The sequence below is a fragment of the Bradyrhizobium sp. Mp27 genome, from assembly GCF_029953005.1.
Classification (GTDB): Bacteria; Pseudomonadota; Alphaproteobacteria; order Rhizobiales; family Xanthobacteraceae; genus Bradyrhizobium; species Bradyrhizobium barranii.
On record NZ_JASAUS010000038.1, the window covers coordinates 1 to 54793 of the forward strand.

Annotated in this window: 56 protein-coding genes (1 of these 56 cut by a window edge); 27 read left to right on the top strand and 29 right to left on the bottom strand. The window is 65.4% G+C overall.

Translation table 11 applies throughout. The features are described from left to right. Positions 1-343 precede the first annotated feature (343 nt). Positions 344-865: a hypothetical protein gene (locus tag QJT78_RS20325; protein WP_028153066.1), complete on the top strand. Its 522-nt coding sequence runs from the start codon at positions 344-346 to the stop codon at positions 863-865. Between the two features lie 253 nt (positions 866-1118). Here the strand turns inward: QJT78_RS20325 and QJT78_RS20330 are convergent, their stop codons facing one another. Then, positions 1119-1898: a protein phosphatase CheZ gene (locus QJT78_RS20330; RefSeq protein WP_028153067.1), complete on the bottom strand. Its 780-nt coding sequence runs from the start codon at positions 1896-1898 to the stop codon at positions 1119-1121. A 314-nt stretch (positions 1899-2212) separates the two neighbouring features. Here QJT78_RS20330 and QJT78_RS20335 point away from each other — a divergent pair, with 314 nt between their 5' ends. Then, positions 2213-3028 (top strand): L,D-transpeptidase, encoded by an 816-nt coding sequence (locus QJT78_RS20335; protein ID WP_028153068.1) that lies wholly within the window; start codon positions 2213-2215, stop codon positions 3026-3028. 73 nt (positions 3029-3101) lie between these two features. Here the strand turns inward: QJT78_RS20335 and QJT78_RS20340 are convergent, their stop codons facing one another. The 6 genes from QJT78_RS20340 to QJT78_RS20365 all read right to left on the bottom strand — a co-directional run bounded on the left by QJT78_RS20340 (position 3102) and on the right by QJT78_RS20365 (position 8611). Then, positions 3102-3965, bottom strand: coding sequence for a DUF2076 domain-containing protein (locus QJT78_RS20340; protein ID WP_212480673.1), 864 nt, complete (start codon positions 3963-3965; stop codon positions 3102-3104). Between the two features lie 125 nt (positions 3966-4090). Then, complete coding sequence (locus tag QJT78_RS20345; RefSeq protein ID WP_028153070.1) at positions 4091-4936, bottom strand: ChbG/HpnK family deacetylase; 846 nt, start codon at positions 4934-4936, stop codon at positions 4091-4093. Next, complete coding sequence (locus QJT78_RS20350; RefSeq protein ID WP_028153071.1) at positions 4933-5979, bottom strand: glycosyltransferase family 2 protein; 1047 nt, start codon at positions 5977-5979, stop codon at positions 4933-4935. Before QJT78_RS20350 ends, QJT78_RS20345 begins: the two co-directional genes overlap by 4 nt. 85 nt (positions 5980-6064) lie before the next feature. Beyond that, entirely contained in the window at positions 6065-7042 is a 978-nt protein-coding gene (gene hisG, locus QJT78_RS20355) for an ATP phosphoribosyltransferase (protein ID WP_028153072.1), read from the bottom strand. A gap of 3 nt (positions 7043-7045) precedes the next feature. Next, complete coding sequence (locus QJT78_RS20360) at positions 7046-8197, bottom strand: ATP phosphoribosyltransferase regulatory subunit (RefSeq protein WP_028153073.1); 1152 nt, start codon at positions 8195-8197, stop codon at positions 7046-7048. Positions 8198-8392: 195 nt separating this feature from the next. Further along, entirely contained in the window at positions 8393-8611 is a 219-nt protein-coding gene (locus tag QJT78_RS20365) for a hypothetical protein (protein ID WP_245289314.1), read from the bottom strand. Between the two features lie 200 nt (positions 8612-8811). Here QJT78_RS20365 and QJT78_RS20370 point away from each other — a divergent pair, with 200 nt between their 5' ends. Then, the gene (locus QJT78_RS20370) at positions 8812-9318 is read left to right on the top strand and encodes a hypothetical protein (RefSeq protein ID WP_028153075.1); all 507 of its coding nucleotides are present in this window, start codon (positions 8812-8814) and stop codon (positions 9316-9318) included. 172 nt (positions 9319-9490) lie between these two features. Beyond that, positions 9491-10339, top strand: coding sequence for a helix-turn-helix domain-containing protein (locus QJT78_RS20375; protein ID WP_244433245.1), 849 nt, complete (start codon positions 9491-9493; stop codon positions 10337-10339). Between the two features lie 51 nt (positions 10340-10390). Here QJT78_RS20375 and QJT78_RS20380 read toward each other — a convergent pair whose 3' ends face one another. Further along, positions 10391-11155, bottom strand: a complete 765-nt coding sequence (locus tag QJT78_RS20380) for a 16S rRNA (uracil(1498)-N(3))-methyltransferase (protein ID WP_028153077.1) — start codon at positions 11153-11155, stop codon at positions 10391-10393. Positions 11156-11367: 212 nt separating this feature from the next. Here QJT78_RS20380 and QJT78_RS20385 point away from each other — a divergent pair, with 212 nt between their 5' ends. Together QJT78_RS20385 and ubiA are read left to right on the top strand one after the other, a co-directional pair. Continuing rightward, positions 11368-12027, top strand: a complete 660-nt coding sequence (locus QJT78_RS20385; protein ID WP_028153078.1) for a hypothetical protein — start codon at positions 11368-11370, stop codon at positions 12025-12027. Continuing rightward, positions 12024-12956, top strand: a complete 933-nt coding sequence (gene ubiA, locus QJT78_RS20390; protein ID WP_038944546.1) for a 4-hydroxybenzoate octaprenyltransferase — start codon at positions 12024-12026, stop codon at positions 12954-12956. The genes QJT78_RS20385 and ubiA overlap by 4 nt, the downstream gene beginning before the upstream one ends. Positions 12957-13051: 95 nt before the next feature. Here the strand turns inward: ubiA and QJT78_RS20395 are convergent, their stop codons facing one another. After that, positions 13052-13570: a DUF6101 family protein gene (locus tag QJT78_RS20395; RefSeq protein WP_028153080.1), complete on the bottom strand. Its 519-nt coding sequence runs from the start codon at positions 13568-13570 to the stop codon at positions 13052-13054. Between the two features lie 276 nt (positions 13571-13846). Between QJT78_RS20395 and QJT78_RS20400 the strand changes: the two genes are divergently transcribed. The 7 genes from QJT78_RS20400 to QJT78_RS20430 all read left to right on the top strand — a co-directional run bounded on the left by QJT78_RS20400 (position 13847) and on the right by QJT78_RS20430 (position 19986). Next, positions 13847-15250 carry a TldD/PmbA family protein gene (locus tag QJT78_RS20400; protein WP_038944543.1) on the top strand — a complete coding sequence of 468 codons (1404 nt, stop codon included), beginning with the start codon at positions 13847-13849 and terminating at the stop codon, positions 15248-15250. Then, entirely contained in the window at positions 15237-16055 is an 819-nt protein-coding gene (locus QJT78_RS20405; protein ID WP_028153082.1) for a 3'(2'),5'-bisphosphate nucleotidase CysQ, read from the top strand. Before QJT78_RS20400 ends, QJT78_RS20405 begins: the two co-directional genes overlap by 14 nt. Before the next feature lie 60 nt (positions 16056-16115). Continuing rightward, the gene (locus QJT78_RS20410) at positions 16116-16358 is read left to right on the top strand and encodes a DUF4170 domain-containing protein (protein ID WP_014491932.1); all 243 of its coding nucleotides are present in this window, start codon (positions 16116-16118) and stop codon (positions 16356-16358) included. Continuing rightward, positions 16355-17068 (top strand): lysophospholipid acyltransferase family protein, encoded by a 714-nt coding sequence (locus QJT78_RS20415; protein WP_028153083.1) that lies wholly within the window; start codon positions 16355-16357, stop codon positions 17066-17068. The genes QJT78_RS20410 and QJT78_RS20415 overlap by 4 nt, the downstream gene beginning before the upstream one ends. After that, on the top strand, positions 17031-18365 hold the full coding sequence (locus QJT78_RS20420; protein ID WP_038944541.1) for a 3-deoxy-D-manno-octulosonic acid transferase: 1335 nt from the start codon (positions 17031-17033) through the stop codon (positions 18363-18365). The genes QJT78_RS20415 and QJT78_RS20420 overlap by 38 nt, the downstream gene beginning before the upstream one ends. Continuing rightward, positions 18358-19374, top strand: a complete 1017-nt coding sequence (gene lpxK, locus QJT78_RS20425; RefSeq protein WP_028153085.1) for a tetraacyldisaccharide 4'-kinase — start codon at positions 18358-18360, stop codon at positions 19372-19374. Before QJT78_RS20420 ends, lpxK begins: the two co-directional genes overlap by 8 nt. Positions 19375-19650: 276 nt before the next feature. Beyond that, on the top strand, positions 19651-19986 hold the full coding sequence (locus QJT78_RS20430) for a GYD domain-containing protein (protein ID WP_028153086.1): 336 nt from the start codon (positions 19651-19653) through the stop codon (positions 19984-19986). 383 nt (positions 19987-20369) lie between these two features. Here the strand turns inward: QJT78_RS20430 and QJT78_RS20435 are convergent, their stop codons facing one another. After that, positions 20370-20597 (bottom strand): hypothetical protein, encoded by a 228-nt coding sequence (locus QJT78_RS20435; RefSeq protein ID WP_240537699.1) that lies wholly within the window; start codon positions 20595-20597, stop codon positions 20370-20372. A gap of 480 nt (positions 20598-21077) precedes the next feature. Here QJT78_RS20435 and QJT78_RS20440 point away from each other — a divergent pair, with 480 nt between their 5' ends. Continuing rightward, positions 21078-21392 (top strand): hypothetical protein, encoded by a 315-nt coding sequence (locus QJT78_RS20440; protein ID WP_028153197.1) that lies wholly within the window; start codon positions 21078-21080, stop codon positions 21390-21392. Between the two features lie 16 nt (positions 21393-21408). Here QJT78_RS20440 and QJT78_RS20445 read toward each other — a convergent pair whose 3' ends face one another. Beyond that, a complete protein-coding gene (locus QJT78_RS20445) occupies positions 21409-21636 on the bottom strand; it encodes a DUF2093 domain-containing protein (protein WP_014491939.1) in 228 nt (75 codons plus the stop codon). 194 nt (positions 21637-21830) lie between these two features. Between QJT78_RS20445 and QJT78_RS20450 the strand changes: the two genes are divergently transcribed. Further along, positions 21831-22655, top strand: a complete 825-nt coding sequence (locus QJT78_RS20450) for a dienelactone hydrolase family protein (RefSeq protein WP_038944540.1) — start codon at positions 21831-21833, stop codon at positions 22653-22655. A 294-nt stretch (positions 22656-22949) separates the two neighbouring features. Next, positions 22950-23099 carry a hypothetical protein gene (locus QJT78_RS20455; RefSeq protein WP_193375976.1) on the top strand — a complete coding sequence of 50 codons (150 nt, stop codon included), beginning with the start codon at positions 22950-22952 and terminating at the stop codon, positions 23097-23099. Positions 23100-23255: 156 nt separating this feature from the next. Here QJT78_RS20455 and xseA read toward each other — a convergent pair whose 3' ends face one another. Further along, positions 23256-24878, bottom strand: coding sequence for an exodeoxyribonuclease VII large subunit (gene xseA / locus QJT78_RS20460; RefSeq protein WP_028153199.1), 1623 nt, complete (start codon positions 24876-24878; stop codon positions 23256-23258). A 136-nt stretch (positions 24879-25014) separates the two neighbouring features. Between xseA and QJT78_RS20465 the strand changes: the two genes are divergently transcribed. From QJT78_RS20465 to QJT78_RS20485, 5 genes are all read left to right on the top strand, one after another. Then, positions 25015-26025 carry an alpha/beta fold hydrolase gene (locus QJT78_RS20465; protein ID WP_028153200.1) on the top strand — a complete coding sequence of 337 codons (1011 nt, stop codon included), beginning with the start codon at positions 25015-25017 and terminating at the stop codon, positions 26023-26025. Next, positions 26022-26576, top strand: coding sequence for a hypothetical protein (locus QJT78_RS20470; RefSeq protein WP_028153201.1), 555 nt, complete (start codon positions 26022-26024; stop codon positions 26574-26576). The genes QJT78_RS20465 and QJT78_RS20470 overlap by 4 nt, the downstream gene beginning before the upstream one ends. Positions 26577-26579: 3 nt before the next feature. Further along, positions 26580-26879, top strand: a complete 300-nt coding sequence (locus tag QJT78_RS20475) for a transcriptional regulator (protein ID WP_028153202.1) — start codon at positions 26580-26582, stop codon at positions 26877-26879. Positions 26880-27190: 311 nt separating this feature from the next. Further along, positions 27191-28474, top strand: coding sequence for a phosphoribosylamine--glycine ligase (purD, locus tag QJT78_RS20480; protein WP_028153203.1), 1284 nt, complete (start codon positions 27191-27193; stop codon positions 28472-28474). A 229-nt stretch (positions 28475-28703) separates the two neighbouring features. Further along, positions 28704-29606 (top strand): alpha/beta hydrolase, encoded by a 903-nt coding sequence (locus QJT78_RS20485; RefSeq protein WP_028153204.1) that lies wholly within the window; start codon positions 28704-28706, stop codon positions 29604-29606. 134 nt (positions 29607-29740) lie between these two features. Here QJT78_RS20485 and QJT78_RS20490 read toward each other — a convergent pair whose 3' ends face one another. Then, positions 29741-30199 (bottom strand): nucleoside deaminase, encoded by a 459-nt coding sequence (locus tag QJT78_RS20490; protein WP_038945284.1) that lies wholly within the window; start codon positions 30197-30199, stop codon positions 29741-29743. A gap of 119 nt (positions 30200-30318) precedes the next feature. On the opposite strand from QJT78_RS20490, the gene QJT78_RS20495 reads away from it, so the two are divergent. Both QJT78_RS20495 and rsmD read left to right on the top strand, forming a co-directional pair. Further along, positions 30319-32439 carry a pseudouridine synthase gene (locus QJT78_RS20495; protein ID WP_028153206.1) on the top strand — a complete coding sequence of 707 codons (2121 nt, stop codon included), beginning with the start codon at positions 30319-30321 and terminating at the stop codon, positions 32437-32439. Next, positions 32440-32994, top strand: coding sequence for a 16S rRNA (guanine(966)-N(2))-methyltransferase RsmD (rsmD, locus tag QJT78_RS20500; protein ID WP_028153207.1), 555 nt, complete (start codon positions 32440-32442; stop codon positions 32992-32994). It begins immediately after the preceding gene. 103 nt (positions 32995-33097) lie between these two features. Here rsmD and mutL read toward each other — a convergent pair whose 3' ends face one another. Next, positions 33098-34912 carry a DNA mismatch repair endonuclease MutL gene (gene mutL, locus QJT78_RS20505; RefSeq protein WP_028153208.1) on the bottom strand — a complete coding sequence of 605 codons (1815 nt, stop codon included), beginning with the start codon at positions 34910-34912 and terminating at the stop codon, positions 33098-33100. 241 nt (positions 34913-35153) lie between these two features. Here mutL and QJT78_RS20510 point away from each other — a divergent pair, with 241 nt between their 5' ends. Next, positions 35154-35471, top strand: coding sequence for a ribbon-helix-helix domain-containing protein (locus QJT78_RS20510; protein ID WP_028153209.1), 318 nt, complete (start codon positions 35154-35156; stop codon positions 35469-35471). Between the two features lie 227 nt (positions 35472-35698). Here QJT78_RS20510 and QJT78_RS20515 read toward each other — a convergent pair whose 3' ends face one another. The 4 genes from QJT78_RS20515 to QJT78_RS20530 are packed head-to-tail and all read right to left on the bottom strand — an operon-like array spanning position 35699 to position 38673. Beyond that, complete coding sequence (locus tag QJT78_RS20515) at positions 35699-37267, bottom strand: GMC family oxidoreductase (RefSeq protein WP_028153210.1); 1569 nt, start codon at positions 37265-37267, stop codon at positions 35699-35701. Positions 37268-37296: 29 nt separating this feature from the next. Beyond that, a complete protein-coding gene (locus tag QJT78_RS20520; RefSeq protein ID WP_028153211.1) occupies positions 37297-37845 on the bottom strand; it encodes a hypothetical protein in 549 nt (182 codons plus the stop codon). 45 nt (positions 37846-37890) lie between these two features. Then, on the bottom strand, positions 37891-38286 hold the full coding sequence (locus QJT78_RS20525) for a VOC family protein (RefSeq protein WP_028153212.1): 396 nt from the start codon (positions 38284-38286) through the stop codon (positions 37891-37893). Beyond that, positions 38287-38673 carry a c-type cytochrome gene (locus tag QJT78_RS20530; RefSeq protein ID WP_028153213.1) on the bottom strand — a complete coding sequence of 129 codons (387 nt, stop codon included), beginning with the start codon at positions 38671-38673 and terminating at the stop codon, positions 38287-38289. It abuts the gene before it with no gap. Positions 38674-38976: 303 nt separating this feature from the next. On the opposite strand from QJT78_RS20530, the gene QJT78_RS20535 reads away from it, so the two are divergent. After that, entirely contained in the window at positions 38977-39282 is a 306-nt protein-coding gene (locus QJT78_RS20535; protein ID WP_028153214.1) for a hypothetical protein, read from the top strand. A gap of 69 nt (positions 39283-39351) precedes the next feature. Here QJT78_RS20535 and arfB read toward each other — a convergent pair whose 3' ends face one another. The 7 genes from arfB to QJT78_RS20570 form a co-directional block, all read right to left on the bottom strand. Next, a complete protein-coding gene (gene arfB / locus QJT78_RS20540; RefSeq protein ID WP_014491958.1) occupies positions 39352-39771 on the bottom strand; it encodes an alternative ribosome rescue aminoacyl-tRNA hydrolase ArfB in 420 nt (139 codons plus the stop codon). 116 nt (positions 39772-39887) lie between these two features. Continuing rightward, the gene (locus QJT78_RS20545) at positions 39888-41255 is read right to left on the bottom strand and encodes a pitrilysin family protein (RefSeq protein ID WP_038953199.1); all 1368 of its coding nucleotides are present in this window, start codon (positions 41253-41255) and stop codon (positions 39888-39890) included. Next, the gene (locus tag QJT78_RS20550) at positions 41252-42643 is read right to left on the bottom strand and encodes a pitrilysin family protein (RefSeq protein WP_049807905.1); all 1392 of its coding nucleotides are present in this window, start codon (positions 42641-42643) and stop codon (positions 41252-41254) included. The genes QJT78_RS20545 and QJT78_RS20550 overlap by 4 nt, the downstream gene beginning before the upstream one ends. Positions 42644-42850: 207 nt before the next feature. Then, positions 42851-43570 (bottom strand): hypothetical protein, encoded by a 720-nt coding sequence (locus QJT78_RS20555; protein WP_038944680.1) that lies wholly within the window; start codon positions 43568-43570, stop codon positions 42851-42853. A gap of 106 nt (positions 43571-43676) precedes the next feature. Next, a complete protein-coding gene (lspA, locus tag QJT78_RS20560; RefSeq protein ID WP_028152834.1) occupies positions 43677-44171 on the bottom strand; it encodes a signal peptidase II in 495 nt (164 codons plus the stop codon). Positions 44172-44179: 8 nt separating this feature from the next. Further along, complete coding sequence (gene ileS, locus QJT78_RS20565) at positions 44180-47179, bottom strand: isoleucine--tRNA ligase (RefSeq protein WP_028152833.1); 3000 nt, start codon at positions 47177-47179, stop codon at positions 44180-44182. A gap of 218 nt (positions 47180-47397) precedes the next feature. Beyond that, positions 47398-48369 carry a bifunctional riboflavin kinase/FAD synthetase gene (locus tag QJT78_RS20570; protein ID WP_028152832.1) on the bottom strand — a complete coding sequence of 324 codons (972 nt, stop codon included), beginning with the start codon at positions 48367-48369 and terminating at the stop codon, positions 47398-47400. Positions 48370-48601: 232 nt separating this feature from the next. Here QJT78_RS20570 and QJT78_RS20575 point away from each other — a divergent pair, with 232 nt between their 5' ends. After that, positions 48602-48997 carry a response regulator gene (locus tag QJT78_RS20575; RefSeq protein ID WP_007596883.1) on the top strand — a complete coding sequence of 132 codons (396 nt, stop codon included), beginning with the start codon at positions 48602-48604 and terminating at the stop codon, positions 48995-48997. 209 nt (positions 48998-49206) lie between these two features. Here QJT78_RS20575 and QJT78_RS20580 read toward each other — a convergent pair whose 3' ends face one another. The 3 genes from QJT78_RS20580 to QJT78_RS20590 form a co-directional block, all read right to left on the bottom strand. After that, on the bottom strand, positions 49207-50061 hold the full coding sequence (locus QJT78_RS20580) for a TIGR01459 family HAD-type hydrolase (RefSeq protein ID WP_028152831.1): 855 nt from the start codon (positions 50059-50061) through the stop codon (positions 49207-49209). A 15-nt stretch (positions 50062-50076) separates the two neighbouring features. Continuing rightward, on the bottom strand, positions 50077-51564 hold the full coding sequence (locus tag QJT78_RS20585; RefSeq protein WP_028152830.1) for an EAL domain-containing protein: 1488 nt from the start codon (positions 51562-51564) through the stop codon (positions 50077-50079). 228 nt (positions 51565-51792) lie between these two features. Further along, positions 51793-53355, bottom strand: a complete 1563-nt coding sequence (locus tag QJT78_RS20590) for a winged helix-turn-helix domain-containing tetratricopeptide repeat protein (protein WP_028152829.1) — start codon at positions 53353-53355, stop codon at positions 51793-51795. Positions 53356-53475: 120 nt separating this feature from the next. On the opposite strand from QJT78_RS20590, the gene QJT78_RS20595 reads away from it, so the two are divergent. Further along, on the top strand, positions 53476-54315 hold the full coding sequence (locus tag QJT78_RS20595) for a class I SAM-dependent methyltransferase (protein WP_028152828.1): 840 nt from the start codon (positions 53476-53478) through the stop codon (positions 54313-54315). Between the two features lie 49 nt (positions 54316-54364). On the opposite strand, the gene QJT78_RS20600 is transcribed toward QJT78_RS20595, so the two are convergent. Then, positions 54365-54793, bottom strand: partial view of a YihY/virulence factor BrkB family protein gene (locus QJT78_RS20600; RefSeq protein WP_028152827.1) — the 3' end only. Its footprint extends 702 nt past the window's final position; only the last 429 of its 1131 coding nucleotides appear in the window; the start codon falls outside the window, past its right edge; its stop codon occupies positions 54365-54367.

A 54793-nucleotide genomic window follows, 5' to 3' on the forward strand; every position in this document is an offset into this window, starting at 1 on the left:
GTCGTCAGGCGGCGAAAAGCCGAAGGCAATCCTGTGCGCCTCGTCAGACAAGATGTGCGGCCGCATCAATCGGGCCCAAAAGCCGCACTCTCACGAATAGGACGGGTTAGCAATGGGCTTTCCGAGTGCTAATAGTGCGCCCGGAAATATGGCTTGGCCGCGATCCTGTCAAGCAAGGGTGGTTAAGCGATTGGTGAGGCGGATATAGGATCGTGTCTAGAGAAACTTATTGGTCGCGCTGGCGTATAAAGGACGTCATTGCTCCGACAGCGGTTTTGCGCTTGGCTGCAGGAGGGATGCGGTCGGGGTCTCATTTGGGGGACGGTTTGCTCGGGGGAATGTCATGATCAGGTCAGCTCACGCACGCACGGTTGCCAATCTGGCGGCCGCCTCTTGCCTGGTGCTGCTGCTTGGCGCCTGCGGCGGCGGTATGAGCCTGCCGTCGTTCTCGTCGTCTTCGCCGCCGCCCGAGGCTGAGCCCGGCACCGGCCCGGAAATGCCGGCGAGCATCCGCGCCGACGAGATCGTCGGCCGTTGGGGTCTCGCCTCGTTCCAGAATCCGGCCGACCGCGCCCGCACCGAGGCCGCGGCCCGGGCGCAGTGCAAGAATCCCTACGTGATCACCGCCGGTTCCTCCGGCGGCGTGATCATGCATCTCGCCGACCAGGCGACGCCGCAGGAGCTGCGGCTGAAGGGCTCGCCCAGCGGCAAGAACTACATCGGGCCGGCGGGTCCCACCCCCGGCGAGCAGGACCGCGAGATCGTCTCCTTCGACGGCCGCGTCCTGATCACCCGCTTCATCGACAAGGACGCCGCCACCCGCTACGGCAACATGGTCTACGTCCGCTGCGCGCCCAGGGCGTAGTCTCTCCTTCGTCATGCCCCGGCTTGCCGCCTTCGCTGAAGCTTCGGCGGCCGGGCGAGCTTGTGGCCCGGCGTAGCCTTGGCGGAGCCGGGACCGGGGGCATCCAGTACGCCGCGGCCTCTCGGCTCAATCACCGCCTCTGGAATACCGGATCGCCCGGTCAAGGCCGGGCGATGACAGCGGAGGGGATGCTCTCAAAACAAGAAACGCCGGCTCTCGCCGGCGTTTTGTTTTTCCGTAATGTCGCGCCGGATTAGTCGAACAGCGCGTCGATGTCGTCCTGCGAGGCGTGGCCGACGTCGCCGGCGAGCTTGGGGCCGTTGAGGAGCTTTTCGTCCTCGCTGCGGGTGTCGGCCGGCGCGGGCACATGGGCCTTGATTGCGTCGACGCCGCCCCAGATCTCCATCATCGCATTGATGTGCTGCTCGATGAACTTCATCGTGGTCATGACCTTGCTGATGCGCTGGCCGGTCAGGTCCTGGAAGTTGCAGGCTTCGAAGATCGAGATGACGCGTTCCTGGATGTCGTCGGCGAGCCGCTTCTGCTGGTCGGCCGATTGCACCTTGGACATCGCGCTGGCCGCCTGGTCGATCGATTCGGCGGCTTCGAGGATCTGCTGGGTCGCCTGCTCGGTGCCGCCGACGACCGCGCCGAGCTCGCCATTGACCTTGGCCATCTCGCCGCCGTCGAAGCTCTTGCCGTGCAGCGTCGCGATCTCGCGCTTGGTGCGATCGATGGCGTCGTGGATAAGGTCGAGCTCGACCTTCAGCTTCTCGCACTGCTCGATCTGCGCCCGGTAGGTATCGAGCATGGTACGAGCTTCAGAGAGCTCGTGGGCGGTGGAGGCGTCGATCGCCGCCATGGCTGCGCTGCCGGACAAGGGCACAGTGCCCTTCGCCATCTGTGCGCGGATCGCACGCAGCTCCGCCATGATCTCGCTATGCATCGGCGCAGCCTCCTCAATCATTTCGGGGCTGGGCATCTCGCCGACAATAGCCTCTTCGACACGAAAACGTTTGCGGTGAATAGCCATCAGGAACTCCCCCCACCTCACTCACGCGTCTTTGTAGGCAGAAGCAATTTAACACGAGGTTCACAGCGGGAACTGTTGAGCGGCCGCACGCGACGGCGCGAAAAGAAGCGATTAACCATGGGCCTGCGGCGTTCATCGAAAATAAACGCTGATCGCCAAATTGCACCCTCGCTCGCGACGTGGTGAATCGAAACGGCTGATACGTTTACCAAACAAAACGGCTTTTGCTCTTTATTGACCACGTCGCGGTCGCCGATCAGCCATCGGCTCTGCACGACGCATGTGATCTAGACGAAACAGTACAGAGTACGTCGATGTTCAAGAAAATGTCTGTCGCGCTGCTCGGCAGCGCTTGCACCTTCATTGCCGGCGCGAACAGCGCCAGCGCCTTTGACAATAGTGTGCCGAATGATCCGCCTGCGGTGCTCTACCAGCCGCAGGTGCAGCCGGCGCCGGTGCGCGTCGCCTCCAATGCAAATATGGGCGGCGGCTTCATCGAGTTCCTGTTCGGTGACGGTCCCGGCCGCGGCCCGGCCTACGCGCCGCAGCAGCCGGTCTATCAGCAGCAGCCCGGCTATTACGACCAGCGCCGCCTGCCGCCGATGGGCGAGCCGCAGATGCAGGGTGGATATCAGCAAGGCGCAGGTCTCCAGCAGGAGGCGGTCGATCCGCGCCAGCGTCCGTTCGATCCGAGATTCGAGAAGCAATCCGTCGACTATAGCGGCAAGGAAAGTGCCGGCACCATCGTGGTCGATACGCCGAACAAGTTCCTCTATCTCGTCGAGGGCAATGGCCGGGCGATGCGCTACGGCATCGGCGTCGGCCGTCCCGGCTTCACCTGGTCCGGCGTGAAGTCGATCACGGCCAAGCGCGAATGGCCGGACTGGACGCCGCCGGCGGAAATGATCGCGCGCCGGCCCGACCTGCCGCGGCACATGGAAGGCGGCCCGGAAAACCCGCTCGGCGCGCGCGCAATGTATCTGGGCTCGACGCTCTACCGCATCCACGGCTCCAACGAACCCTGGACCATCGGCACCAACGTTTCCTCAGGCTGCATCCGCATGCGCAACGAGGACGTCATCGACCTCTACGGCCGCGTCAATGTCGGCACCAAGGTCGTGGTGATGTGAGCGCCTGACATTCGACATGAAAACGGCCGCCTTCCGGGCGGCCGTTTTTGCTTGTCGCGCTGATCGGGCAGCCTCACGCGTAGTCGCTGCCGCCATCGTCTCCGCCGCCGAAATCGCTGTCGTCGGCCACGTCCATGTTGTCGTCGTCGTTGTCGTCGTAGTTCTGATCGTTGTTGTTGTCCCGGTCGTTCGACGCCTGGTCGGCGAAGCCCTGGCGGGAACCGTCGTCGCGGTCGCGGCTGGAGCCGATGTCGTTGAGACCGGCATCGCGCGAGAGCGAGCCGCCGGACTGGTCGCTGCCGCCCCAGGGACTTCCACCAGCGCTGCGGTCGCCGAGCGCGCTGGTGTCGCCGAAGGCCTGCTGGTGCGATCCGCCCATCATCCCGCGGATGCTGGAGAGCAGCAGCGAGCCGCCGACGACGCCGGCCGCGGCTGCCGCCGCGGTGCCGAGGAACGAGCCGCCGCCACCGCCCATCGGCGGAGCGCCATAGCCCTGACCCGGAGCTTGACCCGGAGCTTGACCTGGGCCTTGGCCGTAGGCCTGTCCATAAGGAGGCGGTGCGCCGTAACCGGGCTGCGTCTGCGGCATCGCCTGACCCGTGTTCCAGACCGGCCGCGCGTCACGCGGCGGCACGTTCGGAACCGAGCCGCGCGAGGGGCCTCCGCCGAACAAGCTATCGCGCATGGTATCGAGGAAGCCGCCGGACTGCGCCTGCTCGGGCGCATGGGCCGCTTCCAGCTCCTGGATGCGGTTATGGGCGCGCTTCAGCGCTTCGTCCTGCAACAGCGTGGTCTGCACCAGCGCGTAGACGGCGCCGGGGGCCTTGCGCAGGCCATCGGAGATCGCGGCGATCGCGTCGGGATCGCGCGGTGCATTTTCCAGTTTCGAAAGCCGGTCGAAAAGCTCGTCGACGAGCTGGCGTTCCTGCGGCGTCATGATCAGTCTCCCTCGCTCAAACCAAGCGCGAGGCAGATGTAGGGTTCCATTGTGGCCCCAACAGTGCCCGCCGGATTAAATTTCGGTATGCGACAAGCTGCCCCGCGGCTTGCTTTCCGCCGGTTTCACCCCAGCGTGACGCCGCTGTCGGCCAGCAGGCGCGCAAACGCATCGCCTGAGAGATAAGCATGCTCGCGTTCGCGGACGTCCGTCATCGGATCGAGGCCGGCGAGGATGTCGTCGACGAAGCCGGGGTGGCACATCACGAGGCCACCATCGGGGAGGCCGTCCAGAAACTGCCGCATCAACGCGCCGAAATCGGCCTCGCGCGTAAAATCATAGGCGCCGGCAAAGCCGGGATTGAAGCTGAGGCCGGCGCTGGCGGCGCGGCGGCGGAATTGTGCGCTCAGGATATCGAGCACCATGGCTTTTGGCGAGGTCAGCCGCTGCACAAGCGGCAGGTCGCGCCCGCCCTGGCGGACCCAGGCTTTCGGCGCGGCTTCGCTGACCGCATCGACAAAGCCGTCGCGCACCTGCGGATAGAGCTGCACATGCTGGTGGCCGTCGACGAAGTCGGGCGCGCGCCCGAACGCTTCCGCGAACGCCGCCAGCTGCGCCTTGACCTCATTGCGAAAGAATTCGCGGTCGAGCCGGCGCGCAAGGCCGGCGCGCAGCAGCTTCGGAAACGGCATGAACATGTCGCCGTCCAGCGGTCGGAAATGCATGGTGAGCGGCCGGAACGGCGCCGACAATGTCACGTGCAAGCCGATCGCGCAGCGCGGGCTTGCTTTAGCCGCCGTCTGGAGCGCCTCGATCTCGCCGCGCTCGATCGCCGGTCCCACCATCATCGCCGAGGTGGCATTGAGACGGCCGCGTTCGATCAGGTCGCGGATGGCGCTATTGACGCCCGGGCTGATGCCGTAATCGTCGGCGCAGAGCCAAATCCGCCGCAGGCCCGCGGCCGCGCTCATTCGGCGGCCGTCCTCTTCGAGGCGTCGTCGGCCTTCCCGGTCTCGAAATGCTTTTCGCTGTGCTCGGCGACGAAGTAGATCGGGCGCGCCTTCAGCTCGGACAGGATCTTGCCGATATATTCGCCGACGATGCCGATCATGATGAGCTGCACGCCGCCGATGGTCATCAGGCCGATCACGAGCGAGGGATAGCCGGGCACCTGCTTGCCCGTGGTCCAGACCTCCCAGAGGATCGAGAGGCCGAACAGGAAGGCGCCGCCGGCGAGGATCACGCCGAGCAGGCTGGCGAAGCGCAGCGGTGCCACTGAGAACGAGGTCACCCCTTCGATCGAAAGACCGAGCAGGCGCGCGGCGCTGAAGGTCGTCACGCCATGGGTGCGCGGCGCGGGCTCGTAATCGACGCGGATCTGGCGGAAGCCGATCCAGCTCGCGAGGCCTTTGAAGAAGCGGTTGCGCTCCGGCAGCTGCCTGAGCGCTGCGACCGCGCGTGGCGACAGCAGGCGGAAGTCGCCGGCGTCTTCGGGGATCTTCTGGCGCGCGCCCCAATTGATCAGCGAATAGAACCCGCGCACGGCGACGCGGCGCAGGAAGGGCTCGTTGTCGCGATGGGCCTTGGCGGTATAGACGACGTCATAACCGTCCTCGATCCAGTGCCGCACCAGCTGCTCGACCATGGCCGGCGGATGCTGGCCGTCGCCGTCCATGAACATCACGGCGCCGAGCCTGGCATGGTCGAGGCCGGCCATCAGCGCGGCTTCCTTGCCGAAATTGCGCGACAGCGACACCACCTGGACGTCGACCGCGTCGGCCGGCAGGGAGCGGGCGATCGAGAGCGTCGCGTCCGCGCTGCCGTCGTCGACATAGACGACCTCGCAGGCGAGGCGATAGCGCTGCCGCAGCGTCTTGGCGAGATCGCAGATGCGCTGGTGCAGGGCGGCGAGGCCCGCCGCCTCGTTGTAGACGGGGACGACAATCGACAACCCCTTCGCGGCGGCACTGGCCGCGGTGGTCGTCATGCCGGAAACGTCAGAGCCCAGCGTCATTGATCAAGGTTCCAGAGGCGTCCATGGTTCTCAACAGCATATGGTAGCTGCCGTTTGCTGTCGCTACGCTGAACGAACCTGAGGCTCACTGCCGCAGGAATGCCTCGAGCTTGGCGAACAGCGGGTTCTCCCGGTCGAACACATAGTCGAGCGAAACCACCGAGACGGTCTCGGCGCCATGCTCGCGCAGGAAGCTCGCCAGCGCATAGAGCTGACCCGGCGGACAGTGCAGCGTCAGCATGCCCGACGAGGTCGGCCCGCCGAACGGGGCTTCGACGCCGAAGCGCTCGTGGGCTTCGCCGAGCAGGGCGGCGTCGCATTGCTGGAAGCGGGTGCGGACCTCGCGGTATTTGTTGGCCCGCGCCCTTGCTGCGATGTGATCGAGGATGACGCGCGCGGTCTCCCGCGCCTGCGGCGACCAGTCGGCATCCCTAGAGGCGACCAGATTGGCCTGGCTGCGCAGAATCACGCCGTCGTCGAGCACCCGCAAGCCGTTGGCGGCGAGCGTCGCGCCGGTCGTAGTGATGTCGACGATCAGCTCGGCGCTGCCGGCCGCCGGCGCGCCTTCGGTCGCGCCCGCGCTTTCGACGATGCGGTAATCGGTGATGCCGTGGCTCTGGAAGAAGGTGCGGGTGAGGTTGATGAACTTGGTCGCGACCCGCATCCGCATGTGATGCTGCTCGCGGAAGCCGGTGGTGACGTCGTCGAGGTCGGCCATGGTACGGACGTCGATCCACGCCTGCGGCACCGCGACGACGACGTCGGCATAGCCGAAGCCGAGCCCGTCGATCAGGGACACCCGCTTGTCGGCATCCGCGATGTTCTCGCGCACCAGGTCTTCGCCGGTGACGCCGAGATGCGCGAAGCCGCGCGACAGTTGCGAAGCAATCTCGCTCGCCGAGAGATAGGCGACCTCGACATTGTCGAGGCCCGCGAGCGTGCCGCGATAGTCGCGCGCGCCGCCGGCCTTCGACAGCTTGAGTCCGGCGCGGGCGAAGAACGCCTCGGTGTTTTCCTGCAGGCGGCCCTTGGAGGGAACGGCCAGGACGAATGGCGCGCTCATGACTTAAGCTCCCACCTTGCGACCGATCCGGGTCAGCGCGTCGACCCAGACCGAGAAGCCGACCGCGGGGATCGGCTCGGCCGATCCGAGCTGGGTCATCAGCCCGTCATAGCGGCCGCCGGCGACCAGCGGCTCGGCGCCGTTGCCCCTGTGATGCAGCTCGAATTCGAAGCCGGTGTAATAGTCGAGGCCGCGTCCGAACGCGGTCGAAAAGCGCGTCTGCTTAACGTCGATGCCGCGCGCGGCCATGAAGCCGACCCGGCTTTCGAACTGGTCGACGGCAGCGCTGAGGTCGAGCTTCGCGTCCGTGGTGAGCGCGCGGAGCTCGGCGACGGCATCGTCGGGATTGCCTGCGATCGACAGGAAGCGCTTGAGCACGGCAATCGCCTCGCGCGGCAGCGCGCCGCCCTTCAGCGTCGACTGCTCGAGGAAACGGTCGGCGATCTCGGCCGTGGTGCGGCCCCCGACATTGGTGGTGCCGGCGATCGACATCAGATCGGTGACGAAGGCGAGCGCCGCCTTGCGGTCGGAGCCGGCGAGCGCGGCCAGCACACCCTCATATTCGCTGCGGGTCGCGGTGGTCGCGGCCGCGAGCTTCTCCAGATCTTTTTCCAGGCTGATCTTGCGGTTGAAATCCTTGACCAGGCGGCGGCGCCACACCGGATAGAGGTCGAGCGCATCGAGCAGGGCGTTGAACAGCGCCACGTCGCCGGTGCGGATCTCGACATCGCGGACACCGAAGGCGGCGGTCGCTTCCAGCGCCAGCGCCAGCATCTCGGCGTCGGCTGCGGCGCGGTCCTGGCGGCCGAACGATTCGATGCCGGCCTGAAGAAACTCGCTGGCCTGACCGCTGCGGTAGCGGAACACCGGGCCGAGATAGCTGAACCCGGCCGGCTGGCCGGCGCGGTTCGAGGTGAGGTAGTCGCGGGCGACGGGGATGGTCAGGTCCGGGCGCAGGCAAAGCTCCTCGCCGGACAGGTCCGTCGTCAGATACAGGCTCTTGCGGATGTCCTCGCCGGAGAGGTCCAGGAACGGCTCGGCCGGTTGCAGAATCGCGGGCTCGGCCCTGACATAGCCGGCCTGCGCGAACGACAAGAGCAGCGTATCCGCCCAGGCGGCGGAGCCGGCAGCATTTGAGGTGGCAGTCGCGGTCATAACAGGGGTCCATCGTCCCGGCGGAACCGGGCAGGGCGAAAGAAGGGAGGCGAATTGGCGCAGGCCTTAGCATGGCGCGAAAGCGGTTTCGACCTCCAAAGGATCAATCGCTTAATGGCTTTGGAGGTGGGGCGCAGCGATCTGTCAGAAAGTATTTTAGGTATTTTAATACCTAGTACGGGAGGGGCTTGGTTTTCACTCAGTGTGGCCAGGGAGATCTCTGGGCGCATCGCCAAGCGATGCATCGGTCGAGACGAAGGCAGGCCCTGCGGTTTCGGACGCGGCGTGATCTGCGAGCTCCTCGGCAAGCTCGGGAATTCTCTGCCTCCTGCTCGGGTCCCTTATGCCGAGAAATGCCTTGATGAGCCCGAGCTCCTCGCGTCGCCGCCTGTCCGATGCAACATCGTCGTCCATGGCCATGTCGTCCTGCGCGACAGCCTCATTGCCCGTCGCTGATTCTTGTCCGCGCATGCGACTCAATGCAGCAACCGCAAGCTCAACGTCACATTGAGAAATTGAGGAGGACAGGCAAGTCGTCGCATACTCATATTGGGTATGGCGGATGATCCGTTTGCTGCTGCCTTCGTTTACAATGTGAATATTGGTTTCGATTCATGCGCAATGCATCAGATGTTATCCGGACGGTCTCGCGACACACGCTGGCCTATATGCTATTTTCGATCAGCGAGCTGTTCCGGCACTACGACGAATTCGATCCGCTGGACCTATTGATCGTTCATGCGATTCTCAACGCAAACGTGATCAATGTGATGAACGATCCGTCGCTGGACGAGAGATTCTCCAGCATTCACGCGGTCGAGCCGGATGCGATCAAGCAAGGGGTGTCCCGCGCGGCGCTCTCTCGCTTCCTCAGCCTGCCGCTCGAGACGGTTCGCCGTCGCGTGACGGGACTTAAGAGACGAAAGATTCTCGCCGAAACCAAGGCCGGGCTCATCGTGACCGAGCAGAACGCATTCAGGTTTGGAAACAATCACGAACTGCAGAAGACGAATATGCTGCTGCTCACAAAACTGCTTCGCGATCTCAAGCGCGCCGGCATCAATGGGCCGGATGATCTGCGTGCCCCCAAGGGCGCTGCATCGACAAGGAAGGCGAAGTAAGCGGCAGGATATGGATCAAAGCCTTCTCGATACTGCTCGCGATGGAACGCAAAGAACAGCATTGGACGGCTTGCTGTCGTTTCAGGGCCTCAAGCCATCCGCGGCTCTCGAGCTCCGATCGTACGACATCGATCATTTCGGAGAGAGTGAGAGATATGCCGGCGCATCCAGCATGCCGCTGTCGGCGGGGGCGACTGCAATCAAGCGCGCCCGGCTCAGCCTGCCAGCCCTGACGCTGTCTCTGGTGAAGACCTTCCCGCGGATCATCCGCGGTTATGATCTGGCGCACGCCATCGCGGTGGCGGTGCCGATGGACCATGTGACCTCCACCCGCATCAACGGGCAATCAATTGGTCGCTCCATACTCGTTCTCAAGGGAAGATCCGATTGCCTGGTCTATGAGCCGGCGGGGCGTTTGTGGGCTGTCGCCTATTTCAGCCTGCCCGAGCGCGAGCCCTGGTCTCAGCTGGATGACGGCTATCATTTGCTGAGTCCGGCATCGGAAGTCCTTGCCTCCCTGCATGGCTCGATTTCCACGACGCTTGAAACCGCGGCACATGATCCAGACTTCCTGAACGAGCCGACGTCGCGAACGGCGGTCGAACAATCCCTGTTCGTCGCAATGGATGCTGCCATTCGGTCCAACGTGAATCGCGGGCCCATGCACTCCACGACGGACAGCTATCAGCGGATCGTCGCAGAGATGGAACGATTGATCCGCCACGATCTCGCGATCTGGCACAAGACGACCGAACTGGCAGAGCGGGTGGGCGTGTCCGTTCGGACCCTCCAGAGTGCGACGCAGGCCATCTGCGGCATGAGCCCTCATCGCTACAGCCGGGTCTTGCGCCTCTGGTCGGTACGAAAGCAGCTGCGCACTGGCCCGGCTCGTCGCAGTGTGAAGGCCTGCGCAATCGGCCATGGCTTCTGGCATCTGAGCGAGTTCGCAGCGAGCTACAGGGCGGCTTTCGGAGAGCTGCCGTCCGAGACCCTGCATCGGTCGAAGCGAGAGGTCATCTAAAGCGCGAACCTGTAGAGCCGCCGCGCGCGAATCGACGTTAGGTTCGCTTGGTTAGGTGCCGGCCCAATCGCCCAGCACTGCCTGCACCAGCGCCAGCGCCGCCACCGCGGCCGTGTCGGCCCGCATGATCCGGGGTCCCAGCGCCAGCCGCAGGATTTTCGGCTGCCGCAGCAGCAGGGCGCGCTCCTTCTCGGCAAAGCCGCCTTCGGGGCCGATCAGCACGTCGATGCCAACGCTGCCTTGGTCTTGTCCGGCTTCGCGCGCGTCTTGCAGGCTCTGAACGGGGTCTTGGACCTCCGTCGCCTCGTCGCAGAAGATGAGCAGCCGGTCGGCAGGGCGCTGACTGAGATACCGGTCCAGCGGCACCGGCTCGGCCACCGTGGCGATGCTCAGGATGCCGCATTGCTCGGCGGCCTCGACCACATTGGCACGCATCCGCTCGGTGTTGACCCGGGAGGCCTGGGTGAAACGGGTCAGGACCGGCTGAAGCGTGGCGGCGCCCATCTCGATGGCCTTTTGGACCATGTAGTCCAGCCGGGCATGCTTGAGCGGGGCAAAGACGTAGGTCAGGTCGGCGAGCCGGTCCTGGGGCCGGGCCTGCTGGAGGATGACGAGGCCGTCCGGCCGCTTGCGGCCTTCGATCGCGGCCTGCCACTCGCCGTCGCGGCCGTTGAACGCCAAAACCTCGGCCCCGGCGGCAAGCCGCAGCACATTGCCGAGATAATTGCCCTGGTCGCGGTCGAGCGGAACCCTGGCGTCCTGGGCAAGGGGGACGTCGACAAACAGGCGGGGGGCACGAAAATCGTGGGAGGGCATCGTTCAAAGGTCCAATTTGCCGCCGTTATTAACCGAAAACCGCCATTTCGGGGGTAAATATTGCCGAATCGGTGCGTCGGCGCGCCGCGCTCTTGCCCTATTCGACGGGTTGTTAAGGGCCGGCGGGAATCGTAAAATCGAGAGCACGCTGGTTGCGCTTCAATTTGGGAAGACGCCGAACCCCGTAAGCTCCTGCCGGAGAGACTGCCTTGATGATCCGTCGTTTGATGGTTCCGATTACTGCCGCCATGGTCACCTTGGGCGCCGCGGGTGCCCACGCGCAGGGCTTCCCTGCGCCGCTGCCTGGCCAGGCCCCAACCAGTTCCGCGTTTCCGCCCGTGAACGGCTCGGCGCCGACCGCTTCGGTCGGTGCAGCGCCCCAAGGATCGTTTCCCGTGAACGGCGCCGCGCCCGTCGGTGGCGCAGGTGCCTTCAGCGCCGCCCCGCCGACGCAAGGCGGTCCCGGCGAGGACTGCATGAAGACCTTCATGCCCCTGCGCGAGGAAGCCGAGAAGCGCGGCAAGCTGATCAAGGCCGCGAGTGATCGTCACGCCGCGCCGGACGAAGCCTGCAAGCTGATCCGCAATTTCAGCCAGGCTGAGACTAAGATGATCAAGTACATCGAGGCCAACGCCTCGAAGTGCGGGATTCCGGCGCAGGTCAGCGCGCAGATGAAGGATGGCCACAAGAACACCGAGGCCATGGCGACGAAGGTCTGCAACGTCGCGCAGCAGATGCAGAACCAGCCGCGCGGTCCGGCCGGTCCGTCGCTGAGCGAGGTGCTGGGTTCTGGCTCTGCGCCTGAAGCCAATGCCGGCAAGAAGGGCGGCAGCACCTTCGACACGCTCAACGGCAACGTCCTCACCCGATGAGCGACACATCCGCCCGCGTTGCCGATTCCACCGGCAACTGGGTCGATACGCTCGCGCCGCAATGGGCGCGGCCTTATTTGCGCCTGTCGCGCTTCGATCGTCCGATCGGCTCCTGGCTCCTGTTGATGCCGTGCTGGTGGTCGGCGGCGCTCGCCGCCGGCATGGCGCACGACGTCCGCGGCCTGCCGCTCACCATCGTGCTGTTCTTCATCGGCGCCTTCGTCATGCGCGGAGCAGGCTGCACCTGGAACGACATCACCGACCGCGATCTCGACGACAAGGTCGAGCGCACCCGCTCGCGGCCGTTGCCGTCGGGCCAGGTGACGACCAAGCAGGCGCTGGCCTTCATGGTCGCGCAGGCGCTGACCGGTCTCGTGGTGCTGCTGCAATTCAACCGCTTCGCGGTCCTGACCGGCATCGCCTCGCTTTTGATCGTCGCGATCTATCCCTTCATGAAGCGCATCACCTGGTGGCCGCAGATCGTGCTCGGCCTCGCCTTCTCTTGGGGCGCGCTGATGGGATTTGCCGTCACCTTCGGCCGCATCGAATTGACCGCGCTGGTGCTCTATGCCGGATCGATTTCGTGGGTGATCGGCTATGACACGATCTATGCGCATCAGGACGCCGAGGACGACGCGCTGATCGGCATCAAGTCCACCGCGCGGCTGTTCGGCGCGCACACGCACCAGGCGCTGATCCTGTTCTACGGGCTTGCGGTGATGCTGATCGGCGTCGCGCTGGCCTCAGGCGATGCGCGCTGGCCGGCCTGGCTCGGGCTTGCGGCGTTCGCCGTGCATCTGGCGTCGCAGATCGTGCGGCTGGATATCAGCGACCCCTTGCTCTGCAAGCGCCTGTTCTACTCGAACAAGTATGCGGGCTTCCTGCTGTTTGCGGGATTGCTGGTCGACGCGGTGATGCGGGCGGCGTAGCTGCCCGTAGGGTGGGCAAAGGCGCTTCCCGAGATTGAGATAAAAAAGGTGGGCACGCTTTCGTTTTGCCCACCCTACGGCACTGTGCGTGCCGTTCAATTCCTTGCGATGATCTCGCGTTCGCCGTGATGAACCGACAGCTCGCGCGTCATGGCGGTGCGCCGGCGCATCAGGAATTTCGGACGGCGGGCGCGGATCGCATTGGCGCGGCGACGGCGCGCCGTGGGCTCGCGGGCACCTTCGTCGAGCTGCGGAAGCGCGAACAGCTCGCTCCAGATCGCCCAGGCCTCGGCGAGCTCGTCGCCATCGGTGCTGACCAGTAGCGGAACGGACAGCGAGGGATCGCGATGCACGAGGACGAGGGTCTGCGCCTCGTCATTGCCGCGCAACGCAACGCCGATGAAGTCGCTGACGCGGACGTTGATCGCCATCTGCATGCCGCGGACGGCACGGCGCAGCACGACACGCTCGCGATGAAGCTCGATCTGCCTGGTGTATCCGTCGGCGCGCGGATCGTGCGCATCGAAGCGGACCGGAAGGGAAAGAGGGTCGAGCCGCAAGCTGCGGCCCGACCCGGCGGGAGCGGTCCCGCTTGTTGCTGTTTGACGCCTCACGGCTTTAGTTCTCCCCGCCGGGATTATGTTCCCGGTCGATGCGAGGACCTTAGCGCGCGCCGTTCCGAAACCACTTAAAAAGGCTGGTTAATCCAGCGTCACCGCCGCTCATGATTGACAAGACCTTGGCACGCATGATTGACGAGACGTTGCGCCGAACTTGCGAATCTGAGCTTTTTGCGGGCTGAAAACGCTTGAAGTCCGTACCAATTGGGCACATCTGGTGTTCAGGGCCGGTATCGCCCCGAAACCTCCCGCCGCAACAGGATTTCGTTTGTGAACCCTTCACCAAGCTCGACGCTTTCGCCCCAGGATTCGTCCAAAGCCAATCGCGACCTGTTCGATCAGTCCGCGCTCTCCGATCTCGCGCAGCGGCTGGTCGAGGCGGCCAAGCGCGCCGGTGCGGATGCGGCCGATGCGGTCGCCGTGCGCGGCGTCTCGCAGGGCGTCGAGGTGCGTGACGGGCGCGTCGAGGAATCCGAACGCTCCGAGGGCGACGATGTCGGTCTGCGCGTGCTGGTCGGCCAGCGCCAGGCGGTGGTCTCGACCAACGACGTCAGCGGCGATGCCGTGACCAAGCTTGCTGAGCGCGCGGTGGCGATGGCGCGCGTCGCGCCCGACGACAAATATGTCGGCCTCGCCGATCCCGCGCTGCTCGCGCGCGACTTCCCCGATCTCGATCTGCTCGATCCCGACGTGCCCGCGACTTCCGAGCTCGAGCGCCGCGCGCTTGAAGCCGAGGCTGCCGCGCTTGCCGTGAAGGGCGTGACCAAATCCGGCGGCGCCTCCGCCTCCGCCGGCATGGGCGGCATGGTGCTCGTCACCAGCACCGGCTTCCATGGTTCTTATTTGCGTTCCAGCCAGGGCATTTCGGCGACCGCGATATCGGGCGAAGGCACCGGCATGGAGCGTGATTACGACTTCACCTCGGCGCCGCACGGTGCCGATCTCCTGTCGCCGGAAGTCGTCGGCCGTTCCGCCGGCGAGCGCACCGTGGCGCGTTCCAATCCGCGCAAGGTCGAGACCTGCAAAGTGCCGGTCGTGTTCGATCCGCGCGTTGCGGGCTCGCTGGTCGGCCATGTCGTCGGTGCCATCAACGGCGCCTCGATCGCACGCAAGACCAGCTTCCTGAAGGACAAGCTCGGCCAGCAGCTGTTCGCCAGGAACATCCGCATCATCGACGATCCCCTGCGCAAGCGCGGCCTGCGCTCGCAGACCTTCGATGCCGAAGGCGTCGCGGTGAAGAAGATCGCGCTGATCGACGAGGGCGTGCTGACGACCTGGCTGCTCGACTGCGCGACCGCGCGCGAGCTCGGTCTTGCCACCACCGGCCACGCCCATCGCGGCGTCTCGTCCTCGCCGTCGCCGGGGCCGTACAATCTGCATCTCGAACCGGGCACGCCGACCCCGGCCGAGCTGATCGCCGACATCAAGCAGGGCTTCTACGTCACCGACCTGATCGGCTCCGGCGTCAACGGCGTCACCGGCGATTACAGCCGCGGCGCCTCCGGCTTCTGGATCGAGAATGGCGAGCTGACCTATCCCGTCAGCGAAGTCACGATCGCGGGCCATCTGTTCGAGATCTTCAAGTCGATGCAGCCGGCGAACAATCTCGAGTTCCGCTACGGCATCAATGCGCCGACGGTGCGCATCGAGGGTTTGACGCTTGGCGGACGCTGACGCGCATGCAACAGACGAAACCATCCTGACGCGCGACGCGGCGCTGCTGCAGGACGCGGTGCGGGAGGCAGGCAGCCTCGCGCAGTCGATGTTCCGCACCGAATTGAGGAAGTGGACCAAGGGCGCGTCCTCGCCGGTGTCGGAAGCCGACATTGCCGTCAACGACCTGCTCGAAGCGCGCCTGCGCGCGGCGACGCCCGATTATGGCTGGCTGTCCGAGGAGAGCGCGGACGACGAGGTGCGGCTGTCGCGGCGGCGGACCTGGGTGGTCGATCCCATCGACGGCACCCGCAATTATCTCGGCGGCCATGACGAATGGTGTGTCAGCGTCGCGCTGGTCGAGGACGCCTCGCCGGTGCTGGCTGCGGTGTTCGCGCCCGCAACCGACGAGTTCTTCTTCGCGGCCCGCGGGCAGGGCACGACGCTCAACGGCAAGGCCGTGCGGGCGGCGTCCGGATCAAAGCTCGACTTCACCCGCGTCGCCGGCCCGAAGCCGATGGTCGAGCGGCTCAATACGGCTGGCGGCGACATCAAGCTGCATCCGCGAATCGGTTCGCTCGCGCTGCGCCTGTGCCGGGTCGCCGATGGTGTGCTGGATGCGGCTTTTGCCGGGGGCAACAGCCATGATTGGGACCTTGCGGCGGCCGATTTGATCGTGCAGGAAGCGGATGGTAGGATGAGCGACCTCTCCGGAGATCCCATCCTCTATAACCGCCGGGAAGTCACGCACGGGGTGCTGGTGGCAGCGGGTCGCGATCGTCATGCGGGCATCATCGCGCATTTTCGAAATCGGCCCTTGCCCTGAGTGCGTCCGCCGTGCTTCTCGAACACTGCTTTGCCGGGCAGCCCGTTAGGAACAGAACCCATGCCAGATAGTGCCCCGCAACAATTGCTGCATCTCGTCATCGGCGGCGAACTGCTCGATCTCGAGCACAACACCTTCAAGAACCTCGATGACGTCGAGATCGTCGGCCTCTATCCGAACTACGCGTCCGCTCACGTCGCCTGGCGCGCTAAGGCGCAGAGCACGGTCGACAACGCGCAGATGCGCTACTTCATCGTCCATCTCCATCGGCTGCTCGACCCGAATCAAGAACCGGCACGTTGAAAAAACTGCTTCGCAATACGCTGCGAAGCAGCTGGCTTCAGCGTTCCGTCGGGGTTCTGGCGGCCGAATATCTGCGTCTGGTCTGGCGGACCAACAAATTCACGTTCGATCCGCCGGAGGTCTATGACATCGTCGAGCCGCAGATCCCCGCGATCTTCGCCTTCTGGCACGGCCAGCATTTCCTGACGCCCTTCATCAAGACCAAGGAGTCCTACCGGGCCAAGGTCCTGATCTCGCGGCATCGCGACGGCGAGTTCAACGCGATCGCCGTCGAGCGGCTCGGCATCGGCCTCATCCGTGGTTCCGGTGACCACGGCGGCGCCTTCCACCGCAAGGGCGGGGTGGGGGCGTTCAGGGAAATGGTGCACACGCTCCAGGACGGTTGTAATGTCGCGCTGACCGCCGATGTCCCCAAGCGCTCGCGCGTGGCCGGGCTCGGCATCATCATGCTGGCACGGGAATCGGGGCGGCCGATCATGCCTTTCGCGATGGCGACCAGCCGCTTCATCCGGCTCAAGAACTGGGACCGCACCACCATCAACCTGCCGTTCGGGCGGGGCGCATTGGTCGGCATCAAGGAAATCCACGTGCCGCCGGATGCCGACGCCGCCACCATGGAAGCGCTGCGGCTGGAGCTGGAAGAGACCTTGAACGAGGCGACCCGCCGCGCCTATGCGCAACTCGGCCGTCCGGGGCCCCAAGATGGCTAATTCGCTGCCGATAACGCTGCGGATGTACCGGCGCCTGGCCTCGGGCCTGGTGCCGCTTGCGCCGGCGCTGATCAAGCGGCGGCTGAAGCAGGGCAAGGAGGATCCCGCCCGCGTCGGCGAGCGGCGGGGCCTGTCCCGGGACGTGCGTCCGCACGGCCCCCTGGTCTGGATTCATGGCGCCAGCGTCGGCGAGGTGCTCGCCGCAGCCGCGCTGATCGAGCGCCTGCGCGACCTCAATCTGCGCATCCTGCTCACCTCGGGCACCGTCACCTCCGCCGCCGTCGTCGCGAAGCGGTTTCCGCCCGACGTCATCCATCAATACGTGCCGTATGATTCGCCGCGCTATGTCGCGCGCTTCCTCGATCACTGGAAGCCGTCGCTGGCGCTGTTCATCGAATCCGATTTGTGGCCGAACCTGATCCTGGCGGGCGCTGCGCGCCGCCTGCCGATGGTGCTGATCAACGGGCGGATGTCGCCGCGCTCGTTCCCGCGCTGGCGGCGGATGTACGGCACCATCTCGGCGCTGCTGTCGCGGTTCGACATCTGCCTGGCGCAGTCGAAGACCGATGCGGAGCGCTTCTCCGCGCTCGGCGGCCGCGACGTGGTCACCACGGGCAATCTCAAGCTCGACGTGGCCGCGCCGCCGGCCGATCCCGCCAAGCTCGAGCGGCTGATGGCGATGACGCGCGGCCGCCCGATCATCGTCGCGGCCTCGACCCATCCGGGCGAGGACGAGATGCTGGTCGCGGCGCATCGCAGCCTCGTCGGTTTCTTCCCGCAGCTCCTGACTGTGATCGTGCCGCGGCATCCGGATCGCGGCGCCTCGATCGCCGGCATGATCACGGCGTCGGGCCTGAAGCCGGCGTTGCGCTCGCGCGAGGAATTGCCGACGGCCGCGACCGACGTCTATGTCGCCGACACCATGGGCGAGCTCGGCCTGTTCTATCGCCTCTCGCCGGTCGTGTTCATGGGCGGATCGCTGATCCGCCATGGCGGCCAGAATCCGATCGAGGCGATCAAGCTCGGCGCCGCGATCGTCCATGGTCCGCACGTCTTCAACTTCGCCGATGTCTACGAGGCACTCGACGGCAGCGGCGGCGCGCGCCAGGCCGACACGCAGGAGACGCTGGTCAAGCAGATCGGCCAGTTGCTGGCCGATCCCACGGTGCGCGACGGGATGCAGCGCGCCGGCGCAGGCGTGGTCGAGGATCTCGGCGGCGCGCTCAATCGCACCATGACGGCGCTTGAGCCCTATCTGTTGCAGCTCACCATCGAGATGGGGGCCGCCAATGCGTGAGCCGGCCTTCTGGTACCGGCCGCGTTCCTTCAAGTCTCATGCGTTACGGCCGTTGGGCTTGCTCTATGGCGCGATCACCGAACGGCGCATGCTGCGCCAGGGCTTTGACGCCGGCATCCCCGTGATCTGCGTCGGCAACTACCATGTCGGCGGCGCCGGCAAGACGCCGACCGTGCTCGCATTGACGAAGCTGTTGCGCGAGCTCGGCGAGACGCCGGTGGTGCTCAGCCGCGGTTATGGCGGGCGCCTCAAGGGTCCGGTCATGGTCGATCGCGAGCGCCACACCGCTTCCGACGTCGGCGACGAGCCGCTGATGATGGTGCGCGACGTTCCTGTCGTGGTCGCGCACGACCGTCTCGAAGGCGTCGCGCTCGCGAAGTCGCGGGGCGCGACCGTGATCCTGATGGACGACGGCTTCCAGAACCCGCGCCTGCTGAAGGACGCCTCCCTGATCGTGATTGACAGCGAGCGCGGCCTCGGCAACGGCAAGGTGTTTCCGGCCGGTCCCTTGCGCGCGCCGCTGAAGGCGCAGCTCGCGCGCACCGATGCGCTGGTGCTGATCGGCAATGGCCATGCCGCCAACGATGTCGCGGCGGAGCTTGCGAAGCGCAACAAGCCGGAGCTGCGCGCGCGCCTGAAGCCGGATGCGGCCTCGGTCGCGCAACTCCTCGGCAAACGAGTCTTTGCGTTCGCCGGCATCGGCGATCCCGCGCGTTTCTTCCGCAGCTTGCGCGCCTGTGGCATCGAGGTCGCGCGCACGCGCCCCTTCGCCGATCACCACATGTTTTCGCAGAACGAGATCGCGGCGCTCGCAGCGGAGGCGCAGCGCGAGCAACTCACGCTGGTGACGACGGAAAAGGATCTAGCGCGCCTGCGCGGCCGCGAAGGCGTGCCCGACGGCATCGTGCCGTTCGCGGTGCAGCTCGAATTCGATGATCCGGCAGCGCTCCGGCAATTGATCAGCGATCATCTCTACAAGGCGCGCGAGCGGCGGTTCGGCAGGCGATGATTTCTTCGGGTGAGCAAGGCGCTCCGCCGTAGCCCAACACCGCGCGCCTTGCGATATGCGACATGTCGCGGCGGATGAATTGTCTTCCGCGCGTTCGGGAGTTGATGTAGCCTTGCACGAGAGCCGTCACCGGGACGTGCCGAACTCCCGGCAATCATCGGCGGCGTTTATGCCCACGGCGGGCAACGTACCTTCATCATTTCAGATGCGAGACCGTTACGATCAGTTCGGAACGGTAGGGAGAGTTATTGCCAAAAGCTCAGAGGAGAATATGCCATGCATTTTTGCCTCACTGGACAATATACACCACGCGCTCTCAACGCCATTTTGGAAAACCCCACGACCAATCGCCAGGAGGCGGCGAGAAAACTCATTGAAGCGGCCGGCGGCAAGCTGGTTTCGATGTACAGCGTTGCTGCCGACGGTCCAGGCGTTCTGGTGATTTTCGATGTGCCTGATCCGAGCGCGGCTCCGGCCATCTCCGGTCTGACCGTCACGACGGGCGCCCTGCAGAACGTGAAACTGACCCGGCTGTTCACGCAGGACGAGATCAAGCAGGTCCGCCAGAACGCGGCGAAGCTGCGCTCTTCGTATACTCCGCCCGGAGGCTGACATCCGGATCTCACGCGATGCCGCCGCAATCGTATCAGGCGGCGGCAACGCTTACCTCACAGCAAAGAGCAGGTCTGCACGCTGAGGCGAGGCGAAGGCCTTCCGGCGTCTATCGACAGACGATGCGGGAGGGCGCGTGCTGTGTCCGGCGCCACAGGTCCGACTGAACGTGCTTGCCAGCGGACCCGCTAACGGCGTGCAATCCCGGCTCAGCGGTCAATCCCCTCACCAGGCTCCAACGGCCATCATTCCGATGATGGTCAGGCACGAGACGCAGGCCACCATGACAGTATAGCATTCGGGTGTATTCATCGCTTGCTCCCAAACTGCCGCCAATTGCTTGGTCACTGCTACGCGGGAGAGTTCGCCGGTCTCGGGCCGCTTCAATGCGGCACGCCGCGACCAGTCTTGCGTTGTGCGTCCGTCCTCTCATCGTCACCCTGATCCGCAAGATGATGATGCGCTTCGGGAGCTTCAGAGCGTTGAGCTGTGATCAGAAGCTGTTTCCGCATTTCAGCGAGGCGGGCGCGGCAATATTCACGATAGAGCATGTCTAGTATGGTGGGCATGATCACCCCCATCGTTGACTTTCGATCTACAAAATATTCCACCGCGAATTTTCGAGGTGATGGTAGCCCGCCAGATGGCTCTTCAATATGAGCCCGTTCACAGACTGCGCCAATTCCAAAGCTCAATGGCCGTTTGGTTGACTTGATGGTCTATGCGATAAAGCAACAGGGCTAATTACCTAACGCGCACTCTAGCAGCGCTCTGTTTCACCAGAACTTCGTCAAACAACTTAAGGGCGCCGAACCGCAGCGAAAAATCCAACCACAGCGCGAAGTGACTTACCACGGAGTGCAAGCGCGATTCGATGCAACGCGGATCGGCGCGACGGAGATCATTTCGGCGGCGAGGCGCGCAGTTCAGGTACCCGCGAACATCGTCTCCATCCTCATACTGCGCGATAAGCCGTGCCGCTCGTGCAACGCCGGCAGGAGAGTTACACTTTGCTCACCCTGTAGCAGCCTGCCATTCAGGCGACATTCATCGCAAGACGCCTATCGGTTCCAGACGATCAGGAGAATCCGATGAAACTGCCATCCGCAGCCGTCGCTGCCAGTCTTGTGTGTCTGATCATTGCGCCCGTGATTGCGCAGACGGCGCCGACGACGGCTCCCGCTGCGCCAACCGGCACGGTGCCAGTCCCCGCGACCAAGCGCGTCACGTGTCTTGCGACGACGCAAAGCCTGAAGGGACAGGACAAGCGCGACCAGATGCAGCTCTGCATGGCGCAGGCACGGGTCGATTGCCTGAAGCAGGCGATCGATCAGAAGGTTGTAGGCGAGCCCAGGAAGAGTTTCATCAAGACCTGCGTGGGCGGCGATGGCACGGAGCAGCAATAGTCGCGTGCCGGTGGCCTCACGGCTGCGGCTTCAGCGCGCCGGGGAAATGCCGCTGCAGCACGGCGGCGGGCGTGGCGTAGGCCTCTTGCAGGTCCACGCTCCAGTACTTCAATTCGTCGAGCGGTATCCGCGTGTCGGTGATCGCGCAGCGTACGAAGGTCCCCGGCGAGATCACGCGGAAATCGCCGTCGAGATATTGCACCTGCGCTTCGCCATGCCCCGAGGGGCCGAACTTGTTCAGCACGGTCGAAAGTCTCCGTGGAAGGCCTCTCCGTGGAAAACCCTGGAGGGCACGATGTGTTGGACGGGATTTAGCATAGATAGGGTGGCTTGTCCGCCCGGTAAACCCACCGGTTTGTGATGTTTTGCCGCCGTTTCCGCATGATAGTGCTTCGCGCGAGGGATGGCCGGTTCCGGCATCTTCCACGGCAGAATCCGATGCGCCTTCGACTGACCGCCCTGTTCATGATGCTGCTGATGTCGGCCGCGCACGCTGCGCCGGCGCCGCAGCAGGTCGACATTCCGCTGTCGTCCGGAATCCTGCATGGGCAGCTCTACAAGCCCGAAGGCGAGGGGCCGTTTCCGACCGTGATCGCGCTGCACGGCTGCGGCGGCCTTGGCAATCATTCAGAATCGGTGCTGCCGCGCTATCGCGACTGGGCGTTGCAATTGCTGAAGGCCGGTAACGCCGTGCTGCTGCCCGACAGCTACGGTTCGCGCGAGCTCGGGCCGCAATGCCGCGTCAAGGAGATGCACATCAAGGCCCGTCGCGAGCGCGTCGCCGACATCGCGGCCTCGCGCGTCTGGCTGATGAAGCAGAGTTGGGTCGCGCGCGACCGCGTCAGCCTGATCGGCTGGGCCAACGGTGCCAGCGCGCTGCTCTGGGCCGTGCGTCCGCAGAGCGCTGCGCGCGAAGCCGGGCCGGATTTTCGCGCGGCGATCGCGTTCTATCCGGATTGCCGGATCTCCGCCGGCCTCGGCTGGAGCGCGCGGGTGCCGACCCTGGTGCTGATCGGCGCCAATGACGACGTCTCGTCGCCGCCGGCCTGCCGCCAGATGGTCGACGGCGCGCGCGGCCGCAGCGCGCTCACGCGCATCGTGGTCTATCCCGGCGCCTATCACGATTTCGACCGCGCCAATACGCCGCTGCACGCAGCTGCCGGCACCATCGACGCCGCCGCGCCCGAGCACGGCCATCTCGGCACGGACGCAGAGGCACGCGCGGAGTCGCAGCGGGAAGTCGCGGAGTGGCTGGCGCGGTGAGGATATCGTAGCCCGGATGGAGTGCAGCGAAATCCGGAACGGTCGCAGCGCGTGGCACGATCCCCGGATTGCGCTACGCTCCATCCGGGCTACGCACTGCTTGTCCCGCCGAAGCTCGTAGAGCGAAGGCGGAAGCGGGGCCGCCCGAGGAACAACGTCAGGCGGACAGCCCCGCATCGACCACCGCCCTGCACGGAGTATGGCCGACCGTGAATCTACGTATCGCGTGTCTCGACGGTTTCAGCAGGTGCCGTCGCCTTAGTTCGACCACGATGTCGATTAAACGCAGTCCTCATGCGCAATCGCTTCGTCCTGTTCTCATCCGCACTGATCGTCTTCACCGTCGCGATCTTCCTGTTTGAAGCCCACGCCTTCGCGCCGCAACGCGCACCGGAACATTGCGGCTTCTGGACCACGATCGACGCGGGATTGTCCTGCCGGTAGGACGGGCTACGCGTCCCACATACTGGCTGTCATCGCCCGGCTTGACCGGGCGATCCAGTACTCCGAGACGTCAGTGATTCATCGAGGGGCTGCGGCGTACTGGATTCCCCGCCTGCGCGGGGAATGACACCGAGGGCGGAACGCCGCCCTCGCGCCTCAGAACAAATTGCCCTGGTCCACCGGCTTGGCCACGCGCTTCGGCGCGGCCTTGGTGTCCTGCGCGGCCGGCTTTGCCTGCGCCGGCGCACGCTTTGCCGTCGGCGCCGGGCGATCCGCATCCGCCGTCGCGCCGACACGGCCGTCCGCAAACTCGATCTCGAGGCGTGCGCCGGGACCAATCGCGTCCGCCGCATGCAGGGGATGGCCGGCTTCATCCCGCACCAAGGCAAAACCGCGCGCGAGCACGCCGCGATACGACAAGGCCGAGAGCAGCTTGCCGCTGTTCTCGACGCGGGCATCCAATCGCTGCAACAGCGTGGCAAGCGCGCGGCCCGCGCGCTCGGCCAGACGATGCGTGCGCTCGCGCTGGCGGGCAATTGCGTTGCGCTGCGCCTGCGCATTCGAAAGTTTGGAGGCGCGCAAGCGCACCTCCAGCCCGGCGAAACGGTCGCGCCGTTGCCGCAGCAGCGAGCGCGCGGACAGGCCGAGCCGCTCGCCGCACACGGTGAGGCGGTGATCTGCCTGCGAAATCTGCCCGTGCAGCACCCGCAGCGTCAGCTTTGCGCTCGCCGCGGTAAACCGGCGGAAATGCGCATGCGTGTTGGCCTTGAGGCCGCGGGGGAGCGACGCGCCCGCCGAATCCAGCCGTTGCCGCGGGATCGCGAGCAGGTCGCCTGCCGCGGGCAGCGCGCGCGCGGCGGCGCGCAGCTCGCTGCGGCGGCTCTCATGGGCACGCTGCCAATAGGCGCGGGTGCGCCGCGCGAGATCGGCGACCTCGACAAAGAGATCGCTGCGCACCGGCACCGCCATCTCGGCCGCTGCCGTCGGCGTCGGCGCGCGCTTGTCGGCGACGAAGTCGATCAGCGTGATGTCGGTCTCGTGCCCGACGGCCGAGATCAGCGGGATCATGCTCTCGGCTGCCGCCCGCACCACGATCTCCTCGTTGAACGACCAGAGATCCTCCAGCGAGCCGCCGCCGCGTGCGACGATCAGCACGTCCGGCCGCGGAATCTTGCCGCCTTCCGGCAGCGCGTTGAAGCCGCGGATCGCGGCTGCGACCTGCTCGGCCGAGCCTTCACCCTGCACCTTGACCGGCCACACCAGCACGTGGCGGGGAAAGCGATCCTCCAGCCGATGCAGGATGTCACGGATGACGGCGCCGGTCGGCGAGGTCACCACGCCGATCACCTCCGGCAGCCACGGCAGCAGCTGCTTGCGCGCCTCGTCGAACAGGCCCTCGGCGGCGAGCTTCTTCTTGCGCTCCTCCATCAGCGCCATCAGCGCGCCGATGCCGGCCGGCTCCAGCGCCTCGATCACGATCTGGTACTTGGAGGAGCCCGGATAGGTCGTGAGCTTGCCGGTGGCGATGACCTCGAGCCCTTCCTGGGGCTTGAAGCGCATCCGCCCGTGCACGCCCTTCCAGATCACCGCCTCGATCTTGGCGCTCTCGTCCTTGAGCGCGAAATAGCAGTGGCCGGAGGAGTGGGCGCCGCGGAACCCGGATATCTCGCCACGGACCCGGACATGGCCAAAGGCGTCCTCGACCGTCCGCTTCAGGGACTGCGAGAGCTCGGAGACGGTGAATTCGGGGGCGTTGAGCAGTGGTTCCGCAGGCGGCATCGGCAAACGATTCGGCATTTTGGGGTCAGACCCGACGTTAAGGATTTTCGCCGCGCGGCGCCAATCCGGGGATTGATATGGAGAGTACTCTGTAATATAGAGTTCTCTATCGTTGATCAGTTCGAGGGAGTTTGCGATGGCGATGCGGCTGCTGCGGGGTTCTCTAAGCCTGTTGAAATGGGGCCTGTGCGCGGTTGGCGCTGTCGCGCTGCTGCTCACCGCCCTGATCGCGACGCCGCTGGAGCGGCCCGCCGAAATGCGCTCGGTCTCGGACTCCGCCAAGGGGATCGACTGGTCCACCCTCCCGCCGCTGGAGCGCTTCCAGGCCCGCGACGGCACCTGGCTCGGCTTTCGTCACTATGCGCCCAAGGGCGCGGACACCGGACGCGGCGCCATCTTCATCCACGGCTCGTCCGGTTCCTCCGGCACCGTCAATCATGCCCTGACGGCGGCATTCGCCGCGCACGGCGTCGAGACCTGGGCACTCGATACGCGCGGCCACGGCGCCTCCGGCACGCGCGGTGATATCGGCTATGTTGGCCAGCTCGAGGACGATCTGGTCGACTTCGTCGCCCATGTCCGCAAAAGCGCGCCCGATTTGCCGCTGACCTTGATCGGTCATTCCGCCGGCGCCGGCTTCTCGCTGCGTGTTGCCGCGACGCCGATCATGCAGGACCTGTTCGTCCGCACTGTCCTGATCGCGCCTTATCTCGGCTACGACGCGCCGACCAACAAGCCGCACGCCGGCGGTTGGGCCAATGCTGATCTTCCGCGCTACTTCGGGCTGGCGGCGCTGCGTAAGCTCGGCATCGAATGCTGTGCGCAGCTTCCGGTGCTCGCCTTCGCCGTGCCGGCGAATTCGGCGAAGTACCTCACCTCTACCTATTCCGACCGCCTGATGCGCAACTTTGCGACACGCGGCTACCGGCTCGATCTACCGGCAACGACACGACCGATCACGATCATCGCCGGCGCCGAGGACGAGATGATGATCTCGGACAAATATGCTGAGACCGTCCAGGCGATCAAACCATCGGTCGACGTCAAGATGATCGACGGCGTCAATCACATGGGCCTGGTCACCAATCCGAAGGCGGTCAATGCGATCGCCGAGGACGTCGCAACGCGCGGGGCAGGGCAGTCATGATCGACAGCAAGGAGGCGTCTGCAGCGCTGGCCGACATCGACGACATCGTCCAGCGCGTGAAGCAATCGCAGCTCTACGAGCTCGCAAGCCTCGCCGCGGTCTGGTGGGGAGTCCTGGTGTTCGCAGGCAATCTCGTGACCTGGCTCTGGCCGATCTACGCGGTCTACGCCTGGGTTGCGGTCGATGTTCTCGGTGTCGGCGGTCTGGTTGCGCTCCGCCTGCTCAATCCGCCGCATCATCCGCATGGCGCCGCCTTCAACATCAGGCTCGTTCTGGTCTTCGTGCTGTTCTTCGCCTTCGGCTATCTCTGCACCAACGTCGTCGGCCATTTCGGTCCACGCCAGCTCGGCGCATTCTGGCCGCTCTACTTCATGCTGTTCTATACGCTGGCGGGTCTCTGGTTCGGCTACGCCTTCGTCGCGATCGGTCTTGGCATCGCTGCGCTGACACTGATTGGGTTCTTCTACATCGGAGAGGCGTTCCCGCTCTGGATGGCGTTCGTCAATGGCGGCGGTCTGATCCTTGGCGGACTCTGGATGCGGCGGATCTAGCGCATGGCCGAGCTCGACGACATCATCCACCAGCCGCTGCGGCTGAAGATCATGGCGGCGCTGAACGCGCTGCCTGCGACCGCAGGTCTGGAATTTTCGAGGCTGAAGAAGCTCACCGGCGCCACCGACGGCAATCTCGGCGCACATATCGAGACCCTGGCCAAGGCCGGCTACGTCTCGGTGGAGAAAGCCTTCGTCGGCAAGAAGCCGCAGACCACAGTCACCGCCACCGTCGCCGGCCGCGGCGCCTTCGCGCGGCACGTGGCGACGTTGCAGGAGATCATTGCGGGGAAGCAGGTTTAGCGGCGATTGTCATTCCAGGACGTCGCTGACGCGGTGCAGATTGTTGTGCCCTCTCCCCTTGCGGGAGAGGGCATCTCCGCTGGTGGAGGCAGACCCCTCACTCGGGTGAGGGGTCTGCCTCCACGAGCTTTTTTGCGTGTGGATAGATACCCCTCATCCGGTGCTTCGCGCCACCTTCTCCCGCAAGGGGAGAAGGAAAGCGGGCTTCGCCACGCCCCCGGAATGACGGGGAGTGTAGGGCGTTTCCCCTTGAGACCCGCGCCGATTCGTGCGACCTCCGCCCCCAGCAAACCCCTTATTCTGAGCCCTCGATGCACATTCTCCTGCTCGGTTCCGGCGGCCGCGAACATGCCCTGGCGTGGAAAATCGCAGCCTCCCCCCTGGTGACCAAATTCTGGTGCGCGCCCGGCAATGCCGGCATCGCGCGGGAGGCGGAATGCGTGGCGCTCGATGTCGCCGACCATGCCGCCGTGATCGACTTCTGCAAGACGAATGCGGTCGAGCTCGTGGTGGTCGGCCCGGAGACGCCGCTGGCCGCCGGCATCGTCGACGACCTCACCGCCGCAGGCATCAAGGCGTTCGGGCCGAGCGGGGTGGCGGCGCAGCTCGAGAGCTCCAAGGGGTTCACCAAGGCGCTGTGCACCGAATTCGGCATTCCGACCGGCGCCTACAAGCGCTTCACCAACGCCAATGATGCGCGTGCTTACGTCCAGAGCCAGGGCGCGCCGATCGTGGTCAAGGCCGACGGCCTTGCCGCCGGCAAGGGCGTCGTGGTCGCCAAGACCGTGCGCGAGGCCGAGGACGCCATCGCCATGATGTTCGAAGGCGCCTTTGGCGATGCCGGCGCCGAGGTCGTGATCGAGGAATTTCTGCCCGGCCGCGAGATCAGCTTCTTCGCGCTGTGCGACGGCGAGACCGCCATTCCTCTCGCATCCGCGCAGGACCACAAGCGGGTGTTCGACCACGACGTCGGCCCGAACACCGGCGGCATGGGCGCCTATTCGCCGACGCCGCTGGTCACGCCCGCGATCCACGATGCGATCATGGCAAAGATCATTCTGCCGACGGTTGCCGGCATGAAGCAGCGCGGCACGCCGTTCCGCGGCATCCTTTACGCCGGGATCATGCTGACGACGCAGGGCCCAAAACTGTTCGAGTTCAACGTCCGCTTCGGCGATCCCGAGTGCCAGGTGCTGATGCTGCGCATGATGTCCGACATCGTGCCGGCGTTCATCGCCGCCTGCGACGGGGAGTTGAAGCATTTCGACCTGCGCTGGTATCCGGAATCCGCACTCACGGTGGTGATGGCGGCGAAGGGCTATCCCGGCGACTATCAGAAGGGCACGCGCATCGAAGGGCTCGATGATGCCGCCAAGGTCGAGACCGCCGAGATCTTCCATGCGGGCACGGTTGAGAAGGACGGCGCGATCCTCGCCAATGGCGGCCGCGTGCTCAATGTCTGCGCGCTCGGCAAGACCGTGACCGAGGCGCAGAGCCGCGCCTATCAGGCCGTCGACCGCATTCACTGGCCGGAAGGCTTCTGCCGCCGCGACATCGGCTGGCAGGCGGTGGAAGCCGAGAAGGCCCGGGGCTGACAGGCTTTTTTCCGGAATACGCGCATGGTGGCATCAAGATTGCCGCGTGCCTCCGCCCCGCCACATCGACATTCCAAAATTGCGCAATCGCCTGTTGGGGTTAGCAACCCTCACAGCTGACCACCGTGCTACTGTGCATGGGGTTGTTTTCGACATTTTTGTTCGAGGCGGCCCGGGACTGACCAGACAGGACTGACCAGACAGGACTGACCAGATAAGGATGCCGAAGATGTCCGATCTCGCCGACCTCTACCCCGGCTTCGCCTCCGAATGGATCAACACCTCCTTGGGCCGCATCTTCGCCCGCGTCGGCGGCAAGGGGCCACCGCTGCTGCTGCTGCACGGCTTCTCCGAGACCAACGTGATGTGGCACCGCGTGGCGCCGCAACTCGCCGACAAGTTCACGCTGATCATCGCCGATCTGCCAGGCTATGGCTGGTCCGACATGCCCGAGAGCGATGCGCAGCACATCCCCTACAGCAAGCGCGCGATGGCCAAGGCCATGGTCGAGGCGATGGAGCAACTCGGCCACATCCACTTCGGGCTCGCCGGCCACGACCGCGGCGGCCGGGTGTCGTATCGGCTGGCGCTCGACCATCCCGGCCGGCTGTCGAAGCTCGCCGTGCTCGATATCCTGCCGACCTATAATTACTGGGAGCGGATGAACCGCGCCTACGCGCTGAAGATCTATCACTGGACCTTCCTCGCCCAGCCGGCGCCGCTGCCGGAGACGCTGATCTCGGGCAATGGCGAGTTCTTCCTGCGCTTCAAGATGGCGAGCCAGACCAAGTCGAAGACGCTGGACGCCATCGACGAGCGTGCACTCGAACATTACATCGCCCCGTTCCGCGATCCCGCCCGCGTGCATGCGATGTGCGAGGACTACCGCGCCGGCGCCTATTTCGATTACGACCTCGACAAGGCCGATTTCGAGGCCGGCAAGAAGATCACGGTGCCGATGCTGGCCTTGTGGGGTGGCGCAGGCATCGCCCAGGCTGCCGCCACGCCGCTCGACACCTGGAAGCAATGGGCGACCAACGTCGACGGCATGCCGGTGGACTCCGGCCATTTCCTCACCGAGGAGAACCCGGACGTCACCGCAAAGGCGCTGCGGGAGTTCTTTTCGGCGTGAGTCACGTTGTCACGACACACTCAACTGTCATCGCCCGGCTTGACCGGGCGATCCAGTACTCCGAGACGGTGGTGGTTGATCGATAGGCCGCGGATGCCCCACCTTCGCGGGGCATGACGGCGGAATACGTGAATCTACCGCCGCTCCCGAAAGAAGTCCCGCAGCAGCCGCGCCGCTTCGCTCTCGCCGACCCCGGAATAGACATCCGGCGCATGATGGCAGGTGGGGGAAGCGAAGAACCGCACGCCGGACTCGACTGCGCCGCCCTTGGGATCGGCGGCGCCGTAATAGAGTCGCCTGACCCTTGCAAAGGAGATCGCGCCCGCACACATGGTGCACGGCTCCAGCGTCACGTAGAGGTCGCAGTCGACCAGGCGCTCGCTGCCGATCTTTTTCGCCGCCTCGCGCAGCGCAATGATCTCGGCATGGGCGGTCGGGTCGTAATCGGTCAGCGTGCGGTTCGCCGCGGTGGCGATGACCTCGTAATTGCGGACCACGACGCATCCGATCGGAACTTCGCCCGCCTTTCCGGCATTTTCAGCCGTTTTGAGCGCCAAATCCATGAAAGAGGGGGCTTTCAAGCCTCGTATCATCGCCAGAAACCTGCTAGTAGCTCCGCCTTCAGCAAGAGTGAATACCGGATTTGCCTGAGCATGCGGCTCGAAACGAGCGCGCACAATGCTTTCTGGCCACCCCCTAAGTGAGATTATTCATGCCTCGCGACAGCGACAAAGACAACGATTCCCGCGGCCGGCGTGATCGAGGCCCGGGCAGGGGTGGCCCGCCCAAGGGCCGGTCCGGCAAGCCGCGCGGCCCTGAGAAGAAATTCGCCAAGCGCGGCCCCGAGGGCGCGGGCGACAGCCGCCCGCCCCGCGGTGACCGCGACAGCCGTCCGTTCCGCCGCCGCGAGGAGGGCGATGCCCCGCGCCGCGATTTCAGCGACCGTCCGAAATTCAAGCGCGACGACCGTGGTGGTGAGGAGCGCAGCTTCAAGCCGCGTGGCGACCGCCCGTTCTCCGATCGCGGCGCGCGCGATGGCGAGAAGCGGCCGTTCAAGCCGCGCGGTGATCGCCCGTCCTATGGCCGTGACGACCGTCCGCCGCGCAGCCGGGATCGCGACGATTCCCGTCCCGCCGGCCGGTTCGGTGACAAGAAGTTCGGCGACAAGCGGCCGTATGCGCCGCGTGGCGACCGCCCGGAACGCAAGTTCGACGGCGAGCGGAAGTTTTCGCGGGGCGCACCGGATCGCGAACGCGACCGTGGGGATCGCGGCGATCGCCCGCGTGACTTCGGTGACCGCCCGCGCGATCGTGGCGAGCGCAGCGATTCAAAGCCGTGGCAGAAGCGCGACGCGGGTCCGCGTGGCGATCGTCCGCCGCGTAAGGACTTCAGCAAGGGTCCGCGCAAGGATTTCGGTGGCCGCGACCGCGGCGAAGACAAGCCCTGGCAGAGGCGCGACGATCGGCAGGGTGGCGGCGATGATCGTCCGCGTTTCTCGCGCTCGCGCGACGATCGCGCGTCCGGCGATCGTCCGTTCCGCGAGCGGCCCAAGTTCGATCGGCCCAAATTCGATCGGCCGCGCGACGATCGTCCGAAATTCGATCGGCCTCGTCGTGACAGCGATGGCGACCGCGGCGACCGCCCCAAATTCAATCGTCCGCGCGAGCGCTCCGAGGGTCGCTCCGACTGGCACGAGCATCCGCGCAGCGAAGGCCGCTTCGGCGACCGTCCGCGCCGTGAAAACGAGGATGAGAGCAGGATCTTCGAGAAGCGCCCCGCTTTCGGTGGCCGCGGCGCCTATCGCGACCGTGATCGGGATTTCGAGGGCCGTCCGCGCCGTGACGAAGCACCGAAGCCGAAGAAGGCCGGCGAGCGCATCGCAAAAGTGCTGTCGCGTGCGGGCCTCGCCTCGCGCCGCGACGCCGAGGAGATGGTCACGCAGGGCCGCGTCGCCGTCAACGGCCGCGTCATCAATTCGCCGGCGCTCGACATCACCTCGAACGATGTCGTCACGGTCGACGGCAAGCCGTTGCCGGAGCGTGAGCGTACGCGGCTGTTCCTCTACCACAAGCCGCGCGGGCTGATGACCACGCATGACGACCCCGAGGGCCGTCCGACCGTGTTCGACAATCTGCCCGAAGGCCTGCCGCGGCTGATCTCGATCGGCCGGCTCGACTTCAACACCGAAGGCCTGCTGCTGCTCACCAACGACGGCGGGCTCGCGCGCACGCTCGAGCTGCCGGACACCGGCTGGCTGCGTCGCTACCGCGTCCGCGCCCATGGCGACGTCACGCAGGCGCAACTCGACGAATTGAAGAACGGCATCGAGGTCGAGGGCGTCAAATACGGTCCGATCGAGGCGACGCTGGAGCGCGACCAGGGTGCCAATGTCTGGCTGGTGTTCGCGATCCGCGAAGGCAAGAACCGCGAGGTGCGCAACGTCTGCGCCCATCTCGGGCTCGAGGTGAACCGGCTGATCCGCGTGTCCTATGGACCGTTCCAGCTCGGCGAGGTCCCCGAAGGCCAGGTCGAGGAGATCAAGTCGCGCGTGCTGCGTGATCAGCTCGGCGACAAGGTGATCGAGAAATCGGGCGCGCAGTTCGACGTGCCGAAGAAATCTTCTTCACCCGACGGCGAAGCGCCGCGCGAGAAGAAGCCCGCCAGCAAGCGTGACGTGATCAACGATCGCAAGGGCCGTCGCGTGCTGGTGCAGCGCACCGGCAGCGAGGAGGCGCGCGAGCGCAACGAGTCCGAGGCCAACGGCTACGGCCCGCCGCGCCGCCCCAAGCGCGGCTATCACGGTAAGCGCGATCTGACGCCGCGGGAGGACTGATTGCGCGTCGTCGGCGGTCGTTTGAAGGGGCGTAATCTGGCCTCACCGTCCTCGCGCGACATCCGCCCCACGGCGGACCGGCTGCGCGAGTCCGTGTTCAATATCCTCGTGCACGCCTATGACGATCCGATCGAGGATGCGCGCGTGCTCGATCTCTTCGCGGGCACCGGCGCGCTCGGCATCGAGGCGTCCTCGCGTGGGGCGAAGTTCACGCTGTTCGTCGACAACGGCGCCGAGGCGCGCGCGCTGCTGCGCAACAATGTCGAGACGTTGGGCCTTGGTGGCGTGACCAAGGTCTATCGCCGCGATGCGACCGATCTCGGGCCTGCGCATCCCGTCGAGCCGTTCTCGCTGGTGTTCCTCGATCCGCCCTATGGCAAGGGATTTGCGGAGAAGGCGCTTGCGAGCTTGCGCGACGGTGGCTGGCTCACGCCGGGCGCGCTGCTGGTGGTGGAAGAGGCGAAGGCGGCGCAGTTCGTGACGCCTGAGGGCTTCGAGGAATTGGAGCGGCGAGCTTATGACGATACGGAGTTCGTGTTTTTGAGGAAGCCGTAGTCTCGCTGCCGTAGGGTGGGCAAAGGCGCAACGCGCCGCGCCCACCAACTTTCTGCGATCGCGATAGGTGGTGGGCACGCTTCGCTTTGCCCACCCTACGAAATCATCGCCGCCCGAACAGCTTCTCCACGTCGCTCAGCTTCAGCTCGACATAGGTCGGCCGACCGTGATTGCACTGGCCGGAGTTCGGGGTGTCCTCCATCTCGCGGAGCAGGGCGTTCATCTCCTCCGGCCGTAACCGGCGGCCGGCACGCACCGAGCCGTGGCAGGCCATGGTCGCGGCGACGTGCATCAGGCGGCGCTCCAGCGGCAGCGCCTCGTCCCATTCGGCCATGTGCTCGGAGAGATCGCGCAAGAGTCCGCCTGCATTGGTCTTGCCGAGCAGCGACGGCGTCTCGCGCACCGCGACCGCGCCGGGGCCGAAGGACTCGATCGCCAGCCCAAATGACGCAAGCTCCTCGCTGCGCTCGAGCAGACGCTCGACCGTCGCCTCGTCCATCTCGACGATCTCGGGGATCAGGAGGATCTGCCGCTGCACGCCGTTGGCGGCGAGCGAGGCCTTCAGCCGCTCATAGACGATGCGCTCATGCGCGGCATGCTGGTCGACGATGATCAGGCCGTCGCGGGTCTGCGAGACGATATAGGTCTCGTGGATCTGGGTGCGCGCCGCGCCGAGCGGGCGGTCGACGAGGTCGCTCACGGGCTGCGTCTCGAACCGCACGTCCGCACTGGGCGCGCCGACATCGAAGGCCGCCTGTGCGCGCTCGGCGAAGGCCGGCGCGGCAGAGCCGTCGAATGACGGCATCGGCGCGACCGGGGCCGATGGCGAGGCGCGCCAGTCCCAGCTCGCAGGCCGCGGCGGCGTGAAGGCGGGCCGGAACGAGGACAACGCGCTCTCGCCACTGTTGGCGGCCGTACGCCGGCCCTCGCGCGCGAGCGCGTCCTTCAATCCGTGCACGATCAGCGCGCGCACGAGGCCGGCATTGCGGAAGCGCACCTCGGTCTTGGCCGGATGCACGTTGGCATCGACCTCGCGCGGATCGAGTGTGACGAACAACGCCAGCACCGGATGGCGGTCGCGCGGCAGATAGTCGGCATAGGCCCCGCGCACGGCGCCGAGGATCAGCTTGTCGCGCACCGGGCGGCCGTTGACGAAGAGATATTGCCCGAGCGCGTTGGCCTTGGTCAGCGCCGGCGCCGCGGCATAGCCGGCGACGACGACGCCCTCGCGCTCGGCATGGACCTCGATGGCGTGGCTGCGGAACTCCGCGCCGAGGATATCGCCGAGCCGCGTCAGCCGTCCGGCGGCGCCGGGCAGCGCGGCGGTCCAGGTCACCGGCGCGCGCTCCTCGCCCGCGAGCGTGAAGGCGACGTCGGGCCGCGCCATCGCAAGGCGCCTGACCACCTCGCGGATCGCCTCCGCCTCTGTGCGGTCGGTCTTCAGGAACTTCAGCCGCGCCGGGGTCGCATAGAAGAGGTCGTTGACCTCGACGCGCGTGCCGTGGGCCAGCGCCGCCGGCATGATCTCGGATTTGTCGCCGCCCTCGACTGACAGCGCCCAGGCATGTGGTTCGCTCGCGTGCCGCGTGGTGATCGAGAGACGCGCTACGGAGCCGATCGAGGGCAGCGCCTCGCCGCGGAACCCGAGCGTGCGGATCTGGAGCAGATCCTCGTCGTCAAGCTTTGACGTGGCATGGCGTTCGACCGCGAGCGCGAGGTCCTTCGCGGTCATGCCGCCGCCGTCGTCGGTGATACCGATCCGCCGCCGGCCGCCGCCATCGGTGAAGACGTCGATCCGGCTCGCGCCGGCATCGATGGCGTTCTCCACCAGTTCCTTGACCACGCTCGCCGGGCGTTCGACCACCTCGCCCGCGGCGATGCGGTTGACGACTTGCTCTGGCAGTTGGCGGACGGGCATGGGGCTTTCGATCTGGATTCGCTGACGGCGCTATTCTAGGCCGTGTTGCGTCAAAAGCATGTGTTGGGCAACAGCCGTGTGGCGACCTGGGGAAGAGGGATGCCTATCACATTGAAGGGATTGGACGTTCGAGAAAATTGCGCAACCGGGACGGAGCGGTTGCCCTGCTACGGTCCTGATTGTGGGGGGCCGGACAGCGGTGTAGCATCGTGAAAAAATGGCAACAGGACGGGAGGACGCCATGTGCAATTTCTTCGCACACCAGCCCCAACGTGACTACGAGTCCCAGACCCGCTCGTTGCGGATCGGCGGGCACTGCACCTCGATCCGGCTGGAATTGGCGTTCTGGGACACGCTGGAGGAGATCGCGGACAAGGAGAACATGAGCCTCGGCAAGTTCCTGACGACGCTCTACAACGAGGTGCTGGACCATCATGGCGAGGTCAACAATTTCGCCTCGCTGCTGCGGTGTTCGTGCCTGATCTATCGATCCAAGACGATGGCGACGGTGCAGGAGTTCAAGGGCGCGGTGACGCCCATCCTCGACGCGGCCGAATAGAAACGACGGCGTAGCGACACGCGTGTAGCCCGGATGGAGCGAAGCGCAATCCGGGATTCGTGCCGCAAGCGACCGCGGCCCCGGATTACGCTTCGCTCCATCCGGGCTACGATGCTTTCTCCGCCGTCATTGCGAGGAGCTCTTGCGACGAAGCAATCCAGAATCTTTCCACGTTGGCAGTCTGGATTGCTTCGCTTCGCTCGCAATGACGAGGAGGAGGCTTTGCCTCAAATCTCCTTCTTCTGCATCGCCCCCGCAATGTAATCCGCCTGCCGGATCGCAAGCGCGACGATGGTCAGCGTCGGATTGCAGGCCGCCCCGCTGGTGAACTGGCTGCCATCCGAGACGAACAGGTTCTTGACGTCGTGGCTCTGCCCGAACTTGTTGACCACGCCGTCCCGGGGCTTCTCGCTCATCCTGTTGGTGCCGAGATTGTGGGTGCTCGGATAGGGCGGCGTCGGATAGGTCACGGTGGCGCCGACGGCGTCGTAGACCGCCGCACCCTGCTTGTAGGCATGTGCACGCATCGCGAGGTCGTTGGGATGGTCGTCGAAATGCACGCTCGCGACCGCTTGGCCGAACTTGTCCTTGACGACGGGATCGAGCGTGATGCGGTTGGTCTCCTGCGGCATGTCCTCGCCGACCAGCCACATGCCGGCCATCCTGGGATAGCCGTCGAGTGCCGCGGTGAACGGACGGCCCCAGGCGCCGGGATTGAGGAACGCCGCCATGAACGGCAGGCCGATCGACAGCGTCTCCATCTCGTAGCCGCCGACGAAGCCGCGCTTCGGATTGTTGGCGGCTTCGTCACGGATGATGCCGGCCATGGTGGTGCCGCGATACATGTGCACCGACTTCTCGAACACGGCGTAGACGCTGCCGGTCATGTGCCGCATGTAGTTGCGGCCGACCTGGCCCGATGAATTGCCGAGGCCATCGGGGAACATGCTCGAGGCGCTGTTCAAGAGCAGCCGCGGGCTCTCGATCGAGTTGCCGGCCACCGCGACGATGCGCGCCTTTTGGCGCTGCATCGCGCCGCTCTCGTCGGCATAGACCACGCCGGTCACCTTGCCGCCGGCGTCGTGCTCGATCTTGACCGCCATGCTGCTCGGCCGCACCTCGAGATTGCCGGTCGCCTCGCCCTTGGGGATTTCGGTGTAGAGCGTCGACCATTTCGCACCGGATTTGCAGCCCTGGAAGCAGAAGCCGATCTGCTGGCAGGCGCCGCGGCCGTCGCGCGGCTGGCTGTTGATCGCCATGTTGCCGGTATGCACGGTCTTGTAGCCGAGCTTCTTAGCGCCGGCCTCGAGCACCTTGAAGTTATTGTTGCCGGGAAGCCCGGGAATGCCGTTGGTACGGGTCACGCCCATCTTGTTCTCGGCCTTGGCGTACCACGGCTCGATCTCCGCGAGCGTCACCGGCCAGTCCAGGAGATTGGCGCCGGGAATGTTGCCATAGGCGCTCTTCACCTTGAACTCATGCTCGTCGAAGCGCAGCGACGCGCCGGCCCAATGTGTGGTCGAGCCCCCGACCGCCTTGACGATCCAGGCGGGAAGACCCGAGAAGTCTTTGGCGACGCGCCATGTTCCCGACGTGGTGCGGGCATCGGTCCAGGCGAGCTGCGTGAAGCTCTCCCACTCGTCATTGACGAAGTCCTGGTTCTCGATGCGGGGACCTGCTTCGAGGATCACTACCTTGACGCCCTTCTGCGCCAGCTCGTTGCCCAGCGTGCCGCCGCCGGCACCGGAGCCGACGATCACCACAACGCTGGAGTCGTTCAGATCGAATTTTGCCATATGCGTTCTCCTGAACCGTTGGGTGAGCCTTAAGCCTTCGGCAGCCAGTCGATGTCGGCAAAGCCGCGGTTGATGTAGCCGCCATGCTCGGCGGAGGAGCCCTCGTAGCCGAAACGCGGCCAGACCTCTTTCTGGTTGTAGAGCGACACGACGAGGTCGCCGCGCACCTTCTGGAAGAAGTCGCTCTGCTCGATCTCCTTCAAGAGCACCACACGATCGGCCTCCCAGGGCACCTCGGCATAGGCCACTTTGTGGCGATCCCGCGCGTTTTGATCGAGCCGCGTGATGCCGTCGATGATCAGCAATTTGACAGCGGGATCCTTGGCCGCCTTGCCGTCCCACGGTTTGATCGCGGTGATGTAGTAGCTGTCGCCGAGGACATCGTGCGGATAGATGTCGCGCGCGACCTTCAGCAGCGTCTTCATCGTCGCGGGTGAAAGCGTGCTAGCATCATCGGCCCAGGCGTCCTCGATACTGACGGCGACGCTGGTTGCGACAGCGACGACCGGAACGGCTGTCGCCGCACCTTTGAGAAAGACGCGGCGGCTGTGCTTGCTTCGACGATCGACTTCTCTCATGGCATTCCTCCGTAGATTTTGTGATTTGGATTTTTGTGATTTTGATCAGCCGAAACGACCCCCTCGCTGGATCACCTCGATCTTGTAGCCATCGGGGTCGCTAACGAAGAAGAAGCGCGCCAGCGTCTTGCCGTCGTGCTTGAAGTCGCGCAGCGGTCCCGGTGCGAGCTTCTCGCGCTCGAAGCGGGCATGTTCAGTATCGAGATCCTCGACCACCACGGCGATATGTCCGTAGCCGTCGCCGAGCTGGTACGGCTCCTTGCGATCGAAATTCACCGTCAGCTCGACCTCGAAAGGTGAGGAGGGATGACGCAGATAGATCAGGGCAAAGTCCGGAAATTTCAGATGGTCGGCGACCTCCAGGCCGAAGGCGCGCTTGTAGAAGTCGAGCGAGCGGGCCTCGTCGAGCACGCGGATCATGGAATGAACGGGCTTTGCCATTCAGTTCAGCTCCTTCAGGTAGGTGATGATGGCGGCGCGCGTCTCGGGCTTCGCCTGCCGGTAGACCATGGTCGCGCCGGGAATGGCGGCTTGCGGATTGCTCAGCCAGGCGTCGAGCCTGGTCTCGTCCCAGGCAAAGTCCGCTTTCGAAAGCGCCTCCGAGTATTTAAAACCTTCGGTCTTGCCGGCGGGACGGCCGACGACCTTCACCAGCGGCGGGCCTTGCCGCACCGGCTCTGACAGGCTCGTCGTGTGGCACACCGCGCATTGCTGCTTGAATAGCGTCGCGCCATCCGGCGGCTTGGCGGCCGGCAAGGGCATTTGCGCATCGGCAACCCGCGTCACCAGCACCATCGCGGTGCACAATCCCAGCACGACTGCGCGCATCGCCAAGAATCCGCCCATCCACATCAACGTGCGCAAACTCTAGGCGGCGTCAAAGATGCGGTGGTAGTAGCGGGCTGTTTCGGTGCGCGCGGAGACACTGGTGGCCGCGTGTGTTCCGCAATGCCTTATATGCGGAGCACAATTCCGCGAAACCGCCGTCAAATCCCTAAACGATCACCACACCATGCGCATTGCATGACGACCGCGCCGCTTGAACTCTCTACGCGATGCAATGACCCGGTGCAGGTGAGCGGCGCAGGATGCAGCCGAGCCATTCGTCGCGGAAAAATCCAGGAGAAATGGATGAAGTTGGTGAAGACCTCGATGATCGCATGCGCTCTGTCGGCTCTCATTGCGACGCCGGTTCTCGCGCAAGGCGCGCCACCCGCCAAGACAGGCGGCGCCGTGCAAGGCAAACCGATGCAAGGCAGCACGATGGGCAGCGGGGATGAGGAGATGAATGCTCAGCCGGGCGCGGCGGGCGAGAAGACGGGCATGAAGTCGACCAAAGGCACCAGGGGCACGGTCGGCACCACCGGTAGCGCTGCGCATAAGGGAACCGCCGACGATTCCGCGACGGGCGGTGCAGCCCCGGCCAAGCGCTACTAGTCCCGCCGGGTGAAGCAAGCAGACTCCGGTCGCCCTGCGGCCGGAGTTTTTTTGACCGGGTCTGCTTTGCTAGTCGTCGAAGCGGCCGCCGCCCCGCCCTGCCTTGATGTCGCTGCGGCGCTTCTTGCCGTCGAGCCGGCGCTGCTTGGAGCCAAGGGTCGGCCGCGTGGCGCGCCGTGGCTTCGGCCGTATCATCGCCTCGGTCAGGATCTCGGTGAGCCGGTCGATGGCGTCCTGACGGTTGCGCTCCTGGGTGCGGAAGCGCTGGGCGTGGATCACGATCACGCCGTCCTTGGTCATGCGCTGGCCGGCGATGCGGGCGAGCCGGATCACCGCATCCTCCGGCAAGGTCAGCTTGCGCGTGTCGAAGCGCAGCTGGGCCGAGGTCGAGACCTTGTTGACGTTCTGCCCGCCCGGGCCGGAGGCGCGGACGAAGCCGATCTCGATGTCGTCCTCGTCGATGACGAGATCGCGGGATATCCGCAGCATGATGGCACCATTCGTGATGTCCCGACATATCGCGGACGTCCACGTTCGGCAATGGCGCATCCTGGAAACGCAAATGGCCGGGCGAGCCCGGCCATTTCAGGAAACGTCAGGGGACGTCAGTTCGACTTCGTCGCCGGTGCCGCGGCCGGTTGCGCGGCCGCCTGTGGGGCGCGGCCAACGACGACGGTCAGGAGGCCCTGGCCCCAGAGGCGCTTGGCGGCCGCCTTGGCGTCGTCCAGTGTCACCGCATCGACGATGGCGTTGCGCTTCTCGATATAGTCGATCGGCAGCTTGTCCTGCTGGTATTGCAGCAGCGCCTGCGCGAGCTTCGAGGAAGTATCCAGCGCCAGCATCTGCGAGCCCTTGAGGTAGGACTTGGCCTCGTCGAGCTCCTTCTGCGTCGGGCCCTCCTCGGCGATGCGGCGCACTTCCTTGTCGATGGCGTCGATGGTGTCGCCGGCGCGGTCGGCGCGGGTGCCGGTGTTGCCGATGAAGACCGCCGAATGCTCCATCCAGAGCAGCGATTCGAACACGGAATAAGCCAGCCCGCGCTTCTCGCGCACCTCGCGATAGAGCCGGGAGGACAAGCCGCCGCCGCCCAGGATGTGGTTGACGACATAGGCGGCCATGAAGTTCGGATCGCTGCGCTTCACGCCGGGGCCGCCGAAGGTGATCACGGTCTGCGGCACGTCGAGCGGCACGAAGGCGCGCTGCGGCGGTTTTGCCGCCTCGACGTCGGCGACCGGCGTGAGATTGGCTTTTGCGGGCAGGCTACCAAAAGTGTGGTCGAGCAGCTTGCCGAGCGTGGCCGGATCGACGTCGCCGACCACCGCGATCTTCAGCCCGTCCTTCGCAATCACGCGGCCGACATAATCCTTCATGTCGGCGACCGTGATGGTCGGCACGCTGTCCAGCGTGCCATTGGTCTGCCGGCCATAGGGATGGTCGCCGAACGCGACCTCCAGGAATTTGCGGCTCGCCAGCGACGACGGATTGGTGGTCTCGCGGCGCAGGCCCGAGATCACCTGTGAGCGGATGCGCTCGACGTCGGCGGTGTCGAAATGCGGCGAGGTCAGCGCGCTCCTGAGCAGGTCGAAGGCCTCGTCCTTGTTGTCGCGCAGCATCCGCAGGCTGCCGCGGAACGTATCGCGGGTGGCGCTGAAGGAGAGCTCGATGGCGCGGCGGTCGAGCCGCTCATGGAAGGTCTTGGAGTCGAGATCGCCGGAGCCCTCGTCGAGGAGGTCGCCGACCAGATTGGCGACGCCGGATTTGTCCTTGGGATCCTGCGCCGAGCCGCCGGCAAAGGAATATTCCATGGCGATCAGCGGCACGGTCGCATCCTGTACGAACCAGGCTTCGATGCCGCCCGGCGAAGTCAGGTGCTGGATCTTTGCGGCCGCCTGTGACGGCGAGACCGTAGCCAGCGCGAGTGCGGCGCCGGTGGCAAGCGAGAATGCAACGCGTCGAAGGAAGGGATAGGTCACGAACGCTTCTCCTCGCGCTTGGCGGCACTGGTGTCCTTGATCAGATAACCCGTCACCGAGCGCTTCTTCTCGAGCCATTTCTGCGCGACGGTGCGAACCTGCTCGGCGGTGACCGCGCGAATGCGGTCGGGCCAGCTCCTGATGTCCTCGATCGAGAGGCCCGTGGTCAGCGCGCCGCCATACCAGCGCGCCAGCACCGCCTGGTTGTCCTGGGCGTAGATCGCTTCCGCAATGAGCTGGGTCTTGACCCGCTCGAGGTCCTCGGCGCGGATCGGGTTCTGTGCGATGTCGGCGATGACGCCGTCGACCACTTGCTCGACATCGGCAAAGCTGACGCCCGGTTTCGGCGAGGCCGAGATTGCGAACTGGGTCGGATCGAGCGAGATGCTTGAATAGCTGGCGCTGGCGGAGACCGCGAGCGGCTTGTCGACCACGAGCGCGCGGTAGAGATAGGAATTGCTGCCGCTGCCCATCAGCTGCGCCAGCACGTCGAGGGCGGCGCTTTCACCTGCGGCGGCGGTCGTCGCCGACGGTACGAGATAATAGCGGCGCAGGCTCGGTTGCTCGACGCGCGGGTCGGCCAGCGTGACCGTGCGCGGCGCCGCCGGCTCCGGCTCCTGCGGACGGATGCGGCGCTCCGGGATCGCGGGCTGGGCCGGAATGGAGCCGAAATTCCGCTCGACCAGCGGGCGGATGTCGGCGGCTTCCACGTCGCCGGCGATCACGAGGATCGCGTTGTTCGGCGCGTAGAAGCGGCGGTAGAAGGCGAGCGCATCCTCGCGGTCGAGCTTCTCGATCTCCTGGTGCCAGCCGATCACCGGCCGGCCGTAGGGATGGTTGAGATAGAGCGCGGCCATGATCTGCTCGTTGAGCCGCGCGTCCGGATTGTTGGCGACCCGCATGTTGTACTCTTCGAGCACGACGTCGCGCTCGGGCAGCACGTTCTCGTCCTTGAGGATCAGGCCGGTCATGCGGTCGGCCTCGAACTCCATCATGGTCGGCAGCTGCTCCTTCGGCACGCGCTGGTAGTAGTTGGTGTAGTCGACCGAGGTCGAGGCATTCTCGTTGCCGCCGACGCGGAGCACGGTCTGCGAGAATTCGCCGACCGGATGCTTCGAGGTGCCCTTGAACATCAGATGTTCGAGGAAGTGGGCGAGCCCGGACTTGCCTGGGGTCTCGTCGGCCGAGCCGACCTTGTACCAGATCATCTCCGTGACCACGGGCGTGCGGTGGTCCGGGATCACCACGACCTGCATGCCGTTGGCGAGCGTGAAGCTGGCGGGCGGGGCCGATGTCACCGTGGTCTGGGCGAGGGCGGCGCCGGTTGAGAGGACACTCGTCGAAAGCAGCGCGGCAAGGAGGCAGGCGGCCGATCGGTAAGAGGACATCATAATCCTTATGAAAAGGCCGAGCCCGGATGTCCGGCTCGGAGGCACGGCATGCTACACCGTGCGGCTGAGGCTTCGCGTCACGAAGCAGAGAACTCAACGCGGTGGCAAGTTACTGATTGGCAATTTGCAGACCGCGTCCGGCGTACATAAGCCGCCGGTGCCAGGATGCGCCTGTCAGGATGTCGCGGTGGGGCAGGAGCGCTATTATTCCTTTTCCTTGCCCGACATCATGTCGAAATAGGTCCGGCGCGACTTGTCCTCTCCCGCGCCATAGGCATAGCTCGGCGAAGGCGTTTGATAGCCCGGCGGCGGCTCGACCAGCGACTGGCGCGGCGGCTCGCTGGTGAATTGCTTGGTCTCGCCTTTGCCGCCCTTCATCATGTTCCACAGGCTGCCGGTGAAACCGAGCTCGGAGGGGCTGAGCGACGGGTTGCCGTTGGTGCCCGGCTGGATCGGGTCATTGCTCGTCCGGGGGGCTGCGGCGACCTCGCCGGCCTTCATCTCGGCGGGCGTCAACGGCCGGGCGGCCTGCCAGTTCTCCGTTTCCTTGGTAGCCTTCTTGCGCGCGGCGATGGCTTCCTTGCGGCGCTTCTCCTCGGGGTCCTTGGGCCAGTTCGGTGCATTCTTGGCCTGGGTTGCCGGAGGCGGCAGGTCGAGCTTGGGCGGCACGACGAGCGGCGAGCGCTCGCGGTATTCGATGCCGGGCTTTTCCATGCTCTTGGCGCCGATGCCGGACATCAGATTGTCGATGATCTTCTCTTCGAAGGTCATCCCGTCATCATCATCGTCGTCGTCACCGGCACGGACCGGGCCTGCCGTCATGACGAGGCCGATGCCGAGCGCGACAGCGGACAATTTCAACGCCCGCCAGAACCCCGCTTTGGGGTCTCGAACCATCAAACCGCTGGTCTCGGAGCTGCGCATCACTGTACCTGTTCCATATTGTGGCAGATTGCTGCACTTTGCCGCTCACACGCGGCCAATCCTCGCAAAAAGCAGGGTTCCACCTGCCGGTCCGTATCGGCCGGGATCAGGGCGCTTTTGCGGCGGGTACCCCCAGGAAGGAATCATACAATAGCGCCGCCACCCCGACAACGATGGCCACGTCCGCGAGGTTAAACACATACCAATTATAGGTATTTCCGGCGATCTCGATGTGGAACAGGGCGAAATCGACCACCGCGCCATAGGCGAAGCGGTCGATGCCGTTGCCGATCGCACCGCCGATGATCAGCCCGAGTGCGACCGTCGCGAGCAGGGTGTGCGAGCGGGCCATCCAGATCGCCAGGGCGACCACTGCGACGACCTTGACCGCCATCAGCGCGATCTGCGCCGACTGGCTGTCGTTCTGGAGCCAGCCGAAGCTGATGCCGATGTTCCAGGCCAGCACCAGGTCGAAGAACGGCATCACCTTCACCACGCCCTTACGGGCGAGGTCGAACCCGTTCAGCAGCCACAGCTTCGAGGCCTGGTCGGCCACGAGCGTGACGATGGCCGCGAGGATGCCGGCGCGAAGCGGGGTCATGGCCGGGATCAGACCCCCACCCCCAGCGCCTTCCATTCGCGCAGCGCCTGGGCGTCGCGCGGGGTGACGTCGGGGTATTCAGGATCTTCACCGACCATGGGCGAGATCTTCCAGGAGCGGGCGCATTTGGTGCCGACCGCTCTCTCGACGACGACCGCGACGCCGGGCACGGCATCGAGACGGAACGCACCCGCCGGCGCCTCGCCCTCACGCACCTCGTAGTTCGAGGTGATGCAGACCTCGGCGAGATCGGTGTCGAACAGCGTCGCCAGCATGTCGCGGTCGGCGACATAGATCACCGGGGAGGCCTCGAGCGACGAGCCGATGTTCTTGGCGGCACGTTCGAGCTCCAGCGCGCCGGTGACGACGCGGCGGACGTTGCGGATCGTCTCCCACTTCGCGGCGAGCTTGTCGTCGCGGAGCGTCTCGATGCCTTCGGGAAACAGGGTCAGATGGACGGAAGGCTCCGCGTTCGGCCGGAACATGCGCCAGGCTTCATCGGTCGTGAAGCTCAGGATCGGCGCGAGCCATTTCAGGAGGGCATCGCACAACAGGTCGATCGTGGTGAGCGCGGCCTTGCGCGCCGGCGAGGACGGCGGGTCGCAATAGAGCGTGTCCTTGCGGATATCGAAGTAGAACGCCGACAGCTCGGAGTTCATGAAGGCCGCGAGGCTCGCGACCACGGTCTTGTAGTCGAAGGCGGCATAGGCCTTGCGAACGGTTTCGGCATGGCCGGCCAATTCGTGCAGCATCAGCCGCTCGAGCTCGGGCATCTCGGCATAGGCGACCTTCTCGCTCGCCTTGAAGTGATGCAGCGTACCGAGCATCCAGCGGATCGAGTTGCGCAGTTTGCGATAGGTCTCGATGGTGTTCTTCAGGATCTCCGGGCCGATGCGCTGGTCGTCGGCATAGTCGGTGGCGCAGACCCACAGGCGCAGGATGTCCGCGCCCGAATCCTTGATCACCTTCTGCGGCTCGACGGTGTTGCCGAGCGACTTCGACATCTTGCGCCCGTTCTCGTCGAGCGTGAAGCCGTGGGTGAGCACGATGTCGTAGGGCGCGCGGCCCCGCGTGCCTGCGCTTTCCAGCAGCGAGGAATGAAACCAGCCGCGATGCTGGTCGCTGCCTTCGAGATACATCACGGTGTCGTTGCCGCCGTCGATCTTGCGGACGATGTTGCCGAGCTGCGGGAAGTTCTGGCGATCCTCGAGCACGAAGGCGTGCGTGGAGCCCGAATCGAACCAGACGTCGCAGATGTCGTCGACCTTCTTCCAGTCCTCGCTCGCGCGGGACCCGAGGAAGCGTTCGCGGGCGCCGTCCATGTACCAGGCGTCGGCGCCTTCCTCCATGAAGGCTTCGGCGATACGCTGGTTGACGATCTCGTCCTGCAGGATCTCGGCCGAGCCGTCGCTCTTCTCGCGCACGAACACGGCGATCGGCACGCCCCAGGCGCGCTGGCGCGAGATCACCCAGTCCGGACGATTGGCGATCATGCCGTTGATGCGGTTCTCGCCCGACGGCGGCACCCATTGCGTGACCGAGATCGCGTGCAGCGCGCGGGCGCGCAGCGTGTCGCCCTTCTTCGCATGGCCGTCATCGCTGATGTCCTTGTCCATCGCGATGAACCATTGCGGCGTGTTGCGGAAGATCACCGGCTTCTTCGAGCGCCAGGAGTGCGGATATTGATGCTTGAGGCGGCCGCGCGCGAGCAGCTTGCCGCCTTCGATCAGAGCCTTGATCACGGCCTCGTTGGCATCGCCCTTCTCGCCCTTGTCGTTAAGCACGCGCTTGCCGATGAAGCCGGGGGCCTGCGCGGTGTAGGCGCCGTTCTCGTCGACGGTGTAGGGGATCGCGGTCGGGATGCCGCGCGCATCGAGCTCGCGGGTGTTGGCCGTCCAGACGTCGAAGTCCTCGCGGCCGTGGCTCGGCGCGGTGTGCACGAAGCCGGTGCCGGTATCGTCGGTGACATGCTCGCCGGCGAGCAGCGGCACGATGAACTCGTAACCGCCACCGAACCCGCGCAGGGGATGGGCGCATTCGACAGCATCCAGCGTGTCGCCGGGAATGTCGCGCACCTTCTCGTAAGACGTGACGCGCGCCTGCTTGAACACCTCTGCGGCGAGCGCATCGGCCAGGATCAGGAGATCGCCGGTCTTGGCCCAGTTGTCGGCGGGCGCATCCGTCACCTTATAGAGGCCGTAGGCGATCTTCGGCGAGAACGAGATCGCGCGGTTGCCGGGCAGCGTCCAAGGCGTGGTGGTCCAGATCACGACGGAGGCACTGGCGAGTGCGCCATGCGCCGGTGACGTGACGGGAAACTTCACCCACACCATGTCGGAGGTGTAGTCCTCGTACTCGACCTCGGCTTCCGCAAGCGCGGTCTTCTCGACCACGCTCCACATCACCGGCTTGGAGCCGCGATACAGCGTGCCGTTGGTCGCGAATTTCATCAGCTCGCGGGCGATCTGGGCTTCGGCCGGATAGCTCATCGTCTGATAGGGATGATCCCAGTCGCCGATGATGCCGAGCCGCTTGAACTCCTCGCGTTGCACGTTGATCCAGTGCGTCGCATAGGCGCGGCATTCCTTGCGGAACGCCACCATCGCGGCGGAGTCGCGGAAATCGGGCTTCTGCTTGCCCTTCTTGCGGTAGTTCTCCTCCTCGATCTTCCATTCGATCGGCAGGCCGTGGCAGTCCCAGCCCGGCACGTAATTGGAGTCGAAGCCGAGCATCTGCTGGCTCTTGGTCACGACGTCCTTGAGGATCTTGTTCAGCGCGTGCCCGATATGGATGTTGCCGTTGGCGTAGGGCGGGCCGTCATGCAGCACGAATTTGGCGCGGCCCTGAGCTTCCCGGCGCAGCTTGTCGTAGAGGCCGATGTCGTTCCAATACTTCAGCAGTTCCGGCTCGCGCTGCGGCAGGCCGGCGCGCATCGGGAAATCCGTCTGCGGCAAATAAAGGGTCTTGGAATAGTCTTTGGCGTCGTACTTTTGCGGCTTTTCGGACATGGGGCTGACTGGCTCGGAAGGGCGCGGAAACGGATAGCGACTGGAATCGCGGGGTGAAACGACGAAATCCCGGTCTTGCGCCGAGCCTTTAGGCTCAGGCGGAAGCCGGGCCGCTAATCCCTATGATGCACCGCGCAAACATGGGCTCTCCATAGCAGGGGGCCAAGGGAAGCGCAAAAGGTAGAAGCGCAAAAGGTTCGGCGGGCCGGATTTGGGCCTCAATCGATGGTGCCAAGCCGCGGAAACGCGTCCGGGGCGGCGGCCAGCATGGCGCGGGCGCGGGCGGAATCGTCGTCCATCTGGCGGATCAGGGCCTCCAGGCTGTCAAATTTCAGCTCCTCGCGGATGAATCCGACGAAGGCGCAGTCGAGCGTTTGTCCGTAGAGGTCGCCCTTGAAGTCGAACAGGAAGATTTCAAGCAGCGGCGCGCCATTATCAAAGGTCGGACGGCGGCCGAAGCTTGCCACCCCGTCCAGCCGCTCGGCGCCGCGGCCGACCCGCACCGCATAGATGCCGTGCTTGAGGCCGCAATTGGCATCGAGGCGGATGTTGGCGGTGGGATAGCCGAGGTCGCGGCCACGCTTCTCGCCGTGGATCACCTCGCCGGTGATGAACCAGGGGGCGCCCAGCATGGTGGTGGCCTCGTCGATCAGGCCCTCGGCGAGCGCGATCCGGATGGCGCTGGAAGAGACCGGCCGCTCGTCGATGTCGACATGGGCCTGCACGTCGACCTCGATGCCGAGCCGGGGCGCCTCGTTGACAAGGAGACTCGGCGAGCCGACGCGACCCTTGCCGAAATGGAAGTCGTAGCCGACCGCGATGCCGCTGACGCCGAGGCGCCCGATCAGGTCATGGTGAATGAAGTCTTGCGCGCTGGTCCCGGCCCTGGCCTTGTCGAAGGTCATGACCACGGCGCCGGCGAGCCCGGTGCCGGCCAAAAGCCGCAACTTGGCCGGCTCGTCCGTCAGGCGGAATTGCGGGGTGTTCGGGCTGAAAAACCGGCGCGGATGCGGCTCGAAGGTCAATGCCAGCGCAGGACGGCCATGCGCCCGGCCCATTTCCAGGGCGGCTGCGATCACTGCGCGATGGCCGAGATGAACGCCGTCGAAATTGCCCATGGCGACCACGGCGCCCCTCAAAATCGCGGAATCCGGCGTTGTGTCGCGGATAACGGTAAAATGCGGGACCATCAGGGGAATTCTCGAAGCGGCAGGACCGGTCCGGACCGTGGCTTGACCGGCCGGACGAAGTCAAGCGGCAGGGGAGGCGACCGCATGAACATCATTTCAGTCCTTCGGAGGCGCCCCCAGTTAACGCGCTGTTTAACGCCTTGGTGCTAGTCCTTGAAATGTGGAACAGCGGGGCTCCGGCCCCGGTGGGTCCGATCGTAATATTTCCTGGGTTTGCGTTGGGGGAGTCGAGATGGCGGTTGATTTGTCGATGTCGGTTCTGGTGGTTGATGACTACAGCACCATGATCCGTATCATCAGGAATCTCCTGAAGCAGCTTGGCTTCGAGAATATCGATGATGCAAGCGACGGTTCGGCGGCGCTGAACAAGATGCGTGGCAAGAAGTACGGGCTCGTGATTTCCGATTGGAACATGGAGCCGATGACGGGTTACGACCTGCTGCGCGAAGTGCGCGCGGATCCGAACCTCGCCACCACGCCCTTCATCATGATCACTGCGGAATCGAAGACCGAGAACGTGATCGCGGCCAAGAAGGCCGGTGTGAACAACTACATCGTCAAGCCGTTCAACGCGGCGACGCTGAAGACCAAGATCGAAGCGGTCTTCCCGGATATGGCGAGCGCGTAAGCGCGCTCTTCGCCGGACAATTATCTTCCATTTGGAACGTCATGCCCCGGGCTTGTCCCGGGCATCCGCGTTTGCGGGTGCCAAAAGGCGTGGATGGCCTGGGCGTAGGTGCGCGGAAGCGACGCCGTCCTTCGCCGGCTATGCCCGGCCATGACGCCGGCTGGGGCTTAGCAATTCGTCTAAGTCGGCGTCGGTTCAAGCCGCAGCCGTCACCACTTCAATTCGCGCATCAGCGCCTTCGGCGGGTGGCCGAACAACTCCATCACCGATTTCGGGTCGAGCTGGTCGAGGCCCTCGAACTCCTCGGCATGGATGCCGCGGGTGACGAACAGGCAGTCGATGCCGAATTCGCGCGCGCCGGTGAGGTCGGTGCGGACGGAATCGCCGATTGCCAGCACCTTTTTCCGGTCGATCATGTGGCCCTGGCGCTCGCCCGCGAGCATCATCGCGCGCTCGTAGATCGGGCGATGCGGCTTGCCGTAGAAGATCACCTCGCCGCCGAGTTCGCGATAGAGTTCCGCGATCGCGCCGGCGCAATAGATCAGCCGATCGCCGCGCTCCACCACGATATCAGGATTGGCGCAGACCAGCGTCAGCTTGCGCTCGCGCGCCTTCAGCATCATGCCGCGATAGTCTTCTGCCGTTTCGGTCTCGTCGTCATAGAGGCCGGTGCAGACGATGTAGTCGGCCTCCTCCAGCGGCGCGGTCGTCGCATCGAGGCCGCGATAGATCGAGTTGTCGCGCTCGGGTCCGAGCCAGAACATCTTGCGGCCGGGATGCTCGGCGACATAGAGCCGCGTCAGGTCGCCCGACGAGACGATCGCGTCATAGGTCTCGTCCGCGACGCCGAGCTTGCGCAATTGCCGTTGGACGGAGTCGGCCGGGCGCGGGGCATTGGTGATCAGGATCACCGTACCGCCGCGGCTGCGATAGGTATGCAGCGCCTCGCAGGCCTCGGGGAAGGATTCCAGGCCGTTGTGAACCACGCCCCAGATGTCGCTGAGCACAACGTCAACGCCGCCCACGAGCTCGCGCAGGCCTTCGGCGAAATGCAGCGTGGTCATGATGCGTGCGGCCGATCAGATCCGGCGCGCGAGCGCCGCGTTGCCGGTGATACGTTGGGCTGGAGGCGCTGAAGACGTCGCGCCAGATGTCGCGCCTTGGCTGGGAGAAGCGGAGCCATTGGATCCCTGAATTTCCTGCGCCGGGTTCGGCGAGGCCCCGCCGGTAGCAGATGCCCCCTCAGGCCGCAATGGCCGGGGCGGCGCGAACAGGAACCCCTGACCGAACCGCACGTCAAAGTCGAGCAAATCGACCACCGCGCGCTCGCCCTCGATCCGTTCGGCGATCAGGTCGATGCCGAAGCGGCCAAGCAGGTCGGAGAGGTCGGAAGGGTGGATGTCCGAGGTCGAGGCCTGCCTGGGGTCGAGCAGCAGGGACGCCGGCACCTTGATGAAGCGCACGCTGCGATCGGCGAGTTCGCGCGGCTCGATCCTGAGGTCTGTGACATGGTCGATCGAGAAGCGGAAACCGCGCTGGGCGAGCGCCGCGAGGTTCTCGGTCTCGGCCGGGCCGAGATTGCGGAAGGTCGACTGCTTGAACTCCAGCACCAGCGAGGGCGCCAGCGCCCGGTTGGCTTCGAGGAAGTCGAGGCACTGCGCGAAGCTGGTGGAATTGCCGAGCGTGGAGGCCGCGACGTTGCAGAACACGCCGACATCCTTGTTGCGCACCATCAGGCGCCGCAGCACCTGCACACAGCGCAGCATCACCATGTTGTCGATGCGTCCGATCAGACCGGAGGCTTCGGCGATGCTGATGAATTCCTCGGCGGCGATCAGCTGGTCGCGCTCGTCGCGCAGGCGCGTCACGGCTTCGTAGAACCGCACCTTGCGCTGCGGCAGCGTCACCATCGGCTGGAGGAAGATGTCGATGCGGTTCTCGTCGATGGCGTTGCGCAGTGTCGCCAGTAACTGGGTCTGGTTGCGGCCATTGGCCGTCTGAACCGGAACGGCGGCCTGGCTCTGGATCGCCGGTGCTGGCCGCGGCGGCGGTGCGGGCAGCGGCGGAGGGGCGGCCGGCCGCTCCTCGAAGGCCGCAATCAGGTCGAGCGGCGCCTCCGGCTCTGTCCGGGCGACCGGAGCGGGGGCGGGGGTCGGCGCGGCCCCGGCCAAGAGGTCTTCATGGGCTGACACGGTGGTGGCGAGCTGCCTGACCAGCCCGCCGAGCTCGTTGATCTCGCCGACCACGGACTGGATCCGGTCGGAGTTGGTCGAATTGGCCGAGGCGATGCGCCCCTCCATCGCCGCGAGCCGGCGGCCGAACTCGGCGACCTGGCGGGCGAGGTCGGCGGTGCCGCGCGAGAGGTCGGCGATCTGGCCGCCGACGTCACTGCGGTCGCGCAGCCGCATCGAGACCGCGTTGTAGAGGATCAGGAAGGTCAGCGCGGTCAGCGCCACGATGGCGGATTCGGTTCCGCTGATGCCGGCGACCGAGTAGAGGACAAGCCCGAGCGAGGCCGCGACCAGAACCATGCAGATGGCGATGAAGATCGTCGAAATGCGAATCATACCGCGCGTTACGCCTCAAAGAGCTGACTGCCTCATCCGGGAAAACACGGGTCAGTGTGCGAACCCGTCACGCCTCATGCTCCCCCAAGCCAAGCGACCTTAACATCATTGTTGATTCGAGGGGATAGCGGCCTGTTCGCGGCGCCGGAGCATGATCCGGAAAAGTGCGCAGCGGTTTTCCCTTGCGAAACGCGGAACGCGTTTGCGCGGAGATCATGCCCAGACAGTCTAGGTCAGGCCGGCCCGGCGAAAGGCTTCGAGGTAGTGCTCGCGGTCGGCGGCGAGCCTGATCGGCATGAACTCGGCGATCCAGGCGAGCGAGACGTTGGGCTGGGCACGGCGGAGTTCCTTCAGCGCCGCGCGGGCGGTCTCGGTTTGCCCGGCCATCGCCGCGGCCGCGGTCAGCACCCGGTGCCCGCCGACGAAGTCACTGCGCTGGCGCAGGGCCTCCTGCGCGAGCCGGATCGCTTCCGAATAGTCCCTGCCGAGGAAGCGGGCAAAGGCGGCGATGCCGAAATAGACCGGCGCATAGGGGTCGCGCGGGCTGAGGCGGATCGCCCGCCGCGCGGCGTCGTCGGCATCCCGCCAGCGGCCGCAATAGCTGAGCGTCAGGCCATAATAGCCCTGCGCCAGCGCAAAGTTCGGATTGAGCCGCAGCGCGGTCTCGAACTCGGCAAGCGAATCCTCGAACCGGCGTGCGAACAGATCGACATGGCCGAGCGCATTATGCGCCCAGGCATCCTGGTCGTCCGCGCGGATCGCGGCCCGCGCTGCGCGCTCGGCCACCGGCAGCGCCGCGGCCATCTCCATCCAGCCCATATGTGCCGTGAACATGTAGCTGGTGCCGAGCAGCCCGAGCGCCTTGCCGTAGTTCGGGTCGAGCGCGATGGCCTTTTCGAGCAGGGCTCGCGCCGCGACGTGATCCTGCCGCGTCACGCGCCAGTAATGGGAGAGGGCGCGCATCAGAAGGTCCCACGCGTCCAGGCTGTCGGGCGGCTTGCGCTCGGCGCGAAAATTCTCCGCGGCATAGAGTTGCGGCTCGATCGCGGCGACGATGCGTTCGGTGATCTCGTCCTGTACGGCGAAGACGTCGGCGAGCTCGCGGTCGTAGCGTTCGGCCCAGAGATGGCTGCCGGTGGCGACATCGTTGAGCTGCGCGGTGATGCGGACGCGATCGCCTTCCTTGCGGACGCTGCCCTCGACGACATAGCGCACGCCGAGCTCCTCGGCGACCTGCCGCAGGTGAACCGTGCGGCCCTTGTAGATGAAGGAGGAGTTGCGCGCGATCACGAAGAACCAGCGCAGCTTCGACAGCGCGGTGATGATGTCCTCGCTGATGCCGTCGGAAAAATAATCCTGCTCGGCCTCGCCGCTCATGTTGGTGAAGGGCAGGACGGCAATTGCGGGACGATCGGGCAGCGGCAATTCCGTCGGCGTTGCGATGGGCGGCTTGCCCGGCGCCGACGATGAGGCTGCCGCGGAGCGTTCGGTCACTTCGCCGACGAACCGCACGCCTTTGCGCGCGACGGTGCGGATAAGCCGCTGCTCTTCGCCATTGTCATTGACCGCGCGCCGCGCCGCGTTGATCCGGCTGGTCAGCGTCGATTCCGAGACAACGCGGCCATTCCAGATCGCGTCGAGCATGTTGTCCCGCGTCACCACGCGCTCGCGGTTACGGACCAGATAAAGCAGGAGATCGAACACCTGGGGCTCGAGCGCGACGAGCGTCTCTGCCCGCCGCAATTCGCGGCGCGCGGGGTCGAGCACAAAGTCCTCGAAATGAAATGTCACGCCGCCCTCGGCTCGCGCGGGGAAATCAAGGTGTTCTCAGCGTAAAATAACGCCACTCTCAAGGCCAGCGAGCCGCATGCGCCCTATCGTCCCGGCGTCTTCAACCGCAGGAGAATTGCCATGTCGACATCCGCCGCGCTCAAGCCGGCCATCGCCCAACCCGATCTCGCCGCCGTCAAGCAGCGCCAGCACGGCGCCTGGTCATCCGGCGACTATGCCATTGTCGGCACCACCTTGCAGATCGTCGGCGAGCAGCTCTGCGAGGCGCTCGACTTGCGTGCCGGCAGCAAGGTGCTTGATGTCGCCGCCGGCAATGGCAATGCGACGCTGGCCGCCGCGCGGCGCTGGTGCGACGTCACATCGACCGATTATGTTCCCGCGTTGCTCAAGCGGGGACGCGAACGGGCCGCGGCGGAACATCTGATGGTCGAATTCCGTGAAGCGGATGCCGAAGCGCTGCCGTTTGCGGATGCCAGCTACGACGTTGTGCTCTCGACCTTCGGCGTCATGTTCACGCCGGATCAGGACAAGGCGGCGTCCGAGCTCGCGCGGGTCTGCAAGTCCGGCGGCAAGATCGGCCTCGCCAACTGGACGCCCCAGGGCTTCATCGGTCAGCTCTTCAAGACCATCGGCAGGCATGTGCCGCCACCAGCGGGCGTGAAGTCGCCAGCCTTGTGGGGTACGCCGGGGCGGCTCGAAGAGATGTTCGGCAGTCAGGCCTCCGAGATCGCCGCCGAGCCCAGGATGTTCGTCTTCCGCTATCGCTCGCCGGAGCACTGGCTCGAGGTTTTCAAGTCCTATTACGGGCCGATGCTGAAAGCGTTCGCGGCGTTGGAGGAGACCGGCCAGGCCGCGCTGCGGCGTGATCTCATGGCGCTGCTCGGCGAGTTCAACCGTGCCGACGACGGTACGGTGGTGGTGCATAGCGAGTATCTGGAGACAGTGATCAGCAAGCGCTGAATTGCTGTCGTGATCCGGTCAGGCCGAGCCCCGGCCTGACCGCCGGCAATCAGGATGGCGCGGCGGCGCCGACCGTGTCGGCCGAGACGGCCTGCCGGGTGCCGAGCGGCTTGGGTGGCCCGGTGGTCGTATCCCGAACGGTCTGCCGTTCGATCTCCGAGTTCAACTCGGCCCCGAACATGATGACGATCGCCGACATCCACATCCACATCATCAAGCCGATCGCCGCGCCGAGCGAGCCGTAGGTCGCGTTGTAATTGGCGAATTCCGAGAGATACCAGGACAGGAGCGCCGAGCCGGCGATCCAGAGGATGGCGGACGTCACCGCGCCGAGGCTCAGCCATTGCCAGCGCGGCGCGTCGCGGCTGGGTGCGAAGCGATAGAGAACGGCAAGCGCTGCCAGCAGGATGACGAACAGCACCGGCCATCGCGCGAGAGCGACGATCAGTTTGCTTTCGGGCGCGATGCCGAGATGGTT

What these genes read in the sequence shown, in the direction of transcription:
- QJT78_RS20450 (WP_038944540.1), top strand. Translation starts at nt 21,831, where the DNA reads ATGCGCCTTCGACTGACCGCCCTGTTCATGATGCTGCTGATGTCGGCC.
- QJT78_RS20495 (WP_028153206.1), top strand. Translation starts at nt 30,319, where the DNA reads ATGCCTCGCGACAGCGACAAAGACAACGATTCCCGCGGCCGGCGTGAT.
- QJT78_RS20335 (WP_028153068.1), top strand. Translation starts at nt 2,213, where the DNA reads ATGTTCAAGAAAATGTCTGTCGCGCTGCTCGGCAGCGCTTGCACCTTC.
- QJT78_RS20465 (WP_028153200.1), top strand. Translation starts at nt 25,015, where the DNA reads ATGGCGATGCGGCTGCTGCGGGGTTCTCTAAGCCTGTTGAAATGGGGC.
- QJT78_RS20535 (WP_028153214.1), top strand. Translation starts at nt 38,977, where the DNA reads ATGAAGTTGGTGAAGACCTCGATGATCGCATGCGCTCTGTCGGCTCTC.
- QJT78_RS20370 (WP_028153075.1), top strand. Translation starts at nt 8,812, where the DNA reads ATGCGCAATGCATCAGATGTTATCCGGACGGTCTCGCGACACACGCTG.
- QJT78_RS20410 (WP_014491932.1), top strand. Translation starts at nt 16,116, where the DNA reads ATGCCAGATAGTGCCCCGCAACAATTGCTGCATCTCGTCATCGGCGGC.
- QJT78_RS20430 (WP_028153086.1), top strand. Translation starts at nt 19,651, where the DNA reads ATGCATTTTTGCCTCACTGGACAATATACACCACGCGCTCTCAACGCC.
- QJT78_RS20360 (WP_028153073.1), bottom strand. Translation starts at nt 8,197, where the DNA reads ATGACCGCGACTGCCACCTCAAATGCTGCCGGCTCCGCCGCCTGGGCG.
- QJT78_RS20575 (WP_007596883.1), top strand. Translation starts at nt 48,602, where the DNA reads ATGGCGGTTGATTTGTCGATGTCGGTTCTGGTGGTTGATGACTACAGC.
- QJT78_RS20375 (WP_244433245.1), top strand. Translation starts at nt 9,491, where the DNA reads ATGCCGCTGTCGGCGGGGGCGACTGCAATCAAGCGCGCCCGGCTCAGC.
- QJT78_RS20325 (WP_028153066.1), top strand. Translation starts at nt 344, where the DNA reads ATGATCAGGTCAGCTCACGCACGCACGGTTGCCAATCTGGCGGCCGCC.
- QJT78_RS20470 (WP_028153201.1), top strand. Translation starts at nt 26,022, where the DNA reads ATGATCGACAGCAAGGAGGCGTCTGCAGCGCTGGCCGACATCGACGAC.
- QJT78_RS20580 (WP_028152831.1), bottom strand. Translation starts at nt 50,061, where the DNA reads ATGACCACGCTGCATTTCGCCGAAGGCCTGCGCGAGCTCGTGGGCGGC.
- QJT78_RS20455 (WP_193375976.1), top strand. Translation starts at nt 22,950, where the DNA reads ATGCGCAATCGCTTCGTCCTGTTCTCATCCGCACTGATCGTCTTCACC.
- QJT78_RS20530 (WP_028153213.1), bottom strand. Translation starts at nt 38,673, where the DNA reads ATGCGCGCAGTCGTGCTGGGATTGTGCACCGCGATGGTGCTGGTGACG.
- QJT78_RS20385 (WP_028153078.1), top strand. Translation starts at nt 11,368, where the DNA reads ATGATCCGTCGTTTGATGGTTCCGATTACTGCCGCCATGGTCACCTTG.
- QJT78_RS20380 (WP_028153077.1), bottom strand. Translation starts at nt 11,155, where the DNA reads ATGCCCTCCCACGATTTTCGTGCCCCCCGCCTGTTTGTCGACGTCCCC.
- xseA (WP_028153199.1), bottom strand. Translation starts at nt 24,878, where the DNA reads ATGCCGCCTGCGGAACCACTGCTCAACGCCCCCGAATTCACCGTCTCC.
- QJT78_RS20510 (WP_028153209.1), top strand. Translation starts at nt 35,154, where the DNA reads ATGTGCAATTTCTTCGCACACCAGCCCCAACGTGACTACGAGTCCCAG.
- mutL (WP_028153208.1), bottom strand. Translation starts at nt 34,912, where the DNA reads ATGCCCGTCCGCCAACTGCCAGAGCAAGTCGTCAACCGCATCGCCGCG.
- QJT78_RS20520 (WP_028153211.1), bottom strand. Translation starts at nt 37,845, where the DNA reads ATGAGAGAAGTCGATCGTCGAAGCAAGCACAGCCGCCGCGTCTTTCTC.
- QJT78_RS20490 (WP_038945284.1), bottom strand. Translation starts at nt 30,199, where the DNA reads ATGATACGAGGCTTGAAAGCCCCCTCTTTCATGGATTTGGCGCTCAAA.
- arfB (WP_014491958.1), bottom strand. Translation starts at nt 39,771, where the DNA reads ATGCTGCGGATATCCCGCGATCTCGTCATCGACGAGGACGACATCGAG.
- QJT78_RS20485 (WP_028153204.1), top strand. Translation starts at nt 28,704, where the DNA reads ATGTCCGATCTCGCCGACCTCTACCCCGGCTTCGCCTCCGAATGGATC.
- QJT78_RS20340 (WP_212480673.1), bottom strand. Translation starts at nt 3,965, where the DNA reads ATGACGCCGCAGGAACGCCAGCTCGTCGACGAGCTTTTCGACCGGCTT.
- QJT78_RS20550 (WP_049807905.1), bottom strand. Translation starts at nt 42,643, where the DNA reads ATGTCCTCTTACCGATCGGCCGCCTGCCTCCTTGCCGCGCTGCTTTCG.
- QJT78_RS20595 (WP_028152828.1), top strand. Translation starts at nt 53,476, where the DNA reads ATGTCGACATCCGCCGCGCTCAAGCCGGCCATCGCCCAACCCGATCTC.
- QJT78_RS20515 (WP_028153210.1), bottom strand. Translation starts at nt 37,267, where the DNA reads ATGGCAAAATTCGATCTGAACGACTCCAGCGTTGTGGTGATCGTCGGC.
- purD (WP_028153203.1), top strand. Translation starts at nt 27,191, where the DNA reads ATGCACATTCTCCTGCTCGGTTCCGGCGGCCGCGAACATGCCCTGGCG.
- QJT78_RS20555 (WP_038944680.1), bottom strand. Translation starts at nt 43,570, where the DNA reads ATGCGCAGCTCCGAGACCAGCGGTTTGATGGTTCGAGACCCCAAAGCG.
- QJT78_RS20570 (WP_028152832.1), bottom strand. Translation starts at nt 48,369, where the DNA reads ATGGTCCCGCATTTTACCGTTATCCGCGACACAACGCCGGATTCCGCG.
- QJT78_RS20525 (WP_028153212.1), bottom strand. Translation starts at nt 38,286, where the DNA reads ATGGCAAAGCCCGTTCATTCCATGATCCGCGTGCTCGACGAGGCCCGC.
- hisG (WP_028153072.1), bottom strand. Translation starts at nt 7,042, where the DNA reads ATGAGCGCGCCATTCGTCCTGGCCGTTCCCTCCAAGGGCCGCCTGCAG.
- lspA (WP_028152834.1), bottom strand. Translation starts at nt 44,171, where the DNA reads ATGACCCCGCTTCGCGCCGGCATCCTCGCGGCCATCGTCACGCTCGTG.
- lpxK (WP_028153085.1), top strand. Translation starts at nt 18,358, where the DNA reads ATGCGTGAGCCGGCCTTCTGGTACCGGCCGCGTTCCTTCAAGTCTCAT.
- QJT78_RS20475 (WP_028153202.1), top strand. Translation starts at nt 26,580, where the DNA reads ATGGCCGAGCTCGACGACATCATCCACCAGCCGCTGCGGCTGAAGATC.
- QJT78_RS20345 (WP_028153070.1), bottom strand. Translation starts at nt 4,936, where the DNA reads ATGAGCGCGGCCGCGGGCCTGCGGCGGATTTGGCTCTGCGCCGACGAT.
- QJT78_RS20365 (WP_245289314.1), bottom strand. Translation starts at nt 8,611, where the DNA reads ATGGACGACGATGTTGCATCGGACAGGCGGCGACGCGAGGAGCTCGGG.
- QJT78_RS20330 (WP_028153067.1), bottom strand. Translation starts at nt 1,898, where the DNA reads ATGGCTATTCACCGCAAACGTTTTCGTGTCGAAGAGGCTATTGTCGGC.
- QJT78_RS20585 (WP_028152830.1), bottom strand. Translation starts at nt 51,564, where the DNA reads ATGATTCGCATTTCGACGATCTTCATCGCCATCTGCATGGTTCTGGTC.
- QJT78_RS20420 (WP_038944541.1), top strand. Translation starts at nt 17,031, where the DNA reads ATGCGCAACTCGGCCGTCCGGGGCCCCAAGATGGCTAATTCGCTGCCG.
- QJT78_RS20440 (WP_028153197.1), top strand. Translation starts at nt 21,078, where the DNA reads ATGAAACTGCCATCCGCAGCCGTCGCTGCCAGTCTTGTGTGTCTGATC.
- ileS (WP_028152833.1), bottom strand. Translation starts at nt 47,179, where the DNA reads ATGTCCGAAAAGCCGCAAAAGTACGACGCCAAAGACTATTCCAAGACC.
- QJT78_RS20350 (WP_028153071.1), bottom strand. Translation starts at nt 5,979, where the DNA reads ATGACGCTGGGCTCTGACGTTTCCGGCATGACGACCACCGCGGCCAGT.
- ubiA (WP_038944546.1), top strand. Translation starts at nt 12,024, where the DNA reads ATGAGCGACACATCCGCCCGCGTTGCCGATTCCACCGGCAACTGGGTC.